A 57,671-nucleotide genomic window follows, 5' to 3' on the forward strand; every position below is an offset into this window, starting at 1 on the left:
CATCCTCTGGACCGTGTCCCGCTCGTGCCTCGTGAGCCTTCCGTAGGCCCTCGGGACCGCCCTCGCGGAGCCCCTATTCTTCTTTCCGGACATGCCGTCCTCCGATCTCCCGGGGCCGGCCGGTCCGGCCCTCAGGGTATCGGGTTCCCACATTCATCCGCACATGTGCGGATGAATGTGGGAAGTGTTCGGATGAAGTTGATAATCAAGGATCGATGATGTTGAGATAATGCCCACACTCTTGATAGATGCTGTTGTAGTTCTGGGAGATATAATAGGCATCATATCGGTGGCTGCCGAGTTCGTCGCCATACTGCGCGACGTACTTATCGAATGCCTCCTTCTCTTGGGTGTAGAGGCCGGTGTAGGGCCAGCCGAGGGTATCCTCGGTCTCTCCGCCGGTATATGCGCCGCCGCCGCCGGCAAGATTTTCACCGTTATCATAGTAGCAGCCAGAGTGCCCCCAGATGTTCGATGAATACGATGTATTGAGGGCAGCTGCCACAGTCATGCGGAGGCTGACGCTGAGTGCCGACTGACCGTTCGCCTTGCGGAGGTTGTTCTGGGTATCGAGGTAGGTCAGGGCGTTGCGCATCTGCTCCAAGGAAAGCGGATTGGTGTCGCGAGACATGTCCTGATCGACGTACTGGTCATACCATTCGGCCTTGTCATCGGCGCCGGTCAACGTCGATACGGCATCCTGGGCGTTCTTTTTCTGCGTGGCTGTGAACTGGCTGCCGCCGATGATGTAGTTCATGAAGCCGAACATACCCTGACTGATGACTTCCTGGTCAACGGTCATGTTGGACTTTAGGTCTGCAATCTGCTGCTCAAGAGCCTCAACCTGGGCATTAGCAGCGTCATAAGCCTTTTCCGCGGCGTTCGAAGCGGCGCAGGCTGCCTCCCACTCGCTGCGCTTCTGCTTGCGAACTTCGACAAGCTTATCGTACTCAGCCTTCTTGTCGGCCTCGGTCTGCTGGGCCTGCTCGTATGCCGTCTTCGCGGCGTCACGCTTACTGGCCGCGTCCTTGTACTCCTTGTTTGCCGCATCGTATGCAGACTGGGCAGATGCCACAGCAGCGTTGGCGGCGTTGGCCTTCTCCTGCGCGGCAGCGACGGCAGCCTGGGCGGCCTGCAGATTTGTCTGTGCGGTGGCGTCGGCATCCGTCGCGGCATTGAGCTCCGCCTGCGCGGTCTTGAGCTCGCCAGCAGCAGCGATCTTGGCGGCCTCAAGCGCACTCAGGTCGACACCCGTACCCGAGACGGCAGCATCGAGCGCGGCCTGCGCCTGGTTGAACTTCTGCTGGGCGTTATCGCGCGCGGTGGTTGCGGCTGCGAGCGCAGCGGCAGTCTCCTGCTTCTTGGCCTGGGCAGTCGTCAAAGCTGCCTCGGTATTCTGCTTTTCCTGCTGGGCGTTGGCCTCGGCAGCCTTGGCCTGGTCCAGATTGTCCTGTGCAGTAGTAACGGCCTTATTGGCGTCATCGAGCTTTGCCCGCGCGTCCTCGACGGCCTTCTTGGCGGCCTCGTACTCGTCCATACCCATGGCCTCGAGCTTGGCCTGGGCATCATCGAGGGCCTTCTTGGCCTCATCCTGCTTTGCCTTGGCGTCCTTGAGCGCCTGGGTCTTATCCTCGACACTCTTGTTGGCCTGTTCGAGCTGATCGTTCAGGTCGCCCAGCTTCTTCTGCTGCTGCTCGGTCTTTTCGACGGCTGCCTTAAGCTCGTCGATCTTCTCCTGAAGCGCGGCTACCTCGGCCTCGTTCTGCTCGGCGGCGTTATCGGTCACGGCCTGCGAGGCCTGATCCTTTTGCTGCTGAGCCTGCTTTTGAGACTGACCCGCCGCGTCGGCCTTCTTCTGGGCGGCATCGTAGGCGGCCTGAGCGTCCTTGAGCTGCTTTGCCGACTCCTCGGCCAGCTGGGCAGCCGTCTTTACGACCGCTTGGTTACCGGCGGCAACGGTATTCTCTACAGAACTACCCCCCCCCTGAACAGAATCGCCGTTATCGGTCGACGGTGCGGCGATTGCCGCCAGCGGCGACATGAGCGGCTGAGCGATGAGGCCCGCCGTCAAAACGGTTGCGACGGCGCGGTTAGCAACGCCCTTGACGTTGACAGTCTTGGCCCGAGGCTCAAAGTGTTGTGGACTGTAGTTTGCCATGGCTTTCTCCCTTTGACACGGATGTATCCATACGTATCAAACGGTAGCTGTCGATTTTTGAATTCTGTTGCGCAACATTGGTCACCAGCGGATTTTTTGAAATTCGCGCTCTCGTGCTACACAATTTCGTCACATATGTAGGAGCTGGTGCATCATATTCTTGCGGGATCGAATTGAGCCTATGATTTGCATTTGCCCCCGCGTCATCTGCCCCATCGGATTCCGCATCCAACAGACACCCCGCCCGCCACGGTGTAGAGTTAGGACAACGGGCGCGTTGCGCGGACCGCGCTGGAACGAGGTGGACATGGAACTCGACAAACAACAGATCAAGCGACTACGCGAACGCCATCACCGGCGCCACGGCATCCGCCCTGCTCATAGTGAGGCTGCCGAGCAGGCTGGTCGCTTTTTAAAGCGCGCGTTCAACATTCGCGAGGGACGCGCGCCCTATCACGTGATCCGCAAGCGTTTTGTAAACGGGGCGCGTCTGACTGGCTCCCACCTATGCATCCTCATCATCGCCATGCTGATCGCGAGCATCGGCCTCGATATCGATTCGGACATCGCCATCGTGGGCGCCATGCTCATCTGCCCGCTCATGGGCTCGGTCCTTGCCATGGCATACGGCATCGCCACGCTCGACCGCGAGATTACCGTCGAGGCCGTCGCCAGCCTTGCGCTGCAGATGGCCTTTTGCCTGGTCACGTCCACGCTGTACTTTAAGCTCTCGCCCCTTGGCACCACCACGGCCGCCATCATCGACAACTCTACACCCACCGTCTGGGACCTTACCGTCGCACTCGCAGGCGGCTTTGCAGGCGGGCTGGGCAACTCGCGCGACCAGGAACCCGCCACGCTCATCGCCGGCGTGGCCGTGGCGACCGCGCTCATGCCGCCTCTGTGCGCGGCGGGCTATGGCATCGCCATCGCAAGCGGGTCGCTGTTTCTCTCGGCGCTTTACGAGTTTGGCATCAACGTGGTCTTTATCGCACTCGCGGCCGAAGCCGTATTACTTATCTTGCGCGTGCCGCTCAAGCGCGACCTCAACGGCGACGGCATTGTAACCGCCGAAGAAGATGCCGAGGTCGACGAGCTATCGCGCAAGGTGCGCCGCCGCATCATTGTGGGTACGGTAGTCTTTGCCATCCCCTGCATCGTTATGACGGCGGGGTCTATTGGCTCGGCGCAGACCGGCGTGCAGGACGGCTACGGTGTCACCGAAACTACGCGCGAACTTGCCGCGGTGCTGCCGGGCTTTAAGGATTACACCGTCGCCGTCGAGACCTCGGCTACCGAAGGCGAGGAGGAGGGCGTCGTCGAGCGTGAGATTGTCGCCCATGTGACGACAGGCGAGGCGCTTGGGGCACACGACCGCCACGTCGCCCGCAAGCTCATCGACCTCAACGTGCCCGAACTCGATCGCGTGGAGTTCGATGTGAAGTGATGCAGAGCGCGGGATGAATGCTCGCACGGACGCAAGTTACGACGAGGCGCAGGTGCGATACGGACACGAGCAAATAGCGGGGTGCAGTTCACACCCGCGCCCCGCTCGCTTTTTTATTGCCGTGAATCAACTGTCCAGATCGACATCGCCAGACTCCACCGTAAACGCCGGATCGGTGCTCACAAGATAAAATCGGGTCACCTTAGTATCTCTAATTAGGTAAATCTGCCCCTGATTGCGTCGGCGCGATATATACGCAACGTGAACCGTACCGAATTCTTTGCCGTTTTCCTTCTTTAATACCAGGATGTTGGGGTCATCCGTACGCTTAAACTGCCCGTCTGTGCAGATTCCGTCTTGGTCGACCAGCTGCCATCGACAGTTGTCCTCCTCAAGAAAGGCCAGGGTTTCCAGACTCGTCTTGTCGTCCCGATAGTAACCGTCAATGGCAAACCCTTCGGAAGCGCACTCCTGCATATAGGACGTTTCTCGGCTTATAGCAAACAGCCCTGTAGCGCCCAGGAGCACAGCCAGGCAGACCACTGCAAGGGTTATCGAAATAGCACGGCGGCCCATGTTAGCCCAACCGATAGTTGTTTAACGGAGCGCGAAACATACCTGGAGCCTCCAATGTCAGAGGGGAACGTCCCCAGCAGGCTGGCGACAACTATATGCTTCTTTTATCAAACCATATGGCTGCCACTCGCGGAGGGGGTATCGGCGAGCGGCGTGTTTTCATACTCCATTGGTCAAACCTAAGCGCAGCCCTACAGCTCGTACTTGTACACGCGGTAGATATACTTTTCGGCTTCCATCTCGTAGGTAGCGATGGGCAGACCGTAGCGGTCGTACTCGGTGAAGGTCTTGGCCTGACCCGATGCCACGAGCATGCTGTTCGAATTGCCGACGCGCTGCACACTGCTAACGTAGCCCGAGAACGGCACCGCGATCTGGTCTTCGAGCCCGTAGGTGCGTGCCACCTCGTCCACCGTAAAGATGCGCCCAAACGAATGCGAGCCGCGGCTGTAGTCGGTCACCACCGCGGCGCCCAGCTGGCCCCAGTCGAACTTGGGATAGCTTTCGGCCGCACCAAAGTTGTTGTCGTATAGCAGCACCTGGTAGCGACCAGTCGTTGCCGTGTCAGAACTCGGCAGATACGTCACGCTGTGCTGGCCCGCGTTGAGCGAAAAATCGCCCTGGGCCTGCAGCAACTTTTCCTCAAAGCCCAAACCGGCCCAAAAATCGGGCAAGCCCACGGAAGGCTGTAGCAAGGTCATTTGCGCAACATATGTTCAGCAAAAACGGGTGGTAGCCGGTACGGCCACCACCCGTTTGTCTCATATCTAGCACATAGCAGGCCAGTTACTTCTTAATGCCGCGTCCCAGACGCTCGGCGACCGATGCAACGGCCTCTTCGCTGGCCGGCCCGCAGCTCACGCAGCCGTCATGGGCACGCATCTGGCCGGTGACCTCGTCCATCGCGAGCGGCGCCACCTTCTCGAGCTTAAAGCCCTTACCGGCGCGCATGTTTTCCTTGGCCACGCTGATCATGAGCTTAATGCGGTTGAGCTGGTTGACCTCGGACGCGCCGGGGTCGTAGTCCACTGCGACGATGTTGCTCTCGGGGTGCTGACGGCGCAGTTCCTTGATCACGGCCTTACCCACCACGTGGTTGGGCAGGCACGCGAAGGGCTGCGTGCAGATAATGTTGGGTGCACCATGGTCAATCAGGTCGAGCATCTCGGCCGTGAGCAGCCAGCCCTCGCCCATGTTGTTGCACACCGAGAGCACCGTGCGAGCCTTGTCGGCCATAGTGTCGATGCGCTCGGGCGCCTCAAAGCGGCTGGACTTTTCGAGCATCTCCTCCACCGGCGTACGCATCCAGTCCACCAGCTTGATGAGCGCCTGCATACCAGCGCGCGTGGTAGCAGAGCTTCCCAGCTCGTCCTTCTGTAGCTCGGCGTTGCTCATGGAGTACAGGAAGAAGTCGAGCAGACCCGGCACCACAGCCTCGCAGCCCTCGCGCTCAATGACATCGACCACGTGGTTGTTGGCCGTGGGATGGAACTTGACCAGGATCTCGCCAACCACGCCCACGCGCGGCTTGGTACCCTCGCCCACAAGCGGCATGGTGTCGAACGCGCGGATGGCCTCGCGGCACAACTTGGTGTAATTATGCCTGTTGAACTTAGGCGCCAGCTTGCGGGCGCGCGCCATGTACTCCTCGTAGAGTGCGTTGGCGGCACCGGGCGTGGCCTCGTACGGGCGGCAACGATAGAGCATCTGCATCATGACGTCACCAAAGAGCACTGCGTAGACTGCCTGCTTAAGCAGTGCCGGCGTAATCTTAAAGCCGGGGTTGTCCTCGCCCAGCGCCACGGCCGAAAGCGAGATCACCGGGATCTCGGGGTGGCCGCTCTCGCGCAGGGCCTTGCGGATGAGCGCGATGTAGTTGGTGGCACGGCAGCCGCCGCCGGTCTGGCTGATGACCACGGCCGTCTTGGACAGGTCGTACCGACCGCTCTCGATGGCCTCCATAATCTGGCCGGTCACCAAAATGGACGGATAGCAAATGTCATTGTTCACATAGCGCAGGCCGGCCTCGACAGCATCGTGATCGGTCGAGGGCAGCAGCTCCAAGTTGTAGCCGGCACCGCGGAACACCTCTTTGACCAGGTCAAAGTGGATCGGCGCCATCTGCGGGCACAGAATGGTGTAGCCTTCGTCGCGCATCTGCTCGGTAAAGGGCACCTTGGGCCACGCGGTCGAAGCACTCTCGCGCTGCGCCTCGAACGTGTACTTACGGCTCGCGAACGCGGGGGCATCCGTGGAGGGTGCCACCGGCGCGGCGTCGCCCTGCTCGTATGCCTCGCCCGCGGCCGTGGCCTCGGCCAGGCGCTCGGCCTCCTGGTCCTTAAGCGCGGCCATGAGCGAGCGGATGCGGATGCGCGCGGCGCCCAGGTTGGACACCTCGTCGATCTTGAGCACGGTGTAGATCTTGCCGCTGGCTTCCAGAATCTCCTGCACCTGATCGGTGGTCAGAGCGTCCAGGCCGCAGCCGAAGGAATTGAGCTGGATCAGGTCCAGGTCGTTGCGCATCGTCACAAAACGGGCGACGGCGTACAGGCGGCTGTGGTACATCCACTGGTCGACGACGCGAATCGGACGCTCGGGCTTTACCAGATGCGCAAGCGAATCCTCGGTAAAGACCGCAAAGCCAAAGCTCGAGATAAGCTCGGGCAGGGCGTGGTTGATCTCGGGGTCGTTATGGTAGGGACGACCGGCGAGCACGATGCCGTGACCGCCATGGTCCTCGACCCACTTAAGAGCCTCCTCGCCCATGGTCTGGATATCCTCGTGGAAACGCGCATCGGCCTCAAAAGCAGCGTTGACGGCGGCATCGACCTCGGAGCGCGTGATCTTGGGACCGCGCACGCGACCGCGACCGGCTTGCGCATCGGCCACACGGTCGACGGCGAGCACCTGGTACAGGCGGCGCTTGAGCTCGGTCTTGTCGTGATACGGCACAAACGGATACAGGAACTCGATGTTCTGCTCGCGGATCTCGTCGATGTTGAGCGCCAACGCCGTGGGGTAGCTCATGACGATGGGGCAGTTGTAGCAGTTGCCGGCGGTCGGATCCTCCTTGCGCTCCCAGCGCACGCACGGCATCCAAATGAAGTCGACATCGCGGTCGATAAGGTTCATCACATGGCCGTGGCTCATCTTTGCCGGGTAGCACACGCTCTCGGACGGCATGGACTCGATGCCCGCCTGGTAGGTCTTCTTGCTCGACTGGTCGGACAGCTGCACGCTAAAGCCCAAGCGCGTAAAGAACGCATGCCAGAAGGGGTAGTTCTCGTACATGTTGAGCGCGCGCGGGATGCCGACGGTACCACGCGGGGCCTCGTCGGGGCTCAGTACCTCGCGGTCAAAGAGCAGCTCGTTTTTCTTTTTGAAGAGATTGGGGGCCTCGGTCTTCTGCTTTTTGTGGCCGGCGCCCTTCTCGCAGCGGTTGCCGGTGATAAAGCGCCTGCCGCCGCCAAAGTCGTTGACGGTAAGCTGGCAGTTGTTGGAGCAACGGCCGCAGCGGACGTGCTTTTGCGTCACGGTGAGGTGCGCGATGTCCTCGGCCGAAAGGATGGTCGAGGTGCCATCGGCGCCGGCGCGATCGCGGGCGAGCAGGGCAGCACCATAGGCGCCCATGCAGCCGGCGATGTCGGGGCGCACGGCATGGACGCCGGTGAGCTGCTCGAACGCGCGCAGCGTGGCATCGGACATAAAGGTGCCGCCTTGGACGATCACCTGGCTGCCGATCTCCTTGGGATCGCGCAACTTAATGACTTTGAACAGGGCATTCTTGATGACGGAATAGGACAGGCCGGCCGCAATGTCGCCCACCGTGGCGCCTTCCTTTTGCGCCTGCTTGACGCGCGAGTTCATAAAGACTGTGCAGCGACTGCCCAGGTCGACCGGGGCCTTGGCATGGATGGCGGCATCGGCAAACGCGCGCACGTCCATGTTCATAGAGACGGCGAAGCTCTCGATAAAGCTACCGCAACCCGACGAGCAGGCCTCGTTGAGCATGATGTGCTCGATAACGCCGTCCTTGACGCGCAGGCACTTCATGTCCTGGCCGCCGATGTCCAGGATAAACTCGACGCCGGGCAGGAATGCCTTGGCGCCGCGCAGGTGCGCAACGGTCTCGATCTCGCCGGAGTCGGCCTTGAGGGCCTCGATGAGCAGCGCCTCGCCGTAGCCCGTGGTGGTCACGTGGCCGATGGTGCAGCCGGCAGGGATGTGATTGTAGAAATCGGCCATGATGACCTTGGCCGTGCCCAGGATGTCGCCGTTGTTGTTGCCGTACCAGGTGTGCAACAGCTGGCCGTCCTCGCCCACGAGCGCGGCCTTCATGGTGGTGGAACCGGCGTCGATGCCGATGAACACGCGGCCGGTGTAGCCTTCGAGTTTGCCCTTGGGGACGACTTCCTGGTCGTGGCGGGTTTTGAACTCGGCGAAGTCCTCGTCGGTGGCAAAGAGCGGATCCAGGCGCTCGACCTCGGCACCCTGTGTGTCACCCAGGCTGTCGATAGCCTCGATGAGCTGCGGGAACGTGCTGAGCTTGTTGGACTCGTGCGCCATGGCGGCGCCGCTCGCCACAAACAGGTGAGCGTTTTGGGGCACGATACGGTGCTCCTCGTCCAGGTTGAGCGTGAGGTAGAAGCGGTGGCGCAGCTCGGAGAGGTACTGCAGCGGGCCGCCCAGGAAGGCGACGTTGCCGCGGATGGGACGGCCGCATGCCAGGCCCGAGATGGTCTGGGTCACGACGGCCTGGAAGATGGAAGCGGCGACGTCCTCGGGGCGGGCGCCTTCGTTGAGCAGCGGCTGGACGTCGGTCTTGGCAAAGACGCCGCAGCGGCTGGCAATGGGATAGATGGTGGTGGCGTTGGCCGCGAGTTCGTTAAGGCCGCTGGCGTCGGTGTGCAGCAGAGTGGCCATCTGGTCGATGAAGGCGCCCGTGCCGCCGGCGCAGGTGCCGTTCATGCGCTGCTCGATGCCGTTGTCGAAGTAGATGATCTTGGCGTCCTCGCCGCCCAGCTCGATGGCAACATCGGTGGCCGGGATGAGGGTCTCGACGGCACGCTTGCTGGCGATGACCTCCTGGACAAACTCCAGGTCGAGCCACTGGGACAGCAGCAGACCGCCCGAGCCGGTAATGGCGCAGGTCATCTGGGCCGTCGGCAGCACGGTCGCAGCGCCCTCGAACAGGTCGCGGGCGCAGGCGCGGACGTCGGTGTGGTGGCGCTGGTACTTGGCGTAGACGATCTGGTTGTCGTCGTTGAGCACGGCGAGCTTGACGGTGGTGGAGCCCACGTCGATGCCCAGGTGCAGGTTGCCGCGAGCGTTCTCGGGGTTGAAGATCGCGCCTTCGGGGGCCTGGGCGGCGGCTACGGGCTCAGCGGCGGTGGCGGGCTCGCTGACGACGGACGTCTCCCCTGCCACGTTCTTGGCATCGGCAACTGCCTCGGCAACTTTCTCGGCAGCCGCGGTCGCGGCCTTCTGCGCGGCGTCCACCACGGCGGGCGCGGCCTCGCGTGCGGCAGCGACCACACGGTCTTTAATGCCCTCGACGAGTTTGCTCATTGTCTCTCCTCTTAGTTGTTGGACTCGACGGTTGCGGTGGTGTCGACCGCGTCCTCGAGCTGCAGGTTCAATAGCTTCATGCCGTATTCCGGCACGTTGATATCGATGGGTTGGCCATACAGGTCGCCGGGGCGCACAAAGGCGATAACCGTCATAATGCGCGCCATGGTCTCGGGCGATTCAGAAAGGTCACGCTCAAACCAACGCTGGATCATGCCGACCTCGGCACTCACGACATAGGTGACGTAGTAGTCAAAGAAGGTGCCCAGCGCCAAGCCCAAAATGCCCGTCTGTGCGCGCGGCACCACGGCCTCGCGTGCGGTATCGATGATCTTTTTAATAAAGGCGGGGTCGCCGCCCGGGCCCAGCAGCGATCCGATTAAATCGCGGTTGGCCGCAAGGTAGCGCAGCAACTCAACCGAACCGGGTGCCGGCTCGAGCTCATCGATGTTGTGATAGAGATCGGGCAGCTGAGCTGCGGTGATGAGCTCAATGCGCTCACGGATCTCGGCCAGCAAGCCGTCCTCGATTTGATTGATAAAGTCGGGGATATCGCGGTAGTGCGAATAGAACGTGCGGCGCGTAAGGCCAGCGCGCTCGGTGAGCGACGCGACATTAATGCGCGAAAGGTCACCGCTTTCGGCAAGCTCGCTGGCAAGTGCCTGGCGAAGGGCACGCTGCGAGCGAAGGGACCGGCGGTCGCATTTTTCGAGCTGGGACAAGCGTCCTCCTTGTTACTCAGCCTGTGCGCTATTGCACAGTGCGAGTATTATTGCACACCGTGTGCATCAACACGTAAAGGCAATATTTTGGATGTGTTAAAGGGACAGTTTCTTTGCCATATTCAGCGACCGCCTAGGTTGTGCCAGTTGTGCCTGGCTTTTGGAGCAGCATTGCCGATTGTTCAAAATATCATTCGTGGGTAGAATAGTGTCGACGGCAGCCCAAGTTCTGGAAAGCTGGGCAGCGCCGTTGCTTGGATTAAGGGGTCAACGCCTTAGCGGCGGCGACCCCTTTTACGTTGCTTCGAACGTTGCTTGAGTGCCTCGGAAAGCCCGACGAGTGCCGTGGAGAACGAGACCAAAGCGGTCAGAAGTCTCACGAAATCAATCAGATCGGTCATGGGCATCACCTCCCATCAGATGGAGGGCGTTGCCCGGCACATGGAACTGCCGCCAACAGTATCAATTCTATCAAAGCGCAGTTAGATATGCGAATGTTTGTTCGTATTTCAAGAGACCAGCGTCACCTGTGACAAAGGGGCTGTCCCTTTGTCACATTATTCGATGACGGTGCGAGAGTTTTGCTTGCGCATGGTGGCGAGCATGTGTTTGGGGACGGCGTGGACCATGCAACTGCCGATAGTTGCGCTCGCGGCGGCCTTGGCGGCATCGCTTGCGTTTTTGGTCGCGTAGCTGTGGCGGAAGCGTTTGAGCATGGCGATGTCGTTGCCGCCGTCTCCGTAAACCGCGACCTCATCCTCGGCAATGCCGTAGTAGCTCGCCAGCCAGGCCACGCTCTCGCCCTTGTTGCACGCCACGTCCGTGATCTCGAACATCACCGGATCGAACGGCGCGTTGACCACGCGGTCCGATCGCTCGGCCAAATACGCCTTAAGGTCGCGCTCCAGCTCGGGCGAGGTCACGCGACAGTTAATCTTGCATACATCGTGACGCAGGATGTCGCCGATCGACTGATCGAAATACTGCTCCTCGTGATACCCGCCACGTGCACGCATACCGCGCATCACGATGCGCTTGATAGGACTGTCTTTTTTAAAGCCTGCCTGGTGCATCTCGAACGATCCACTCGAGAACATGCCATCGGGCGTGGAGCAGTCAAAACAGATATCCGGAAACTCCTTGAGCAGCTCCTCGGTAATCTGCGAGTCGATGATCCAGGTCCTGAGCACCTCGCCATGGCTGTCGCGCACGATGGACCCATTGGAGCAGCAGGCGTCGAGTGCCAGGCCCGTAAAGCCATGCTCGCCAATCGGCAGCGTCGAGCGCCCGGTCGCGGGAACCACATGCAGGCCAGCCTCGGTCAGCTCGCGAATGGCACGGCGGATGGTCCCATCTGCCTCGTGCAGGGCGTTCAGCAGCGTTCCGTCTAAGTCACTCGCAAACATCTTGATCATGGATACGCCTCTCCTTCGTCTGCACGATATTGTAGACGAAGGAGAGGCATGCCTAAACAATGCCGTCCCGGCGCGGCGTGCCACTGTCTCCACAAATTCACGGTCCCCCAGCGCCTTAAGACATTCGCCATAAGCGACTTTTCAGCCGATTAAACAGCGCCGTCGTCGACGTCAGCACCGCCAACATTCCTGCGAATACAATCGCCGGAGCCCATCGATCATATGCGAGCCCGTAAACCAATTGGCCAATAGGCGTTGCACAGGAAAGCATCATATAAACGAGTGCCAGCACTTTTCCGCAGAGTTCCTTTGGCGCTGACCGCTGAACAAATGAAACGATTTCAACCGATGTAATGCTTGCCCACGCCATGACCCATGCCGAGCCGGCCGCAAGCGCGGCAAACGCCAGTTCATCAGGACCGCTCAGTAGCGTAACAATAATCGGTACGACTCCAAAACAGATCATCGCAACATATCGACATATGCCCTTGAAGGAAAAACGATGCGGCCAAATACCGACCAAACCACTGCCGACAAGACCACCTAAGCCCATAGCCACCTCAATAATCCCAACAAAGGATGACTGCATTCCGAGATGCTTTGCAACGATGACGGGAGCACCAATCGTTAACCCAACTAACGCAAGGTTCAAAATAGCTGCAAGCAAAAACACAACGAGCAATGATGCGTTTTGCAACAGATACCGAATCGACTCCCGAAAATCGCTTCGGTATGTCGAGCAAGTCGTACTGTCCCCTGTCATTCCAGATGAGGCATTTCGCTTGAGTGCGCCCCCGAACAGCAGGGCTGACATCGCAAACGTCAACGCCGCGGTTTCGCATAGAGCATCGATACCGAAGCACCCATAGACTGCCGTCCCGACTACAGGCCCCAAGATATTGCTCGCCATGGTTATCTGCGAGACCAGCGCAGTGGCACGCTCAACCTTTTCTGGGCCCGTCATGCGCACCGTCTCAATTTGAAGCATCGGTTTCAGCAGCGATTGGATACCATATTGGACGCAAAGCATTGCTACCACGACAACGGCAAGAGGCAGCGAACGCTTCATGGGGATAAACAACAGTGATGCAGCCATCAGAACAATGCCGAGCACCACAAGAACCCCGCGATGTCTCCCGCGATCCGCCAAGATTCCGCCAGCCGGAGTCGCGAGCACGCCTGGTATGAACGCTATCGCCGCGACGGCGCCATATAACGTTGACGAGCCGCTGCAATCGAACAAGTAGAGCGGACACGCAAAGCACAGTGCTGACAACATTGAATACGCACACAGCTGTGCAACAAGAAGGCCAAATAGTCTGATAGATCGCACTGTTTTTGGCGCCAACGAAACGCTAATTCTTCGCATCCCAGCCATAAGCCTGCCCCCAAATACATACCGATAGTATGTATTTAATGACTTGAAAAGGGCAGCCGTGGCTACCCTCGCAAATCAATTACATACCGTTGGTATCTATATTACCACCCGGAACGGTCCCATACGTCCCAAATCAGCGCCGTTGTCTGAAGCACTTCTTCCCCCAAATCGAGTCCCACCGCAGCAGCCATCTGCGCCAAACATTGAGCGCGAGCGAGCATTCGATCCTTGGTCTCGAGTGGACGGAACAGCGGCAGCAGCCAAAGATTCGCCAACAACGATACGGCCTCCGCCGCTTCGCGCGGGCATTCGCACGCAATGGAGCCGTCGGCGACGCCCTCCTCGATCACTGGCAAGAGATAGCCATCGGCCGACTCGTCAAACGAACCTTGGTACTGCATCGCCAGCAGCCGCGAGCTTTTTACCGGATCCGCCGCAGGATGCATGCGTGCCCATAGCTCAATTTGTGGAACGACGGACTCGGGCGCGTACAGCCGCTTGAGCTTTTGGGCCCCCGTCATATTGCCAGCACCAAGTGTCGCGCGGCGGTGCTCAACAATCGGAGCCATTGCCCGATCAAATGCGGCGTTGAAAATCTCCTCTTTGCTCTTAAAGTGATGATAGACAGCACCCTTGGTCATGCCATCGAGGCGGTCGACGATGTCTTGAATGCTCGTCCCCTCATAACCCTGTGCGCAGAATAACTCCAGCGCCGCGTCGAGAATCTTCGCGACCGTCTCCTCGGGATATTTATTACGACCCATAATCCGTCCATCCGCAACGCAAGTCTTGTGCCTTATTGCAGTATTTTAACGTTGCGGATGGCAGGCGTTCGATCCTACACCGCGGCGGGGCCGTGTTCGCCGGTACGGATGCGGATAACCTCCTCGACCGGCTCGACCCAGATCTTGCCATCGCCGACGGCTCCGGTGCGTGCGGCGTTGCAGATAATCTCGACAATGCCGTCGACATGTTCATCGGCACAGATGAGGGTGAACTGCACCTTAGGGATCGTGTTGACAAGCAACTCGTTGCCGCGCACGTATTCCTTCCAGCCATGCTGAGCGCCGCAGCCCTGCACCTGGTTGATGGTCATACCACGAACATCAGCAGCAAACAGCGCGTCTTTAAGAACCTCAAGCTTCTCGGCGCGAACGATCGCCGTAATCTTCTTCATAGTGAATTCCTCTCTTTAATATAGAAATGAACCGCTCATTCACATGGCACGGGTTTTCCAGGTGCCCGAGATTGCCCCGAAAGAGGAGCGCCGCGTACTTCGGTACGCAAGCGACGGTTTGAGGGGCAAGGTCGGGTGCCTGGGAAAGCCGTGCTGCTAATCGAGTCCGGAGAACGAGGGATATGCGCTCTCGCCGTGCTGACTCGCATCCAAGCCCAGCGCCTCGTCGGCCTCGTCCACACGTAGGCTGCCGTGGAACAGCGCCTTGACCACCGCGGCGATCACCAAATCGAGCACCAGCACAATAGCGACCGTCACCACAATGCCCAAGATCTGCGAGATGAGCAGCGACACGTCGCCCGTGTAGAACAGGCCGCCCTTACCGGTCCACGAAAGCCCCGGCACGCAAAACAGGCCCGTGAGCACGCCGCCCAAAATGCCGCCGATGCCGTGGCAACCGAACGCGTCGAGCGCATCGTCGTAGCCAAACTTGGTCTTAAGATGGCTAATGGCCAGGTAGCAGACAGGCGATACGATCAGGCCCATGACCAGCGCCGCCCACGGCTCGACAAAGCCCGCGCCCGGCGTGACCACCACAAGGCCCGCAACCAGACCGGTGCTGGCGCCCACCAGCGTGGGGCGACCGGTGTGCACGCGCTCGACGGCAAGCCACGAGACCATGCCCGCCGCGCTGGCCGTCACGGTATTGAGGATGGCAAGTGCCGCCACGGCGTCGGCCTTGAACTCGCTGCCGCCGTTAAAGCCAAACCAGCCAAACCAAAGCAGGCCGGCTCCCAGCGCCACAAACGGCACGTTATGCGGACGGTAGCTCACCATGCCAAAGCCGCGACGACGGCCGAGCATTAAGCAGAGAATCAGGCCCGTAAGACCAGACGAGATGTGCACCACGTCGCCGCCGGCAAAGTCGAGCGCGCCGATGATATCGCCAATAAAGGAGCCCTCGCCGCCCCAAACCATGTGAGCGAGCGGCGCATAGACCACGAGCAGCCAAATACCCAGGAAGGCCGTCGTGGCACCGAACTTAACGCGGCCGGCCAGGCTGCCCGTGACGATAGCAGCCGTGATCATGGCAAATGCCATCTGGAAGGCGATGTTGATGATCTGAGGGTAGACGACACCGTCCGCAGCATTGCCCTCAGCCGCCTGCAGCACCTGGTTGAGCACCGGCAGGCACAGCAGCTGGTCAAGGCCTCCAATAAACGGACTCGAACCGTCGCCGCCATAGGCCAGAGACCAGCCGGCAACAATCCACAGCACACCAACCAGACCAATGGCGCCAAAGCACATGAGCATGGTGTTGATGACATTTTTGCGCCTGGACAGGCCGCCATAGAAAAACGCCAGACCCGGTGTCATTAAAAACACGAGCATGGTGCAGATGAGCATAAACGTTGTCGATCCCGTATCGTACATTCGCTCTCCCTTGGTCGCATGAACGTTGTCGGCGCCCATAATGCGGCCGAGGGGCAACTGGTGTAGACCAGATACGGCGTTGTTAAACGCGGCGTTGTCGAATGGAAACGGCGCCGCAATCTTGGAAACGGCGCGGCAACGGACGCGAAACGAACGGGAAATACGCGAGCAAGGAAGCCGTGAGCGCGCCCGTCTCGGCTAGTGGCGGAACAGCTCGCGGGCTCGGTCGCGGAGATTAGTTGCTCGAATGACGCCTTCGTAGCGATTGATGCGCAGACGCGGGAAGGCGTTAAAGAAGCGTAGGTCGCGGCGGCTGAGCGACACGCTTGGCACCGGACGGCTCATGCGCTTGCCGGCAAGGCGACGACTGAGCGACGGACGCGGCATGCTCGGCGCGGCATCGGCCACACGGCGGGCAGCAAGTGCCAGGCCGCGAGCACCATCCGAGATAAACGTCGGCATCGAAGCCTTCTCGCGCAGGGCATCGAGCGTCGCGTCGCCCAGCTCCGCCAGCCACGCGTTAACGGCACGGCTGCGGATATGCGTCTGTGCCACCGAGTCGATCGCCGAATCGGGAATACGTTCGAGCATGGAGTCGGACGCATCGGCAAGCGACTCGTTGATGCGGTCGGCAAGATCGGCGCGCACGCACTCCAGCTGATCGGACAGACGCCGCCAGCTCGCCAGCGAGCACAACGCGTCGACCATCATCGCGACCGCGACGATAAAGGCGGACAACCGCACAATCAGCACCGGCAGACGGCCAAGCAGCCCCAGCAATGCCGGCTCCACTAAACGGCAAATACACAACGCACCCAAGCCAAACGCGCAGGCCCAGTACAGACAGATGCGTCCGTGCAAGTTAAACGGCAGGTGCGAGTAATCCCAAAAGCGAGCGCCCGTTGTTTTTTCCAACAGCACGCCTACGCTGTACTCAATCACGCTGCATACGAGCGCTGCAGCGACAAACTGGCTCGAGGCATCCGGAATCCCGCGCAACAGCAGCCAGCAGGCAATGCCGCCCACACCATAGATAGGACAACACGGCCCCAGCAAAAAGCCACTGTTGGCAAATCGTCCGTGATTGAGCATGGCGCATACTGTCGACTCCCATGCCCAACCGCAAAACCCGTAAAAGGCAAACGAGAGCACCAGTGCCGAGAGTGGGCAGGCGGCAAGCGTCGCGCCGCAAAACGCAGTATCAATCGCGGTCCCCACCGTCTACCCTCTCCTCTTTTCGCTCGATGCTTTACTCGCGCTATCGTCCGTCTCGTCCTTGCGCGGCAGGCGGCCGGCGACCGTCTCACGCAGAGCACACCATTTATCCGCTAGGCACACAATCCATGCCTCACGACACGTCGGCGGCACCAGCACCAGCGGAAACATATGCCGCACGATAATATTCCGCTCGCGCGGCGTCAGCTCAAAATCTTCTTCCGCACGCGCCAGGGCAAAAAACGGGTGGCGAAAGCCATGCAGCCGATGGCTTGGGTCGGAATCGTGCCAATCGTAGAGAAAGTAATCGTGCAACAGGGCCCCGCGCAGCAGCGAGGCACGGTCGACCGAAATGCCAGCACGGCCCAAGTGCTCGGCAAAGGACAGACTCGCGCGCGCTACCGAAGTCACATGTGCATACACCGTCACATCGCCATGCTGGATAAACTCGCGCGTCAGGTCCAGACGGCCCGCCTGCGCCAGTTGACGGGCAGCATGGTCTACTTCGCACGCGATTTTCTCGGCACGAACGGCATCGGACATGCTGCCTCCTTCCAGCGGCTCACGGCGGCAAGCCACGGCTTGTGCACAATCGATAAAAACATCATGGAACACATCAGTATGGCATCGGACAAAACGTTTTGCCCCACCAGTTGGCGAATTACCGCGCCGCCGTCACATATCAAACGCCAAAATGTGCGAGACTGTCTTGTGCAATTGTGCCGGCCAAGGGAGTGCCGGCGCACGATTCGCATGGAGTAACCCACAACGATGCTGCTTACGCAAACGACAACGCCCGAGGACGTCAAGGCTCTTAATCGTGCCGAGCTCCCACAGCTCTGCGACGAGATTCGCCACGCCATCCTCGAAAGCTCCGCCGCCGTCGGCGGGCACGTTGCCCCCAACCTGGGCGTCGTTGAGCTTACGGTCGCGCTCCATCGCGTGTTTAACTCCCCTATCGACAAGATTGTCTTTGACGTTTCGCACCAGACCTACGCCCACAAGGCGCTGACTGGGCGCGCGTACACTTATATCGATCCGGAGCGCTTTGGCGAGGCCTCTGGCTTTGCCAATCCCGACGAGTCCGAGCATGACCTGTTCGCCATGGGTCACACCTCGACCTCGGTGAGCCTGGGCTGCGGCCTAGCGCACGCTCGCGACCTGGCGGGCGATGCGTACAACGTCATCACCATCATTGGCGACGGCTCGCTTTCGGGCGGCTTGGCGTTTGAGGGCTTTAACAATGCCGCCGAACTCGATAGCAACCTGATCATCATCGTCAATGACAACGACCAGTCCATTGCCGAGAACCATGGCGGCCTCTATCGCAATCTGGCCGAGCTGCGCGCCAGCAACGGCACCTGCGAGCGCAACGTTTTCCGCGCGATGGGGCTCGACTACCGCTATCTGGACGCCGGTAACGATGTGTTGGCCCTCGTCGATGCGCTGCAGGAACTGCGCAATATCGATCATCCCATCGTGCTGCACGTCTCCACCGCCAAGGGCAAGGGCTTTGAGCCGGCCCAGAGCGACCCCGAGCGCTGGCACCACGTGGGTCCGTTTGACATGGCGACTGGGCGCAAGCTCTGCCCGGGCCATCCGAGCGAGCCTGCACCGCGCACCTATGCCGACATTACGGGCGAGGCGCTCAGCGCCGCCATCGAGCGCGATCCGCAGGTCGTGGGCATCACGGCCGCCACGCCCTACATTATGGGCTTTACACCCGAGCTTCGCGCTGCCGCCGGCAAACAGTTCGTCGATGTGGGCATTGCCGAGGAGCACGCTGTGACCTTTGCCACCGCGCTTGCACGCTCGGGCGCCAAGCCAGTCTTTGGTGTGTACGGCACGTTTTTGCAGCGCGCCTACGACGAGCTGTGGCACGACCTGTGCCTCAACGACGCCCCCGCAACCATCCTGGTGTTTGGCGCATCGATCTTTGGCACCACATCTGAGACGCACCTCTCGTTCTTTGATATTTCCATGCTGGGCGGACTTCCCAACATGCGCTATTTGGCGCCGGCCTGCATGGAGGAATACCTGTCCATGCTGAGTTGGTCGCTCGACCACCGCGAGCATCCCGTGGCGATTCGTGTACCGGGCATCGGCCTGGTGAGCCGCCCCGACCTGGCACCTGCCGAGGACACCGATTACAGCGCCGCTCACTATAACGCGGTACGTCAGGGCCGCGACGTTGCCGTGCTCGCGCTTGGCGATTTCTTTGAGCTGGGCGAGCGCGTTGCAAACCGCTTGGCTGCCGAATACGGCATCGAGGCCACGCTCGTCAACCCGCGCTTTGCAACCGAGCTTGACCGCGAGTTCCTCGACAGCCTTGCCGCCGAGCATCGCGTTGTCGTCACCCTCGAGGACGGCATCTTGGACGGCGGCTGGGGCGAGCGCGTGGCATGTTATCTGGCATGCACGCCATTGCGCACGCGCACCTTCGGCATCGCCAAGGGCTTCCCCGACCGCTACGACCCAAACGAGTTGCTCGCTCAAAACGGCATGACGGTCGAGAACATGGCCGCCGAAACCGTAAGGCTACTCAATCAGCACTAGAGAAAACCACCACAAAGGGGACAGGCACCTTTGTGGTGGTTTTTGTTTTCACAGCTCAATTATCTCAATCCGTAACATCTAGAGCCCGAATTCCCGTCTAACTGTTACAGATCTAGACAAGATGTCTTAGTCCCAGACCTTTGTCTCAATCTGTAACAGATAGAGACCTTTTGGCCGTCCAGATGTTACAGATTGAGACATTCGAATTCCCCTGAAGAGAAAATCTCAATCTGTAACAGTAAGAACCCATTTCCTCGTCTACCTGTTACAGATTGAGACAAAGCAGCGAGACATGCCACCACATCTGCAAGAACCACCACAAAGGTGCCTGTCCCTTTTTGGTAGGTAGAATAACCCATAAGGTAAGTATGTTTCTGAGTTATTTCGTGTTGACCCATTTGAGCGCGATAGGGTATAACTCTACTCAACCGCTAGGGATTTTATTGAGAAAGGTGTTCTACCATGAGCAAGAACCTCTCCCAGCAGGTCGTTCTCGACCGCCGCGGCTTCGTTGCCGCCACCTTCGCAACCGTCGCCGGCCTTGGTCTTGCCGGCTGCTCCGACACCAGCGCCGAGGCCGACAAGGGTTCCGCCGCCGGCTCCTCCAAGGGCTCCAATGATACCGAGGCTTCCACCACGCTCGATGCCAAGGCATTCGACAAGCTCGTCGACAACGGCCCCAAGGCCGATGACGATGCTATCGCCGCCAGCACCTGGGCCACGGCCGTCAAGGACGCCGGCGTCTTTAAGATCGGTGGCGTTCAGACCTCCACGCTCTTCTCCCTCCTCAACGAGAAAGACGGTCAGACCCGCGGCTTCGATGCCGGTATCGCACAGCTCCTGTCCAACTACATTCTGGGCGAGAACAAGGTCGAGATCACCCAGGTGACCTCGGACACGCGCGAGTCCGTCCTGCAGAACGGCCAGGTCGACGCTGTCTTTGCCACCTACACCATCACTGACGAGCGCAAGAAGCTCGTCTCCTTTGCCGGTCCCTATTACTACACGCAGCAGGCTATCCTGGTGCTCGCCGATAACGACGACATCAAGAGCGTCGACGACCTGGCCGACAAGAACGTCGCCGTCCAGTCCGGCTCCAACGGCCCCGCCATCCTGGAGGAGCTCGCTCCCAAGGCCAGCCAGCAGGAGTTCAAGACCGACGAGGAGGCCCGCCAGGCACTCCAGCAGGGCCGCGTTGACGCCTACGTCATCGATAACAACATGCAGCAGAGCGCCCTGGTCCGCGAGCCCGGCAAGTACAAGATCGCCGGCAAGCCCTTCGGCAGCAAGGAGCCCTACGGCATCGGTCTGCCGCTCGATTCCGACGGCGTCGCCTTTGTCAACGACTTCCTTAAGAAGATCGAGGACGACGGCACCTGGACTGAGCTGTGGCAGATCTGCATCGGCGACCGTACGGGCGACACCAATGTTCCCGAGCTGCCCGAGATCGGCGCCTAGGCAGCGAGTCTAGTAACGGCCGCAACGAAACCATACGGAAACGCATGATGCGCTTTATTGCGGTAAACTGTTTCCTCACTGAGTTGTCGGGGCTTCCGTACACACGGGAGCCCCTTTCCTTATCGGCGGGAGGTCCGCATGAGTCTCTCCGAACTCTGGTCGCTCTATGGCCAGAACTATATCGACGCGCTGCTAGCAACCTGGGGCATGACGCTTGAGTCGTTTGCCATCGCCATGGTGCTGGCCGTCGCCGTCACCGTGATGCGCGTGTCGCCGCTCAAGCCGCTGCGCGTCTTTGGCGACCTGTATGTCCAGGTCTTCCGTAACATCCCCGGCATCGCGCTGCTCATCATCGTCGTCTACGCACTGCCGCCGCTCAAGGTCGTTCTGCCCTACCGCACCTGCGTTATCGTCGCCACGGTCCTTTTGGGCTCGGCCTTTGGCTCCGAGAACTTTATGAGCGGCATCAACACCGTCGGCGTCGGCCAGGTGGAAGCCGCCCGCTCGCTGGGCATGGGCTTCAGCCGTATCCTCGCCAAAATCGTGATTCCGCAGGCGCTGCGCTCGAGCGTATTACCCATGACCAACCTCTTTATCGCCGTCATGCTCACCACCGCGCTCGGCAGTCAGGTGCCGCTTAAACCGCAGGAGCTCACCGGCGTGGTGAGCTACATCAACACGCGCTCGCTCGGCGGCGTCGCCGCGTTCTTTATCTCGGCGCTCGGCTACCTGGGCACGGCCTTTGTGGTAAGCCACATTGGCAACTATATCGATAAGAAGGTGAGGATCCTCCGATGAGCAAGCACTCCACCTCCGCGCTCACCATGCGCGATGCGCTCTACGAGGCTCCCGGCCCCAAGATGCGCGCCAAGATTCGCATCGGCACCGCTATCTCACTCGTCGCCGTCGCCGCGCTCGCCGTCCTGGTACTGCAGCGCTTTTATGTGACCGACCAGCTTTCGGTCCACTACTGGTATTTCTTTACGCACCTCACCACCTGGAAGTTCCTGCTTGCCGGCTTTGAGGGCACCGTTAAAGTCGCACTCACCGCTGGCGCCATCGCGCTGGTGCTGGGCTTAGCCCTTATGCTCGGCCGCACGAGCGATATTAAGCCGCTGCAGCTGGCCTGCCGCGTGCTCACCGATTTCTTCCGCGGCGTACCGAGCCTTCTGTTCATCTACTTCTTCTTTTTGGTGCTGCCTCAGTACAGGATTGCGCTGCCGTCGTTTTGGATGCTCACGCTCCCTGTCGCGCTCGCTGCAGCCGGTGTGTTGGCCGAGATTTTCCGAGCCGGCGTCTACGCCGTGCCGCGTGGCCAGGTCGAGGCCGCCCAGGCGCTCGGTCTCTCCAAGGCTAAAATCACCTTTAAAATCGTGTTGCCCCAGGCGATTCGGTTTATCATTCCGTCGTTGATTTCGCAGCTTGTGGTCGTAGTCAAAGACACCACCGTCGCCTACGTGGTGAGCTACCCCGACCTCATGCAAAATGCCCGCGTGCTCATTACCAACTACGACGCCCTCGTGTCGGTCTACCTGGTTATCGCGGTCATCTACATCCTCATCAACGTCGCGATCAACAAGGCCGCTGTCTACGTTTCGCACAAGACCGGTGCGACCATCATCCGCTAACGCTTTACCATTTCGAATCATAAGGAGCCGAGCACCATGGCACAGAGCACCTCTTCAACCGGCAATCAGCCGCTGATCGAGCTCAGACACGTCGATAAGCACTATGGCGATCTACATGTCCTCAACGACATCAATCTCTCGGTCGACCGCGGCGAGGTCGTCGTCGTGATCGGGCCCTCGGGCTCGGGCAAGTCGACCATGTGCCGCACCATCAACCGCTTGGAGACCATCGACTCGGGCGAGATCCTCATCGAAGGTCAGCCGCTTCCGCAGGAAGGCAAAGACCTTGCCCGCATGCGCGCCGAGCTGGGCATGGTATTTCAACAGTTCAACCTGTTTGCACATATGACGGTGCTGCAGAACGTCATGCTGGGGCCGGTCGATGTGCTGGGCGTGTCCAAGGAGGAGGCTCGTGAGCGCGCCATGGACCTGCTGAGCCGCGTGGGCGTGGCCGAACAGGCCGATAAGGTGCCCGCACAGCTCTCAGGCGGCCAGCAGCAGCGCGTAGCCATCGCTCGCTCGCTTGCCATGCAGCCCAAGGCCATGCTCTTCGACGAGCCCACGAGCGCCCTCGATCCCGAAATGATCAACGAGGTGCTCGAGGTCATGGTCCGTCTGGCCCAGCAGGGCATGACGATGATCGTCATCACGCACGAGATGAACTTCGCCCGCCGCGTGGCCGACCGCGTCGTGTTTATGGCCGACGGCCAGATCGTGGAAACCGGCACGCCTGACGAGTTCTTCGACCGCCCCCAAACCAAGCGCGCCCAGGACTTCCTCAACTCCATCAAGGGTCACTAACCCAATTGCCACGCGGGCAAATTCATCAGTAACGTTTGCCCCGCGTCACCCCTGTGCCATGTCCACCCGGATTCGAAAGCCGCAACCATGATCGGAACCCGCACCTCATCGTCCTACACCCCGTATGTCGACGTCGACCCCGCCGACCGCCCACTCATCCTCGTCGCACCGCGTTGGGAAGAAGCAAAGCCGTTTTTGAGCGAGACGCTCTCCCCCAACGAGGAAATCGCAAGTGTCTTTGTCGATGCCATCCTTGCCGCCGGCGGCCTGCCGCTGCAGATGTCCATCACCGAGGACATTGAGGTCATCCGCCATTACGTCGATATCGCCGACGGTATCGCTATTCCCGGCGGCCCGGATGTCAACCCCAAACGCTGGGGCGATGATCGACCCTACGACCCCACCCTCTGCTGCGAGATCCGCGATAGCTTTGAGTTTAAGCTGGTCGGCGAGGTGCTCCGCGCCAAAAAGCCGCTCTTTACCACCTGCCGTGGCACGCAGTTGCTCAACGTCGCCACTGGCGGCACCCTGTGCATGGACGTGCCGAGCCTGGGCGCTCGCGAGGGCCGCACGCAGTGGCGCCATACCCACGTGCTCAACGACCCCGTGCATCCCGTCGAGGTCGTGCCGGGCTCGCTGCTCGACCGCGCGGTTGGCGGACACAGGCTGATCCAAACCAACTCCGCACACCACTGCTGCGTCGATCGTCTGGGTAAGAGCACGCACTTGGTCGCCAAGGCAACCGACGACGTTCCCGAGTGCATCGAGGTCGAAGGCCAGCCATTCTGTCTAGGCGTGCAATGGCATCCTGAGTACACGTGGAAGACGCTCGAGACCGACTTTAACCTGTGGAAGTCGTTTGTCGAGGCAGCGGCTCAGGTTAAGCAGGCGCGCTAACTCACGGGCGGCGCAACAAAATAGGGCGCCCCGCCGACCACATGGTCCGACGGGGCGCCCTATTTTATCTATATCTACGACCTTGGAGCACGGTCCAAGGCTCGCGGTCTCTTACTCAGCCGCCTCACGCAGGGCCGACATCGTAGCCGCATACTGCTGACGCAGTGCATGTATCCCGTCGCGAGCACCATCAACGGTGTTGGCATTACGCAACGCCTCGGTCACCACGACCGCCGGCTCATACAGATTGTCGAACCCCAGGTTCTGGCTCACACCCTTAAGCGTATGCACGGCCATAAACGCACCCTCAACGTCCCCTGCCGCCATAGCGGCCTCCAGCTTGTCCATGCTCTCGTCATCCAAGAACTTAAGGGCAAAGCGGGCGAGCATCTCCTCGCCCATCAGGCGAACGCTGGCACCGTTGTAATCGGCGCCGATCTTCTCATACGCTTCACGCATGGAACCCATGAATTAAAACTCCTTCGGTCAAACTAAATCGTGGGGAACGCAACGACGTCGGCAGGACGTGCCAACGTTTCGGCAATACGGTCTTGCACCTCGAGCAGGCAGTCGAGCAGTAGCGGGTTAAACTCACCGCACTTGCCGTCCAGAATCATCTGAATCGCTTCCTGGTGCGGGATGGCATCCTTGTACACGCGCACGCTCGTGAGCGCGTCGTATACGTCGGCCACCGAAACCACCTGCGCGGCAATGGGGATCTCGTCGCCCTTAAGGCCGTCGGGATAGCCCTTGCCATCCCAGCGCTCGTGGTGCCAACGTGCGATCTGGTACGCATATTCCAGCAAGGAATTGCCGGCATGTTGGTGACCCAGCTCAAACAGCATGTCGGCACCGAGGGTGGTGTGCGTCTTCATGATCTCGAACTCCTCGGACGTCAGGCGTCCGGGCTTGTTGAGGATCGCGTCGTCGATCGACATCTTGCCGATATCGTGGAGCGCCGAGGCCATGGCGATCGTGGAGCGCTGTTCGTTGTCGAGCGGGAACTTGTCGCTGCGATGCACCAGGCAGCCCAGCAGCAGCTCGGTCAGCTTTTCGATATGCGTGACGTGCAGGCCGCTCTCGCCGTTGCGAAGCTCCATGACGCCGGCCATGATATCGATCAGCATGCGGCTGTTCTTGACACGCTCGTTGTACTGCTGAGACAGCAGGCTCGTCAGACGACGCTGCTTGGCATACAGGCGGATGGTATTGCTCACGCGGCGGCGAACGACGCGTGCGTTAAACGGACGGTTGATGTAATCCGAAGCACCCAGCTCGTAGGCGCGCAGCACCACGTCATCGGAATCCTCGCTCGAGATCATGATGACGGGCAGGCTATCGGCAACAGTTCGGCGTGACAGTTCGCCCAGTACCTCAAACCCGTTCATACCCGGCATGATGATGTCGAGCAGCACAAGCGACAGCTCATCGCCGTAGCGGTCAACCAAATCGAGCGCCGTACGGCCGTTGTCCGCCTCCAAGACGCGATACTCGTCCTTGAGCATCTCGTTGAGGATAATACGGTTCATCTCGGAGTCATCGACGATAAGCACCGAGGGTTTTTCGCTTTGGAAGATCTCGATTGCATCGCTGTCGGTCACAACCGTACCGGGCTTTGCCTTGGCATGGCTTAAAAGCTGGACGGCACGGTTTACGCCCTCATCGACCGTCTCGCCATTGATGCGAACACCGCCCACGCATGCCGTAAGGCTTACATGCTCGTGACCAGGGACAATCGTGGCATGGACGGCATCGGATACATGACGCAGACGACGGGCAAAGTCATCGGAGGGGATATTGGGCATGACGGCCACGAACTTGTCGCAGCCAAGGCGCACAAGCTCGTCAGTCGAACGAATGCCGCCGCGAATCGCCGCCGCCACGGCGCCGAGCGCGAGGTCACCGGCATGACGACCACAGGTATCGTTGAAGACCCTAAAATCATCGAGGTCAATCATCGCAACGCCGGCGTTCATGCGGGCGCTACGAAGCTTCTCCTCGTAATAGCGGCGATTACGAACGCTCGTCAGCACATCGGTGTAGACAAGGTCCTCTTCTGCGACCTCTTGTTCATCGATCGGGCGCACCATCAGCAAAACGTGAGGCTCGCCCTCGACCGTCAAAGAGCGCACGCGAGCACGGTACTCGACGCCGTCGTTGAGCAGCCGCTCCGATATCTCATCCGAAGTCGCCAAGGCCTCAAGACTTGACTGACGCAGGCAAGGGCACCGATCGCCGGCGAGCAAGCAGTTGCGCTCGCTTTTGACCTGATCGGCCGACATCAGACGGACCACGGGGTAGATCTTCGCGACACGGGCAACCTCGGCGGCAGCCTCTTCGTCGGTTAGATTGGCCTCGTGATTATTGAGCATATGGGGCCCTTTCGGTCGTTGCGTTTGATAGCAGTCGGTATCAAATGGTACAAGGTTAGCATCTTGTTGATGCAGGTAAGCGCGTGAATATCGTTACATTTTCATGAGTTGGCAAACGGTATATTTGGAGCTGCAGACGCAAGGTTTGGAGGGCGTTTGTTAACATCGCCGAAACGCTTGCGGGTGTAGCCCGTTTTGGACGGTGCGACCGCTACGACCCCAGGATGTCGCGGACGGCTTGGGCCGCCGGCACCGGGCGGTCGCGCAGGCCGTTGTGGGCGCCGGGAATCGTCACAAGCGGGCAACCCAGGCGCTCCGCCGCCGCCCGCGTGCCCGCCTCGCGGGTCGTGCTAACCGAGAGCTCGCCCAAGAGCACGGCCGCCATGGCGTTTGATGCGCGAACGCGGTCCCAATCGGGGACATAGGTCATGGTGGCCTCGTATTCGTTTGCCATAAAGCTGCGCCCATTGCGCAGGGCGTGCTTGGCTTCCGCCTCGGTTGTTTTGGGAGCTTCGGGATCGGGCTCGCCGATGGCGCCCAAGAAGACCCTCAATGCCCTCGAGACCTTCCCCGCCGCAATCATGTCGAGCAAAATGGGGGCCGCGCCCAGGCCGATGCCTTCAGCCGTCACGGCGGGCTCGTGCAGGATCGCACGCGAGACGACGGGCGAGTTTGTACGAAGAAGCTCCAGGGCCACCAGCGTACCGGCGCTGTGCGCGAGCACGTTTGCCGGAGCACCGATATGCTCGATAACGGCTTGCAGGTCGACTGCCTGAACGGTGAGGTCGTAGCGGCCGTCCGCAGCATCGCCGCTCTCGCCGCAGCCGCGGCGATCGTAGGCAATTACGCGGTAGACACAGCTGAGCTCGCGGGCGATGCCGTCAAAAAAGACACCGTCGACGCAGGCACCGTGCACACATACCAGGGCAGGTGCATCAGACGGCACGTCCGGGCCGGCATACTCGCGACAGGCAATCGTGGTGCCCTCATTCTCAACCGTAAAATCCATATTGCGCCTCATCGTCTTGTGCCTTGTTAACACATTAACTGTACCCGACCCGATACCTTTCATGGCGCGGTATCGAGGGCGGAGTTAAAAATCGAAACCTGCAAAGCACAAGCCCGGACCATACGTTGGCGCCGATGCTATGCTTAGGCACAACTGTCTTGAGGAGCATATTTCTATGTCTACGTTTTTAAATGCCAGCCCCATCTTTGGGCCCGTTCGCAGCCGTCGCCTTGGTCTCTCGCTCGGCGTCAACATGATGCCGGCCAGCGGCAAAATCTGCACGTTCGACTGCATATACTGCGAAAACGGTCTCAATGCCGAGCGCCCCTGCCACGAATCGTATAACACAGCTGCCGTGGTGCTCGATGCACTCGAGGCAAAGCTGCGCAAGATGGCAGCCGAGGGCGAGCTCCCCGATGTAATCACTTTCGCAGGCAACGGCGAGCCCACCGCAGCACCGGAGTTTCCGCAGGCCATCGCCGGCGCCGTCGCGCTGCGCGACGAGCTTGCCCCAAACTCCAAGATCGCCGTGCTCTCCAACGGCACGCGCGCCGACCGTCCCCAGGTGCACGACGCGCTCATGATGGTTGACGACAACATTCTTAAGCTCGATACCGTCGACCCGGTGTTTATCCAGCTGCTCGACCAGCCCGTTGGCCCCTACGACGTCGAGCACCAGATCGAGACGTTCGCAAGCTTTGACGGCCATGTCATTATCCAGACGATCTTTTTGACCGGTGAGTATCTGGGCAAGCCCATCGACAACACCGGCGAGGAGTACGTTGCCCCCTGGCTCGCGGCGCTTGAGCGCATTCGCCCACAAGAAGCAACCATCTACACGGTAGCGCGCGAGACACCGGTCGCCGGCCTTGCCAAGACAGCACCCGAGGTGCTCGACGCCATTGCCGCGCGCGTGCGCGCCCTCGGCATCCCCTGCCAGGTGAGCTACTAACAAAACCACGCAGCAGCTAGTGCCCACCACCCCGCTCCATCAGTTGCGGTGATATAGTTCCTATTTGTGCTGTTAAACCGCTTAAATCGGAACTATATCACCGCAACTTTTATGGACGCGTGGGTGGGCTATACTAGCTGCGGATGAAAGGAAGTTAGCCATGTTTGACAACGGACCCGTGCCCGGCCGCAACGACGCTTGCTGGTGCGGCAGCGGCAAAAAATATAAGAAATGCCATAGCGCCTTCGATGAGCGCCTCGAGCGCCTGTGGGAGGAGGGCTGGGAGGTTCTGCCCCGCACGCTCTACAAGACGCCCGCCGACATCGAGGGCATCAAACGCTCGGCCGCCATCAATGTGGGCGTGCTCGACTACGTAGGCGAGCACATCGCCGCAGGCATGACCACCAACCAGATCGACCAGATGATCTACGACTACACCGTCGAGCACGGTGGCACGCCGGCCGACCTCAACTACGAGGGCTATCCCAAGAGCGTGTGCACCTCGATCAACGACGTGGTCTGCCACGGTATCCCCTGCGATACGGACGTGCTGCACGAGGGCGACATCATCAACGTGGACTGCTCCACGATCCTAGACGGCTACTTTAGCGACTCGAGCCGCATGTTCTGCATCGGCGAAGTCTCGGCCGAGCGCCAGCGCCTGGTCGACGTCACCCGCGCCAGCGTGGAGGCGGGTCTGGCGACCGTCAAGCCGTGGCTGCCGCTGTCCGTTATGGCCGAGGCCGTGCAAAAGACGGTCGAGGACGCCGGCTTTAGCGTGGTGCGCGAGTACGGTGGACACGGCATCGGTAAGGAGTTCCACGAGGACCCGTTTGTGGGCTTTACCACCGAGGCGCCCGATGTAGACACCATCATGGCTCCGGGCATGGTCTTTACCATCGAGCCCATGGTCAACGCCGGAGCGCCCGACATCAAGATTAGCAAGGGTGACGGTTGGTGCGTGCGCACCAAGGACGGCAGCGATTCGGCTCAGTGCGAGGTACAGCTCGTGGTGACCGAGGACGGCTACGAGCTGCTGAGCTGGTAGCTGTAGATGCGCCGGGCTTCGCGATGGATATGTTAGCCATCACGAAGCCCGGCGTTTTTTAGCGTTTTACCTGGTAAAACCTGCCAAAATAAACCTGTCCCTTTTTAGCAGGCTAAGCGGAGAGGACTGCTTGTGAACATTCTGGTTTTGCTGCCCGTCAATGACCGCCATCGCGCAATTCTTGAGTCGAGCGCTCCGGGCGAGGACTTTATCTACACGAGCTCCGACGCCGCCACGCGCAAGCAGGTCGCCGATGCGGACGTGATCTTGGGCAACATCGACCCTGGCATGCTCACGGCATGCGAGCATCTCCAGCTGCTGCAATTACAGACCGCCGGCTATGACGATTACTTGGCCGCCGGCACTGTGCCAGCCGACGCCAAGCTTTCCTGCTCGGTGGGCGCCTACGGCCAGGCCGTGAGCGAGCACATGTTTGCCATGGTCCTTTCCATGATGAAGCGCCTGCCCGGCTATCACGACTTGCAGCGCGAGCATCGCTGGGAGGATTTGGGGCCGGTCACCTCGCTCAAAAATGCCAACGTGCTGGTGCTGGGCGCGGGCGATATTGGCGGCCACTTTGCCACGCTCTGCCGCAGCATGGGCGCGCACGTCCGCGGCATCAAGCGTCATCCGCTCGTCTATCCCATTGTGTTTGAGGACATGGACGGTATGGACGCCCTGCCCGAGCGCCTTGCCGAGGCTGACATCGTCGCATCCTTTATGCCCAGCACACCCGAGACCCACGGCCTGGCGAACGCCGAGTTCTTCGCCGCGATGAAGCCGGGCGCCTTCTTTGCCAACGGCGGCCGCGGCGATCTTGTGGTCGCCGACGACTTAGTTGCCGCCCTGGAGTCAGGACATCTCGCCGGCGCCGCAGTCGACGTCACCGACCCCGAGCCGCTGCCCGCCACAAGCCCGCTGTGGGATGCACCCAACATGCTCATCACGCCTCACGTCTCGGGCTGGTTCCACCTGGCAGCCACGCTCAACAACGTGGTCGACATCGCCGCGGAGAATCTGCGTCACCTGCAGGCCGGCGAGACCCTGCGCTGCTGGATCGAACACTGATTGTTCCGGCGTTTTCCAAACGCCGGAACCCCTCGACGCTGCGAGCCCGCCAGAGCGGCAATCTGACGCTCAATCGTCGGGCATGGCCAGAAGGCCTATGCCCTCCTCTTTCACGTCACCTTGCTCGCTCTGGCGGGCTCTCGCTGACTTTTGTTCGACCTGTGGGGTCTTCAAATTGCTAGAGCGTCGCTAAGTAATTCTTTGCGTCTTCTACACTCATTGCTGCGACGGGTGCGTGTGAACAGAGTTTGGCATCGTTGGTGACCAGTAGGTCTGTCTTTATGCGCATTGCCGCAGCGATGATTAAATCGTCTTCGTAATCGCTATGGAGATTACGCTGCTTGCTCGCCATCCATATGTCACTCAGGTCACAGGGTACTGGTGTGGCAAGTTGTGACAGCACCTCAAGACAATCCCATGCGAGTGATGTCGCCGCCGAAGCAGCATCTTGAGAAAGCGAGCCGTGCTCCCGCCGATACCATGCCTTATGCTCACTTGAAATCAAATAGAACAGGTCCTTGGACGACGTTGCCGCATACAGCAACTCGACCTGCGCCGTACACGCGTCGCGCAAAAACTCAATCGCCGCCGAACGGCCGCGCCGTGAGGGGATGAAGTAATCAAGCCACACGTTGGTGTCAACCAAAATGCGTTTTGGATTCTCACTCATAGAGCCAGCTCATCTCCTCGCCATAGCGGTCCGCATAGGCGTTGCGTTTGAGTTCTTCATCGCCCGTCGACTGCGCCTTAGGCACGTCGATTCCCGACTCACGGCAGGCGATGGCAAACAGCTGTGAACCCTGATCGATGAGTCCCAGCTTGCGCCTGGCAGCCTTCTCGCGCTCGTGTTGCTCCGCTCGGGCTCGATCGGGCGAAAGGATGTCCTGGAGCGCACCAGGTCGATCAGCCAGGGATGCCGCAAGTTGCCAGAGCGCACGCACCGCTTGACTCGGTGTCATGCCGGCGCTAGAGAGCGCAGCATCGCCGGTTCTCTTGAGATTGGCATCGAGGCGTACGTTGATCTGAGCTGACGCCGTAGTCATGGTTCCTCCCTATCATCCTAAGCTAATCATAAAATACAATGGTAAGAACGTAAAGCATGTATAGCAACAATTGAAATATGTCGCCCTCTATGTAGAAAAAACCGTCGAGGCAAACTGTGCCTCGACGGTCATCGGAGTATCAACGATGTAGTTCGGCTTACGCTTTCGCATTTCCCCAGATAAAACCTGCCAAAATGAACCTGTCCCTTTTTGGCAGGTTTTACAGCTCTACGCTTTCGGCGCCGTTGATGGTTAGGTTGTGCTCGTAGAAAGCTGTGAGGGCGCGGATGGCGTACATCACGTCGCGGACGCCGCCGGTTTCGTAGCTCGAGTGCATGGCGAGCTGCGGCAGGCCCACGTCCGCGGCATGCATGCTCGCCTGCATGTTGGACAGGTTGCCGAGCGTGGAGCCGCCGGCCATGTCGCTCTTGTTGGCGAAGGCCTGCGTGGGCACGTCGGCGTCGTCGCAGATAGCCTGGAACACCGCGCGGCTAAAGGCATCGGTGCAGTAGTGCTGGTTGGCGGCTTCCTTGATGACAATGCCGCCGTTGAGCACCACCTGATTGCGGGCATCGCACTTCTCGGCGTGGTTGGGATGTACGGCATGTGCGTTATCGCAGCTCACGAGCATCGAAGCAGCAAGTGCGCGATGGTACGACTCATCATCAAAGCCGAGCGACCCGTTAATGCGGCGCAGCGCGTCGGCCAAGAACGTCGACATGGCACCCTGCTTGGTCTCGGAGCCAACTTCCTCGTTATCGAAGCAGCAGAAGACCGAGACGTCGTGCGCGTTCTCGGCGCCCAAAAACGCTTGCAGCGAGGTGTAGGCGCAGGCCAGGTCGTCGAGCTTGGGCGTCGAGATAAACTCGTCGGCCCAGCCCCAGATACGCGCATCCTGACGATTGACCAGGAACAGATCACGGCCTAGGATCTGCTCGGGCTCCACATCGAGCTCATCGGCGATCAGGGCATCAAAATCACCCTGCTTAAGCTCGCCGGCGCTGATGAGCGGGCACAGGTCGACGGCACGATTGGGCGCAAAGCTCTCATTGACGCCACGGTTCATGTGGATGGCAAGGCTCGGGATAATAGCGACCTCGCGCTCGGTGGCGAGCAGGCGGCTCTCGATACGATCGCCCTCGCGCACCAGCACACGGCCGGCAAGCGCCAGCGGACGGTCGAACCAGGTGTAGTCGATCATGCCGCCATAGGCCTCGGTATTCAGGCGCAGCGTCTCACCCGCACCGTCGAGCTCGGGCACAGCCTTGACCTTAAACGTCGGAGAATCGCTGTGCGATGCCGTCAGCTGGAAATGATAATCACCGGCAACGCCGTCCTCGCCCCACGTTGCGGCCAAATCCTCGCCCACCTTAAAGGCGATAACACTCGAGGTGTTGCGCTGCGTGTAGTAGCGACCGCCCGGCTCGATATCCCACGCCGCGTTCTCGGGCAGGTAGGTAAAGCCCGCCTCGTCGAGTTCGGCCATAATGGTCGCCGCCGTATGGAACATGCTGGGGCATGCCTCAATAAAGTCGATGAGGTCGTTGGCCGCCTCGATATCGTCGGCCGTCACGTGCGCGCGCTCAGGTGTTTCCTGATCCGTCATACTCTCCCCTTTCGCTGGGTTGATGGTCCCCTCCAGCATACCCCGCCGCGCCGGTGCCATGCCTTTCATTCCATGGTTAATCCCGTGCCGCTCACCAAGTTGAACCGCCACACCCGCGCACCTTTTGCGACAATTGCGCTAACAGGACGAGAGGAGCCGTCATGAAGCCACGTAGTATCGTTACCGCCGCTGTTTGCGGCATTGCCGGGGCTGCCGTCGGCCTTGCCGCTGCCGCCGGCGTCATCTACCACAAGCAGATCAAGTCCGCCGCGTCGCTCAAACGCTTGACCGATTATGCGGATGGCTATGACCTGTACGCGATCGACATCGCCTACGACTACGACCTCGACCGCATCATCGCCGCCGACGTGCGCGACGACCAGGCCTACATCGACGCCGTGGTAGCGCAGGTGCTGCCCGGTGTGCCGGCGCATGTTCAGGCTCCGCAGTTTGCCTGCAGCGCCTTTGCCGCCGTGGACGCCGAAGGTCGCGTGCGAACCGGCCGCAATTACGACTTTAAGGACGACACCTCGGCGCTGTTGGTGCGCAACCACCCGCGCGACGGCTATGCCTCCATTGGGTTTGCCGCTCTCAACAACCTGGGCGCCAACGCTCCGCTTGACACCATTGCCGGACGCGCTGCCGCACTCATGGGCCCCTTCGCCCAGCTCGACGGCATCAACGAATGTGGCGTGTCTATTGCCGTGCTCACCCTGGATTCCAAGCCCTGCAACCAGGACACGCAACGCCCCGTCATCAATACCTCGCTCGCCATTCGCCTGGTGCTCGACCGCGCGGCAACCACGCAGGAGGCCGTCGACCTGCTTTCTGCCTACGATATGCACGCCATGGCCGGGCGCGACTACCACTTCTTTATCAACGATGCCACCGGTGATGCGCGCGTTGTGGAATGGGACCCGCGCGACCACGACCGTGCATGCAAGGCAACCCCCGTGAGCCAGGTCACGAACTTCTACGCCTGCTACGAAGACGAGGTGCTCCCCAACCAAAAGAATGGCGAGCTGGGGCATGGCAAGGAACGTGCAATCGCCATCGCCGATGTCCTCGACGCCCATGCCGGTGCCCAAGATGAAGCGACCGCCTGGAAAGCTCTACGCGCCGCGGCGCAAGAGCCCAACCCAGAAGACATCACGAGCAATACGCAGTGGTCGGTCGTCTTTGATAACACCGAGCCTGCCGCGGCCATTACGCTGCGGCGTCATTGGGGTGATGTCGACGCCTTCGCACTGTAAGGACAGACGCCCGCCCACCTTACACATGCTTGACGTTTCTTACATTTCTATACATTTGAGCTAACACGTTTTACCCCCGTATCAGTAGTGTGCGGGGGTAAACTTATGCGCATGTTATAACTTGCCCGGAAGGATTCATCATGCTTAGGATCGGTCTTCTTACCAGTGGCGGCGACTGCCAAGCGCTCAACGCCACCATGCGCGGCATCGTCAAAACGCTCATGACCAATAGTGCAGAGCCCATCGAGATCTACGGTTTCGAGGACGGCTACCAGGGCCTTATCTACAGCAGGTTCCGCGTCATGACGCCCGCCGATTTTAGCGGCATCCTTACCCGTGGCGGCACCATCCTGGGCACGAGCCGTACGCCGTTCAAGCGCCTGGACATTCCCGAGGCCGACGGCGTCGAAAAGGTGCCGGCGATGGTCCACACCTATCATAAGCTGCAGCTCGACTGCCTGTTTATGCTGGGCGGCAACGGTTCCACCAAGACCGCCAACCGCCTGCGCGAAGAGGGCCTCAACGTTATCGTCCTGCCCAAAACTATCGATAACGACACCTGGGGCACCGAGTTGACGTTTGGCTTTACGAGCGCCATCGACGTCGCCACCAAGTGCATCGACGACATCCACACCACCGCCTCGAGTCACGGCCGCGTGTTCGTCATCGAGATCATGGGCCACAAGGTTGGCTGGATCCCGCTGTACGCCGGCGTCGCGGGCGGCGCGGACGTTATCCTGATTCCCGAGATCCCCTACGACATGGACAACGTCATCAAGACCATCGAGCATCGCATGGAGACCGGCAGCCGCTTTACCATCGTGGCCGTCGCCGAGGGTGCCATCTCCAAGGAGGACGCGGCACTGTCCAAGAAGGAGTACAAGAAGAAGCTCGCCGAGCGCACGAGCCCGTCGATCGTCTACGACATCGCCAAGGAGATCGAGGCCAAGACCGGTCGCGAGACCCGTGTCGCTATCCCCGGTCACACGCAGCGCGGCGGCCAGCCCGACGCTCAGGACCGCATCTTTGCGACCCAGTGCGGCGTCGAGGCCGCGCTTGGCTGCCTGCGCGGCGAGTTTGGCTACATGATCGCCCTGCGCGACGGCAAGATGTGCCACATGCCGCTTGAGGATGTCGCCGGCAAGCTCAAGTTTGTCGACCCCCAGAGCGATCTGGTGCGCGAGGCCAAGGCGCTGGGCATCAGCTTCGGCGACGAATAGCCTCGGCTGGAACCGCCCCCATCGGAGGCCCCAGGGCTTACCTCCCAAATCGTCCTCGGACATGTCTGGACCCCGCCGTGCGCTTCGCGCGGCGGGGTCCTTCCGTCCTGCGGAAAGATTTGGGAGGTAAGCCCTGGGGCCTCCTGCGGCAACTAGGGAGGCCGAGGCTATTCGCCTTCTTGCTGCGGGCGCCTGGTCTGAAATTAAGTTGCGGTGAAATAGTTCCCGCTTAGCCCGCAAATGGCTGAATCTAGGAACTATTCCACCGCAACTTACTGAATGGGGGGCTCTTGGCTGCTACTTGCACTGACATTTGTCCTGAAATGGCTGGTCGTTAGGGGTTGCTACCGGTAGTTGCGGTAGGGTTGGAGCAGATTCTAACTAGAAATGGTGGTCGCTACCGGTTGTTCTCAGCATACTCGGCTCATTCGATTCGACCATCAAACGAAAGGAACCACCATGGATCTTGCGATGGCACAGCGGCTCGTTGATCGCCGCAAGGCTGCCGGGCTTTCTCAGGAGGCGCTTGCCGCCCAGCTGGGCGTGAGTCGTCAGGCTGTCAGTAAATGGGAGCGCAGCGAGTCCTCGCCCGATACCGATAACCTTATTGCGCTCGCCGCGCTGTATGGCGTGTCGCTGGATGAGCTGTTGTATGGGGAGACGGTGGATAGCACTGACGACTCGCAAGCTGATGATGAGGCACAGGACAGCGACGCCGGCACCAAAGCTTCAGATGAGGCTGAAGAGGCTGAGGCTTCTACTGAGCACTCTGGTTACAGCGATAAGCCGCTTGTCGATATTTCCCTCACGCGCGGCATCCACGTTATTGATCCCAACAAAGGCGAAGAGGTCCATGTTGGCTGGAATGGCATCCATGTGGCTAACGAGCGCAAGGGCGAAGAGGTCCATGTGGGGCCAGGCGGATTGCATATCGATACGCTTGAGGACGATGGACATAGCGTGCATACCAATGACGACGGCACCGTCACCATCGACGGCGAGACGTTTTCCAGCTGGAAGGAAGCACACGACAAGCTCGACCATCATGGCAAGCATTTCCACACCAAGGTCGGACGTACATGGAACAAATTCCCCTTCCCCGCGCTCGTCACCCTCGCCTACCTGGTGCTCGGCATTGCCTACGGCACATGGGCTACGGGACTCTTCCTCGTCTTTTTGATTCCCGTCTATTACGCGCTTGGCGACTTTATCGACCAACGCCACTTATCTAAGCTGATCGATGTCGTCTATTCGGTCAGTGCCGAGGCATGGTTCCTCCACATGTGGCTCTGTCTGGGGCAACCCCATCCCGCCTGGGTAATTCTCATCACCATCCCGGTCGTAAAAGCACTCATGCGTTGGTGCCGTAAACGATGGAAGCATCGCGAACGAGCCTAAACCATCCCAGCCCGACGGCAGCACCCAACTAGTACCCCCCCCCGCCCCTCCCTCCTAAGTTGCGGTGATATAGTTCCGGTTTTAGCCTTGAGTAGTCGAATTTAGGAACTATTCCACCGCAACTTACGAATGATCGGAGCGGCTACAGCACAAGCGTCGGCGTTCGTTTGATGGTCCGCCACGAAAAGGGCCTATCTACTACGTTTAACTCGATGGGGCCAACCATGACCGCCTTTTTCGAAAATCGACAGGCCTTCTACCTGCGGTTTTATTTTTCGTTTTCCCGGCATGGTTGAGGGTATCCAATTAAACGTAGTAGATAGGCCCGTTTTGTGGCATACGACCCATTCAAGCCCAATCTCGAAGGCTAAAGAGAGCCTCTCATCCGCACCTGCGAGCGAAAACCAAATAAAATGAAAGGCAAATGGAAAGCCCGTTTGACGAGCGGAGAACATATGCGCGACGTAACCGAAAGCGACTGGAAGCTGTTTAAGAAAATGCTTCCTCAATGGCAAGAACGTTATATGGAAAAGCTCATCGGCCAGTACGTTGAGATGCTGAACGGCGACAGCGAAGCGTCCAGTAGATTTTGGGCACTAGAAGAGCGCCTCAATAGAGACAAGCTGTCCTCAGGCGTAATTGCAAGCGACATTCGCCGCAGCACAATGCACCGCGAGATAGCCAATTTGCTTATCGACAGCGTGATCACCCTTGACGACCTTGACGGTTTTACCGAAGACATTAAGAGCTATGCGCAACACTGGATTGGCCAGTAAGAGCACTGAACGACAGACATCCCCAGCAAAACGGGGCAAACGCTGGGCCACCTAATGGTTGTCCGGCGTTTGCCCAGATAAAACCTGCCAAAATATACCTGTCCCTTTTTGGCAGGTTACTCGGCACTCTTGAGGGCGCCGACCATGTCGATCTTGTTGAGGGTACGATTGGTGGCGAGATTGACGATAAACGTAAAGCCAAAGGAAAGCACCACGGCGAGCACGTAGCTTAGCGGCTCGACCTCGACGTCAAAGTACAGCGACGGCATCTGCAAAATGTAGGTAAAGCTCTCGGCCAGCAAGCCGCCTAGCGGCACGCCCAGAGCGGCGCCAATCGCCGTGAGAATCAACGTCTCCTTGTTGACGTAATGGTGCACCTCACCACGGCGGAAGCCCAGCACCTTGATGGTCGCCAGCTCGCGTTCGCGCTCGGAGATGTTGGTGTTGGACAGCGTAAACACCACCACAAACGACAGACACGCTGCCATAAAGGTCACGAGCACCACGACCGAATTGATAATCGTAAAGTTCGCTTCATAGTTTTCCCAATGCTCGGCCGTACTCGAAATCGTGAGCCAGCCGTCACTCTTAAGATTCTTGCTAAACGCAATCTGGTCGGCCGACGAACCCTTAAGCAGCACAAAGACGCCGTTAAGGCGTGCGCTTCGACCGAACGCGCGCTCATAGGTGCCCTGAGTCATATAAAGCGTGTTGCCCAGATAGTTGAGCGAAATGTCGCTGACTTTGACCTTGGCAACGTTGAGCGACGAATCCTGGACGTGTGCTGTATCGCCCGGCTGAATCCCCAGCACCAGCTGTGAACTCTTGCTCAGATACACATCTCCGTCACGCAAAGACAGCGGCTCTTTGGACTCATCCTCAAGGCGAACGTAATTGCCCAAGTCACCCGTGCGGTCATCGGGCACCACGATCAGCTGCACGGTCTCGCTCTTGCCGCCAAACGTAAAGGTGACGTTGTCGGTCATAATCGGCAGGGTCGAGGTCGCGGTCACGTTGGAATCATTGGCCGCGCTGCGCTCATCCAATGCCGCGCACGTCTGAGTAAAGTCGTCGGGATTGGCGACCGCCAGCAGGTCGTAGCGCGTGATATGCCCGTACTGTTTGGGCGAAAGCGCCACCGACGTGTCACGGATGCCCATGCCGCAGATCACGAGCGCCGTGCAGCCGGCGATACCGAAGATGGTCATAAAGGCGCGCTTTTTATAGCGGAATAGGTTGCGTGCTGCCACCTTGTTCAAAAAGCCCATACGGTGCCAGATAAAGCCGATGCGCTCGAGCAAGATACGCGAGCCGGCGCGCGGGGCCTTGGGACGCATAAGCGAGGCTGGGGTCTCGACCATCTCGTGGCGGCAGGCGATAATCGTAGCGCCCACCACGCCCACGGCAAACAGCGCCACCGACACGAGCGACGACACGATGTCGTACGAAAGCAGCATCTGGGGCAGTGAGTACATGTCGTCGAACACCGTAAACAGGAACAGCGGCAGGCCCACAAATCCGATGATGTTGCCGAGCACGCCGCCGATCAGACACGCCCACAGTGCGTAGTCTACGTATTTGGACAGGATACGCCCGCGTGAATAGCCGAGCGCCTTGTACAGGCCAATGAGCGTGCGCTCTTCCTCGACCATACGCGTGGCGGTGGTAAGGCTGATGAGCACGGCGACGATAAAGAAGATAAACGGGAACACCGTGGCGATGGCCTCAATTGACGAGCTATCGCTCTCGACGCTCGAGTAGCTTGCGATGTTACCGCGGTCCTGGATGTACCAAGTGCATTCGCCCAGATCGGAAAGCTCGGCGCGGGCATCGGCGAATTGTTGGTTGGCGGCGGCGCGGCGCTGGTCCAACTCGGCCTGAGCCTGGACGCGCTCCTCGCTGCCCTCGGCCATACGGTCGATGTTGCCCTGTTCAATCCCAAAGAGCATATTCGCCTGGCGTTCGGCCGCATCTAAGCTTGCCGGCGTGTCAACCGTCAACTCCTGAGCACGTGCCTTCTCACGCTCCTCGCGGATCTTCTCGATATTGCCCTTGACCTCGTTGATCTTTGTCGTGTAGGCATCCGAATAGGAGTTGAGGCTCTTGGCTCCCTCGACGATCACGTGGACCGAGGAGTAGGAAGAAGACGTCGCGGCATCCTCGCTCACATAGAACTTATAGTCCGCCGCCGAAGCAGCGCGAAAGGCGTTGACTGACGAGTCGGAGCTCACATCAGTGGGATCGAGGACCTCGGCCGTAATGGTGTAATCGCCCGCGGCAAACTGATCCTTGGCGCTTTGGTTGGACGAGTTCGCGTCATTGGCGGCAAAACTCACCGTATCGCCGAGCTTTTTACCCGAAGCCTTCAGGAACTTCGAAGTCACCGCGACCTCATCGGCACTCTCGGGCAAATCGCCGTTCACCAGCACCGGCTGATCGATGTTCTCCTTGGAGAGACTTTGCACGACCACGCGCTCGCGCGTTGTGCCCACGGCGGTGTAAGCGGTCTCGGTGTAGATGCCCTCGGCCGTCTCGACGCCGTCGACCTCTTGGATAGCCGCAAGATCGTCGCGCGTAAGGCCATAGGTCGACTGCACGTTAATGTCATAAACATTCTGCTGGTCAAAGTAGGCATCGACCGAATCGCACAGATCCTCACAACCCGCCTTGAGGCCGCACATCACACTCACGCCGAGCGCGGTGATGACCACGATAGACAAGAAGCGTTTGAGGCTGCCGCGGATTGTGCGGTAGATGCCACGGCGAAACACCGTCGGCACCATATCGTTTGAGCTTTGGGCCGTGCGGTAGGTCGCGAACTCCCGGTCGCGACCCGCGTGCTCCGTATCGTGGTTTTGGCTGTTTTGGCGGTCCTGGTCCATGGGCGCTACCACTCGATCGTCTCGATCGGCACGGGATTTTGCTGGACCGTCTCGCTCTCCACGCGACCACTCTTAAAGCGGATCAGGCGATCGGCCATGGGCGCGAGCGCGGAGTTGTGCGTGATGATGATGACCGTAATGCCCTGCTTGCGGCAGGTATCCTGCAGCAGCTGCAAGATCTGCTTGCCGGTTTTATAGTCGAGCGCGCCCGTGGGCTCGTCGCACAGGAGCAGCTTGGGGTTCTTTGCCAGTGCGCGGGCGATGGACACGCGCTGCTGCTCGCCGCCCGAAAGCTGTGCCGGAAAGTTGCCCAGGCGCTCGCCCAGGCCAACCTGGCGAAGCGTTTGCTCGGCATCGAGCGAATCGGGGCAGATTTGCGCCGCGAGCTCGACGTTTTCGAGCGCTGTCAGGTTGGGGACCAGATTGTAGAACTGAAAGACAAAGCCGACGTCGGCGCGGCGGTATTCCACGAGCTGTGCCTCGTTGGCAGAGCTCACGTCGCGCCCGTCCACTGTCACGGAGCCGGAGGTTACCGTATCCATGCCGCCTAGGATGTTGAGCGCCGTAGTCTTGCCGGCGCCCGAAGCGCCCAGGATAATGGCGAGCTCGCCGCGCTCAACGGTAAAGCTCGCGCCGTCGAGCGCATGGATGCGGGCATCGCCCTCGCCATATGCTTTGATGACGTCTTTGAATTCGATATAGGCCATCGATCGGTTCCCATCTGGTCGGATAACTCTTTAGTATTACCCATTTCACGCCGACCAAAAAGGGACAGGTTCATTTTGGCAGGTTTTATATGGGGAAACGACAGCCATAGATGAGGCGCCGGGGAGGCAGAGAAATCATCGACGGGGTCAGGCCGACCGCCAAACACAACGCACGCATCTCTATCTGTCAGCCGAATCATTCGAACAACTGTTCGTTTCTATGATATGATTCCACTATCTAAGTAGGCCAATACGCAGAAAGGCGGCCAACATGGCGTTCGACTTTAAGAAGGAATGCAAGGAGCTCTACAAACCTGCAAGCAAGCCGAGCATCGTAACTGTCCCGCCTATGAGCTACGTTGCCGTTCGCGGAAAGGGCGACCCAAATACCGAAGGTGGCGAGTATCAAAACGCCCTGCCGCTGCTTTACGGCATCGCCTATACCGTCAAGATGTCGAAGAAAGGCTCAAGGAGTATCAAGGGCTATTTCGACTTTGTGGTACCGCCGCTCGAGGGTTTCTGGTGGCAAGACTCCCCGAGCGGCGACATCGATTATGTACGCAAGGACGATTTCAACTTTATCTCGTGCATTCGCCTGCCCGATTTCGTCACCCGAGATGGCTTTGACTGGGCAGTCGCGGAAGCCACGACCAAAAAGAAACTGGACTTTTCTGCCGTCGAGCTGCTTAAAGTTGACGAGGGTCTCTGCGTTCAATGCATGCACACCGGGCCCTACGACAACGAACCGGCGACCGTAGACGCTATGCATGAATACATGACCGAGCAGGGCTATGTCCCCGACTTCTCAGGCACCCGTTTCCATCACGAAATCTATCTCTCCGATCCACGCAAATGTGCACCGGAGAAACTTAAGACCGTGGTTCGTCATCCTATCAAGCGCGCTGAATAGCGTGGAGCGTCATTTCACGCGCTAGGTTTTAAGCCAGCCAACCAGCCGCCTCCTAGACCGTCCGGTAATTATCTTGACGCGGCCCGTCGCATCTTATAAGTTTGTTTTGCTAAAGCTGGAAAGCCTCTCAACGATGCGCAACTCCAGCTCTTTTTCTATCAAGAGGCTTAAATGAAATACCGGAAGTCGCGGATATCCATCAACGAACAAATAGCACTATTGACAGAATACAGGGGTCTTAAGTGCTCTGATCAAAGCGAACTCGAGCGAGCTTTGGTCGAAGTCGGCCACTACAGACTGTCGGCCTACTGGTTTCCCTACAAAACCAAATGCAAGTCCGGGATTACCATCTTTCGCGAAGGCACAACATTCGAAACCATCATCTACACGTATGAATTTGACCGAGCCCTCCGGCAGTTAATGTTTGATGCGGTCGGCAGAATTGAGATCTACCTCAAAAGCAGCATTGCCTATCTTGCCTCTGAGGAACGCGGGCCTTTCTGTTACCCAGATGTCGCCATAACGAGGCTCAACTCGGCATGTCCATCGCGCTTTGCGCCGCGCTGGGCTACGCAGCCGTCTTTGGCAGCGCCACCAATACGCTGCTCGCACCCATCCTGATTGGCTGCGAAGTCTTCGGCTTTGGCGACTTGCCGAAGTTCTTTATTGTCTGCGTCGTGGCTTACCTGTTCAACATGGATAAGTCGATCTACGCCCTGCAGAAGCGGGCGTAGATGGATGTCCAAGCAGGTGGTCTCAACCGGAAACGGCGTCTTGGCTATGCAAAGTGCTCGAACGTTATTCCTCGTACGCACCTTCAAGCCGAAGCAGCCACTCCTTGCGATCAAGCCCGCCGGCATATCCGTTGAGCGAACCATCGGCGGCAACCACGCGATGGCACGGCACGATAATCGAAATGGGATTCCGCGCGACCGCGGCCCCCACGGCACGGGGAGACACAACGGGTGCTTCGTTTCCCGGTACACGATGTCGAGCCGCAACACGCTGGGCGATCTCACCATACGTAGCGACCTCGCCACGCGGGATAGAAAGCAGCTCAAACCAAACCTCGCGCTGAAACGCCGTGCCAATCATATGCAGCGGCGGCGTAAACCGAGGCTCCTGCCCCGCAAAATAAGCATTCAGCCAAGCCCACGAACGCTCAAGCACCGAAGAAGCCGCGCCATTTGCCGGACTCACCGAAGACATCCCACCGGTACCAGAAACCGCATCGGCACCTACGACATACTCCGCATCCTCTTTGAGCAGCGTAGAGCCAAAGTGCTCCTGACCCTCAAACCAAAGCCCCGTCAAACCGCGGCCATCAGCGGCAAGCAAGATTTCGCCCAAAGGCGAAGCAAACGTCGTCGTGACCACCAGCGGCTCCTTTCAAAACTACGCAAACATAATACCGCGAATTGTGCAGACAACCTCGCAGATACGTCCGGACAGACTCGATTGTCCAAGAGAGGGCGTTTTCCCTCTCAATATCGGCCGATACCGAGTCGCAACGCCCAAAACGATGTCCGGCAAAAACGAAGGTGAATGGTTTTCCGAGAAGTGAACGAGTAAAACTAGGGCCCCGAAGCATCCGCATTTTTTGACTGCAAAACAGCAGGATTCATGCGATAAAACCGCAGGAAATGGCGGCAAAAATATGCCAATGCTTCAAGGGTCCAAAATAGGTCGTTCACTTCTCGGAAAACCATTCACCTTCGATTCGGCCCCACCCCAAAGTCCCCGCAGGCAGCAGGCGCGAAGCGCCGAGGCCGCCGCCGGGACCAGGGCCCGCAACAGCCACGTGCCCCCACATCAGCCCAGCAGTCCCAACCGACAACGGCCCCATCGCAGGCCGCTCGTAGCAGCGTCATCGCAGGCGGGGGCCGGGCTTGGTTTTCAGAACACTCCGCAGACCAGTGTGGCGCCTTGTCCGCGGCTCCGAAGGAGCAGGACAAGGCGCCACACATGGTCGAGGACGTTCTGAAAACCAAGCCCGGCCACCGCCGGACAGGTCACACTACTCGCAGAGCAGCTTAGCGATCTGGACGGCGTTGGTTGCCGCGCCCTTACGGATTTGGTCGCCGCAGCACCAGAAAGTGATGCCACGCGCGGCCTCGGGGTTCGAGATGTCGCGACGCACGCGGCCGACCCAGATCAGGTCCTGGTCGGACGTATCCATCGGCATGGGGAAACGCTCGTGCGCATCCTCGGCGCTCATGTTGTCAACCAGCTTGACGCCGGGAGCGGCAGCCAGCGCAGCACGGGCCTCCTCGACCGTAATATCGCGCTCAAACTCGAGCGTAATGCTCTCGGAGTGCGAACGCAGCACGGGCACGCGCACGCAGGTGCAGTTCACGCGCAGCTCGGGCAGGTGCATAATCTTGCGGCCCTCGTTTTGCAGCTTCATCTCCTCGGAGGTAAAGCCTTCCTCCTTGACACCGCCGATCTGCGGAATCAGGTTGCTCGCCAGCTGGGCGGCAAACGCGCGCGGCTCGGGAATCTCCTCGCCACGGCCCAGGGCGGCCAGCTGAGCCTCGAGCTCGGCCATGCCGGGAGCGCCGGCACCCGAAGCCGCCTGATACGTCGAGACGATCATGCGCTTCACGCCGGCGAGCTGATGCAGCGGCCACGTGGGAACCAGGCCGATGATGGTCGCGCAGTTGGGATTGGCGATAAGGCCGTGATGCCACTTGATATCGTCGGCATTGATCTCGGGCACGACCAGCGGCACCTCGGGATCCATGCGGAAGGCATGGCTGTTGTCGACCACGACAGCACCGCGCTTGACGGCCTCGGGCAGTAGCTCCTTCGCGATATCGTCGCCGGCGGCTCCGAGCACGATGTCACAGCCCTCAAAGGCCTCGGGGCAAGCCTCTTCGATCACAATCTGCTCGCCGCGGAACTCGACGGTTTTGCCCGCAGAACGCGCGCTCGCCAGCAGCTTGAGCTTACCGACCGGGAACTCCTGCTCGTTAAGGCACTCGAGCATCTGGGTGCCCACGGCTCCCGTCGCGCCCAAAATAGCAACCGTGTACTGTTTCATGCTTCCCCCTTTAAAGGTTGTGGCTTTTGCCCGCACGCTGAGCAGGCCGATTATTGTTGCCAGTGTATACAAGAACGGGGCAGGCACGAAACCCGCCCCGTCGAAACGAAACCGAAACGAAACGCCCCGCCGTAGATTTTTGAGGCGAGTCCCAAAAATCTAGCGAGATAGCAGCTACTTGTGGAGCGCAGCCAGAGCGGGATCAACCGGCGCGGGAGCCTCCAAGTCGGAGACCTTCACAATGCCGTTCTCGTCGGAGAAAGCACGGTAGATGGTCTGAATCGCCAGGTCGAAGTCCTTCTCCTCGACACCGATAATGATGTTGATCTCGTCGCAGCTCTGCGAAATCATGCGCACGCTCACGCCGGCCTGGCCAAGCATACCAAACAGATGGCCCGAGATACCTGCGCGGCCGCGCAGGTTACGGCCGACGGTCGCGATGAGCGCCAGGCCCTCGACAACCTCGATCTCGAGCGGCTCGACCTCCTGCTGAATGTCACCCACGAGCGAGTACAGCGAGTCGTGCACGTCCTGCTCCTGCACCACGGCGCCAAAGCGGTCGACACCGGTGGGCATATGCTCGACGGAGACGTCATAACGCTCGAACACCGAAAGCGCACGGCGCATAAAGCCGACACGGGGCTTGGTGCGGTCGCGGGCGACGTTGATGGCGACAAAACCGCGCTTGCCAGTCACGCCGGTAATGATGGGCTCTGCCTCGCCCTCATCAGCCGTCTCGCTAATGATGGTGCCGGGGTCCTGCGGCGCATTGGTGTTCTTGATGACCAGCGGAATACCCGCCTCACGCACAGGGAACACGGCCTCCTCGTGCAGGACGCTCGCACCCATGTACGAAAGCTCGCGCAGCTCCTCGTAAGTAACGCGCGCAATGGGCTGAGCCTCGGGAACAATACGCGGATCGGCAGAATAGAAGCCCGAGACGTCGGTCCAGTTCTCGTACAGATCGGCGCCCAGGCACTTGGCCAGAATCGAGCCGGAAATATCGCCGCCGCCACGGTCGAGCAGCTTGATCTGGCCCTCACGCGTCGCGCCGTAGAAGCCAGGCATAACAAAGCCGCCCTGCTGGCCGTACTCCTGCACCAGCTCGGAGGTGCGGTTCATGCTGAGCGTACCGTCATGATGGAACGCCACAACCGTCGCGGCGTCCAGGAACGGCAGGCCCAGGTACTCGGCCATTAGGCGAGCGGTGAAGTACTCGCCGCGGCTCACGAGCTCCTCGGTAGAGTAGCCGCCCGAGCGGGCGCGCTCGGCAAAGGCCGCGAACTCCTCGCGGATGGGATAGGTGAGCTCCAGCTCGTCAGCGATATCAAAATAGCGCTGGCCGATGTCCTCGAGTAGTTCCTCGCACGACACGTGATACTTAACGTGCGCGTTAACCAGGTAGAGCAGGTCGGTTACCTTAGTGTCGCCCTTAAAGCGGCGGCCGCAGGCGGAAACCACCACAAAACGGCGGGCAGGGTCGGCATCTACGATGGCCTTGATCTTCTTAAAGTGTTCGGCGTCGGCGACCGACGAGCCGCCAAACTTGGCAATCTTAATCATGGGCTTGAGGTTACCTTTCTAAAAGCCTCTGCAAACCTGTTTTGCGCGCTCTGATACCATGGTTTCACCGATTGGGACCAAGGCATCCGAGGAGCAGTGTTATATGGGAACTTATCATAGTACACGAGGACGCACTTTATCGTGCTCAAGTAAGGTGGCAATCCGCACCGGCATCGCTCCCGACGGGGGTTTGTTTGTCTCGGACGAGCTCGGCACCCAGCAGGTCGATATCAGCTCGCTTGCAGATAAATCGTACTTTGAAATCGCTCAAGATGTGTTGGGAATGTTACTGAATGATTACACGGCCGAAGAAATTTCGGCGTGTGTCGACGAGGCATACCGCGGCACGTTCGCGAGTGAAGAGGTTACGCCGCTCGTCAAACTCGACGCTGCGCCGGGCGCTGACGCCCCTCAGACCTATGTGATGGAGCTCTTTGGCGGTCCCACGAGCGCCTTCAAGGACGTCGCCCTGCAGATGCTCCCCCGCTTGATGGCCCGCACTTCCGCCAAGGACGGCGGCGCCGAGCGCATCATGATCGTCACCGCCACGTCGGGCGACACCGGCAAGGCCGCACTCGCTGGTTTTGCCGACGCTCCGGGCACGGGCATTACCGTCTTTTATCCCGAAGGCAAAGTCAGCCGCGTGCAGAATCTGCAGATGTCCACGCAGGAGGGCGACAACGTCGCCGTCTGCGGCATCCGCGGCAACTTTGACGATGCCCAGAGTGCCGTCAAGCGCATCTTTGCCGATAAGGAGCTTGCCGAGCGTCTTGAGGCCGCCGGCACGGTGCTTTCGAGTGCCAACTCCATCAACGTCGGCCGCCTGGTGCCACAGGTCGTCTACTACTTTGCCGCTTATGCGCAGCTGCTGCGCGCCGGCGCCATCGAGGCCGGCGACGCCGTGGAGTTCTGCGTACCGACCGGCAACTTTGGCGACATCCTGGCCGGCTACTATGCCAAGCGCATGGGCCTGCCCGTCGCCAAGCTCGTCGTGGCGAGCGACAAGAACAACGTACTTGTCGACTTCCTGACCACCGGCGTCTACGACCGCAACCGCCCGTTCTTCACGACTATCTCGCCGTCGATGGACATCCTTATTAGCTCCAACCTTGAGCGCATGCTGTACTTCCTGTCCGACGGCGACTGCGAGCTCGTTGCCGGTCTTATGGAGCAGCTCGCCCAGACCGGCCGTTACGAGGTGCCCGCCGAGCTGCTGGCCAAGATCCAGAGCGTGTTTGGCTGCGGTTGGGCCAGCGAGGACGAGGTCCGCGCCGCCATCAAGAGCTGCTGGGGCGCCAACGACTACGTGATCGACCCGCACACCGCTTGCGGCTACCACGTCTTTGAGCAGGTCGCCCCCGCCGAGGGCGCCAAGGCCCGCGTGCTGCTTTCAACCGCCAGCCCCTACAAGTTCCCGCGTGCCTGCTGCGACGCCCTGGGCCTCGACGTTCCCGAGGACGATTTTGAGGCTATGCGCATGCTCGAGCAGGCAACCAACACGGTCGCCCCGACCCAGCTCGCCGAACTCGAATCCAAACCCATCCGCTTCGAAGACGTCTGCGACGTCGACGAGATGACCAGCTACGTCGAGTCTGCAGCAAAACGAATGAGCACCGACTAGATCCCTTATTAAGCGCCGGCGAAAGCCGGCGCACCTTCTTTTATCAGATACCCACCGGGATGATGACGAACTGACATGCGGGTCTGCCTGTTTAGTTCGTCGCGAGTTCCGCACGAGCCGGAAAGCACTTAATGTGCTTTCCGAGCGAGCCAGGACTGCCCGAGCAGCGAACTAAACAGACAGACCGCCCAGGAGATTCCCATGATCAAGATCACCGTCCCTGCAACAAGCGCAAACCTAGGCATCGGCTACGACACCCTCGGCATGGCCGTCAGCCTCTACTCGCACTTCACCTTCGAGCGTACCGACAAGCTCACCATCACGGGCTGCCCCGAGGAGTTCCAAAACGAGAACAACCTGGTCTATGTGAGCTTTGTCGATGCTCTGGCCGCCTGGGGCGAGCCGGCCTTCCCCGTTGCCATCGACATTCAGACCGACGTGCCCGTCGCCCGCGGTCTGGGCTCCAGCTCCACCTGCGTCGTCGCCGGCATCATGGCTGCCGCCGCGCTGACAGGCCACACCGTCGACCGCGCCGAGCTCGTTCGCATCGCCACCGAGGTCGAGGGCCATCCCGATAACGTCGCCCCCGCTATCCTGGGCGGCGCCGTCTGCTCCTTTACGCCGACTGATTCGCTCCCCCAGTGCCTGCGCTACGAGGTGAGCGATCGCCTGCGTTTTATTACCGTGATTCCGCCCTACGAGGTGCACACGAGCGAGGCGCGCAAGGTCGTGCCACAGGAGATCCCGCTCTCCACTGCCGTGTGGCAGATGGGTCGCATCGCCGGCATGACGCGCGGCTTGGAGACTGGTGACCTGGACCTGATTGCCGCCGCCAACGACGACCGCATTCAGGAGCCTTATCGTCGCCGCCTCATCCCCGACTACAACGCCGTGCGCGACACCTGCCTCAACGGCGGCGCCAAGACCATCTGGATCAGCGGCTCCGGCTCGACCCTCATGGCCGTGACCGACGACACCATCGTGGCAAAGTTCCTGCAGGTCAAGCTGCGTGAGCAGTTCCCCAAGTGTGACACGCACATTCTGACGTGCGACACCGAGGGCGCTCAAATCGAGTACCTGTAGACATCGCTGGTTAATCCCTTCGGGCCGCCCAAGGGTATCCCCTTAAAAACGTCCTCGCACTTGAGGCCCGCTTATCCTGCTCCTTCGGAGCTACGGATAAGCGGGCCTCGTGCTGCGGAATGTTTTTAGGGGGATACCCTTGGGCGGCCCTACAGCAACGTGGTCGACGATGTCTATAGGAACCCACGCTTTGAAGGGGCGCCGGGCTGATGGTTTGGCTTTTTATTGATGGGGGCCCTTACTGGGATGGAACCCTTACTAGAGGCAGGCCTCGGCGATGCGGCGCTTGAGTTCGTCGATGCCCACACCGGTTTGGGAGCTTGTGATGATTACGTTTTCGGCAGGGACGTTGAGCTGCTTTTTGATGGCTGCTGCCTGGCGGGCCTGCTGGGTACGGCTGAGTTTGTCGGCCTTGGTGAGACAGACGATAAAGTTGAATTCGTTGCCCTGTAGGTAGTCGATCATGTCGTGGTCGAGCTTGCTGGGGTCGTGACGAATGTCCACCAGCGACACAACCAGGTTAAAGCTGCGCTCGGAGTCGAAGAAGTCACCGATGAGCTCGGCCCAACGGTCGCGCTCGGCCTTGGAGCGACGGGCGAAACCGTAACCCGGCAGGTCCACGAAATGCACGTCGTCGGCCTCAAAGAAGTTGATGTTGCTCGTCTTGCCCGGCGTACTGGAAACCTTGACCAGGTTCTTGCGGCCAAAGAGCTTGTTCATAATCGACGACTTGCCCACATTGGAGCGGCCCACAAAGCTCACCTCGGGACAGGTGGACTCGGGAATCTGCGAAACCTTGCCGTAGCTGGCGACGAACTTGGCAAGCTGGTAGTTAATGGAATCGGCCATGGACACTCCTTGGTCGTAGGTTCTTACAAAAGAGCGCGCTATTGCGCAGCGGCAATGCGGCGGACGATATCGAGCGTGATGTCACTTGCGACACGCGCATACTCGAACAGATCGAACTCTCGATCGCAAATTGCATCGTACGCCTCGTCACAATTATCGCTGATAGCGCGCAACACCAGGCAATCGACACCATTCTTGGCCGCGATGTGCGCAATTGCCGCGCCCTCCATCTCGACGCAATCGGCATGCGTGGCCTCAATCGCAGCGTTACGCATGGCGTCACCCGTAACAAAGCGGTCACCCGTGGCGATAGTGCCACACAGGAACTGCTTGGGGTCCTTCTCCGCAGAATTCTCATCCGCCGAGGCATCCACAAATCCATGCTCGGCAAGCACGGCGGCGGCAACATCAGCCAACGCCGGCGTCGAGACAAACTCCTCGAGTCCCGGCGCCGACTCGGCGATGAGCGCCGTGTCAGTATCGAGATAGCGCAGGCACTTGCCTATAACCACGTCGTTAATATGGAGCTTAGGGTTTAGGCCACCCGCAATGCCCGAAAACACAACGGCCTGCGGGGCATATTTGCTGATGAGATGCTGCGTTGCCGCCGCGGCGTTTACGGTTCCCATGCCAGCGGTCGTAGCAACAACGGACAAACCGTCGAGCTCGCCGTTGACAACGGTCAAGCCCGCCTCTTGTGCCACACGAGCGCCGTTCAGTTCTTCTTTAATCTGCGCAACCTCTTTTTCGAGTGCACCGATGATTGCGATGGTAGGCATACCATCCCCCAAACCCGTGAAAACTGCTATCCACGGTATGGTACCAGCATTTTGACTCAACCGCGCAATACGAAGTCGCTAGACCACCGCAGCGCGGGTATCGTAGAGGAGCAAAAGACTTGCTAGCCGATGGCGTTTTTTAGCTCCGCGCGGCGCTTTTTCATGCCGGTCATAACGGCATTACGCAACTCGGGCATGCGCGCGGTATCCATCTGGGGCACGCCCTCGAGCTTATAGGGAATGCCCAGTTGCTCGTACTTGACGACACCCATCGTGTGATACGGCAGCATTTCCAGGCCCACCACGTTGTGCCATGGAGCGATGAGGCGACCGAGCTTCTCGCACTCCTCCACCGTGTCGGTAATGCCCGGCACCACCACGTGGCGGATAACGACCTTGATCTTGCGACGTGCAAGCTCATCGCCAAACGCCAGAATGCGTGCGGGATCGCACCCAGTCAGCTTTTTATGCTCGACCGGGTCGGCATGCTTAATATCGAGCAGTACCATGTCGGTCTCGTTGAGCACGGCATCGAACTTCTCGGGATGCGCGGGATCGAACGCATAGCCGCAGCTATCCAAGCAGGTGTGCACACGACCATCGTGGTTATTGTGCATGGCGTGGAACAGGTCGGCCAAAAACTCAGGCTGCAGGAGCGGCTCGCCGCCGGACACCGTAATACCACCGCTGCGGTAAAACTCATGGTTACTCTGGAACTCGTCCATAAGGTGCTCGACGGTCACCATCGTGCCGCCGTTAACCGACCAGGTATCGGGGTTGTGGCAATACGCACAGCGCATGGGGCAGCCTTGGACAAACACTACGAAGCGGATGCCGGGTCCGTCGACCGTCCCCATCGTCTCGATTGAATGCACGCGGCCAAGGGCAAACGCAGAGTCCTCGGGACGAGCGTCCACACCCTCAAGCGTCATTTCTGCCATTCGCGCTACCTTGCCTCTCCTTGGATGCAACCAATTAAAATGCCAGAGCCATTCTAGCCCATGTGCTTGCGTTTAAACGTCTCGGGCTAGAATGGCACGTTTTAATCTATCCCCCATCACCATGGCTGGGGTCTACGTCGAGATGTCAGGCTGAAGAACGCTCGCCTGCGGCCTTTACGCTTTAAGCGTGAGTACCGCACCGAAGGCGGTCGGGCCGCAATGACTCGAGATGACACCGCCGACCTGGGTCCAGGCAACGTCCTTAAAGCCCAGGTCGTGCGCATAGACTTCCATGTCGTCACGCAGTTCCTCGGAAAGGCCTACCGAATACGCCAGGCCAATGTGCGAGTAGTCAATCTCCCCCTTGGCAACCATGTGGTCAATAAAGGCGCGGGCGCATTTGAGCATAGAGCCGCGGAACTTTTTGGTCGCCACGAACTTGCCGCCCGTCACCTCAATGCAGGGCTTAATCTTGAGCAGATGGGCACCGAGGAATGCCACGTTGGACAAACGACCGCCGGCCTTAAGGAAGGCGAGATCGGTTGGGACAAAGCCCAACAGCACGCGGTCCATGACGGAGTTCGCGAAGGCGAAGATCTCGTCGACGGTGGCATCGGGGTGAGCCTCGATGTATTTGGCGGTCTCGACGACAACAAGCGACTGGCCTACCGAGACAAAGCGCGTGTCCATGGAGAACACGTAGTCGCGCCCCTGGGCCGCAATCTTTGAGGACTGATGCGAACAGGTCGTGGCCTCGGAATATGCAAGATGCAAAATAGTCGCGTCGGGCTGCTCGGCATGGATGCGGTCGTACACATGCGCAAAATCCGCAGGCGCGCAGCCACTGGTCTTGGGCATCACGCCAAACTCATTGCAGCGCGAATAAATCTCGAGCGGATCGATCGAGCCGTCCTCGACGGTCTCGTCACCAATCGTGACATGCATGGGCACGCGCACGATGCCGTAGCGCTCGCAGAGCTCCGGCGTCACATCCGACCCAGACTCGACCACGATTACGTACTTGCCCATTCTTATCACGACCCATCTCGACATTGGCTTTTCAATACATGACACGCGCGCCGCGCTGTTGCACAACGGCGTCCAAGCGCCAAAGAGACGCCGCCCCTTGCGCACAACAAAGGACAGCGTCTCCCTGGAAAACTCCGTGCTTACCTGAGATTTTACACGGTTTATAAATGAGTGTTACTTATCCCGCAAACGGTAGCTATACGCGATGAACGGTAGTTCGCTGCAGCAACTGCGACGCATTCCGCCCAGCAAGTCCAATCGCGCTCCACACACGGTTAATGCGCGAGGCGGTAGAAATCCATCGACGCCGCACCCTCGGCATGCAACCCCATCGCCGGAACCGCCGGCGAATAGGTACGGCTCGTAAGTGCCGCCTCGCCGCCATTTGCAAAAATCTCGACCATCGTAGTGTCCGAAAGCACGCGCAGGTCGCGAAGCTCGCTGAGCTCGATCGACCTCTGGTCGCGTCCATAGCCTTCGTCGCCCATATCGAGGGTAAGCATCCCGTCCGTATAACGCACAAAGACACCCTTGCGGATTTCGAGCTCGATCATCTTGGCTCCCTCGCAGGAAACCACGACATCAAACAGGCGTCCCGGCTCCTCAACGGTCTCACCGCCTACAGCACGAACGCAATCGCCGCGCATCCTCTCAATCTCGTGCGCCGGCCACTGGCAGAGCTTGCCGCCGCGCATGCTCAGCTCTCTCGGCATCGTCAGCGCGCACTGCCACCCGCGCGCCGCCGTCGGGCTTTCTGTCGTCGCATCGGGGCAACCCGACCATCCGATCATCAAACGCCGACCCGCAGCGTCCTCAAAGGACTGCGGGGCATAGAAATCAAAACCGGCATCGACCATCGGGGGCATGCCCTTCCCGACGATTTTAAAGCTCGGCGCCTCCCAATCGGCCTCGATGGGGAACCACACGCACTGATGCGGATTGCGGTAACGCCAACCATCGGCAGGCACACCCTGCGGACAGCAAACGAGAATAAGCTCGCCATCGAGCTCAAACAGATCGGGGCACTCCCACATAAAGCCAAACTTCTCGCCCAACTCAATGCGCGTCGCATAGCTCCAGTCCTCAAGATTGCGCGAGGTATAGACAAGCACGCAGCCACGGTCGTCTTTCGTACGAGCGCCCAGAACCATGTAGTAGATACCGTCGTGTTCAAGGATCTTGGGGTCGCGCACGTGCGTACCGATATCGTCGGGGTAATCGACCGGCCCAACAGCTATGCGCTTCTCGCCCAATTCGTCGGGATTCTCGGCAACCATATGAATCTGGTTTTGCTCACGGCCCGTCAACACGTAGTCGTAATCATCACGGTCAAAATGCTTAACGTTGCCGGTATAGAAGTAGTGAATCTTGCCATCACGTACAAAGGCAGAACCAGAATACGCTCCACTCGAATCCAAATCGGAATCGGGGAACAGCACGGGGCCGTGATTCTCGTACGTCACAAAATCCTTTGTCGTCAGATGGTTCCAAAGCACTGGACCGCCATGCGCAGCATCGAACGGATCGTATTGATGATAGATGTGATACGTATCACCAATCTGAACCAAACCATTGGGGTCGTTGAGCCAGCCAAGCTCAGGCTCCACATGGAACAAAAGCCTATCGGGGTCGGACGCGATGCGAGCCGCCGTCTCATCCTGTCCGGCACGCCACTGCTCATAGTCCGCACGCATCACCTTGTTTTTTTGATTAAACATCGCCATTGACCTTCTCGTCTATAGGGAAGGACGCTCGACTCACACGAGCCGAACGCCCTTCCTCAAATGGACTTATCCGCACGTTACGCTGAACGGCTCAACTAGAAGCTAACGTCGAAGCCAGCGCCAGCGCCCTCTTCATCGGTGGTCGGAACGCCCTTTGCCTTGTTGTAGGCAAAGATCAAGACGATCGGCACGATAAAGGCGATGAGATTGCCAGCCACATACCACACGAGAGTCTCGGGCGTGACGATGAGCAGGCCAAGCACGCCGGTCAGACCCTGACCGATAGCGCGCACCTCAAAGAGCTTCACGAAGGCACCGCCGCAGCCTGCACCGATGCATGCGCAGATGAACGGAATGATCGAATAGCGCATGTTTGCAGCAAAGATAGCGGGCTCGGAGATTCCGACCAGCGTCGGGATAAAGGACGACATGCAAATGTTGCGCTCTTTGGAATGCTTCTTGTGAATGAGGTACATGCCGATGGCGCCGCCGCCCTGGGCGATGATGGAAACCGACCAGATGGCCTGGATGTAGTTGAAGCCGGTCGTGGCAACGAGGTTGGCCTCGATACCCTGGATGAACTGATGCGTACCGGTAACGACGAGCGGCTGCAGGAACGCGGCGAAGACAAAGGCACCAAAGACGCCCATCCTGTTGTACAGGATATCGATTACGCCGGCGAGGACGTCACCGATCAGGTTGCCGAGCGGGCCGAACACGGTGAACAGGGCAACGTTAGCAAGAATCAGGGTAACGGTCGGGACAAAGACGAACGAAACGACCTCGGGGATGTACTTCTGGGCAATCTTCTCGACCTTGGCCATAAACCAGGCAGTCAGGATTGCGGGGAACACACCGCCCTGGAAAGCAACCATGGGAATGGATAGCGGACCGAAGTTCCAGTACTCAGCACCCGTCGGGTCCATAACGAACGTGTTGCGGTTCATAAGGCTCGGGTGAACCATGACGATACCGACGAGGATGCCCAGGATCGGGTTGCCGCCAAAACGCTTGACCGCGCTGTACATAACCAGGACAGGCAGGTAGTCAAAGGTGGTGGCGATAATGGCAAAGAAGCTTGCGAGGTTCTTGAGGAACTCGCTGTGATCGGCGAGGCTGCCCTCCATGCCGAAGAGGCCGTTGGCAACGATCAGCGACTTAAGGCCGATGATGATTGCAGCGCCGACGAAGGCGGGAATGATGGGGATAAAGATGTCCGAGAATACCTTGAGGACCGAGAAGAACTTGCCCTTCTTGTCCGCCTCGGCGCCCTTGACCTCGGAAGCGCTGATCTCCTTAACGCCCGTCAGAGCCATAAACTCATCGTAAACCTTGTTGACGGTACCGGTACCGAAGATAATCATGAGCTGGCCGCTGTTGTACAGCACGCCCTTGACGCCATCGATGTTCTCGAGCTCGGCCTTGTTGTATTTGCTCGTATCCTTGAGCACCAGACGCAGACGGGTCACGCAATGCGTGGCGCCCTCGATGTTCTCCAGTCCGCCGACGTTGTCGACGACTTGCTGGGACACTGCCTTGTAGTCCATGTTCCTCTCCATTCCTTTTCTAAATCATAAAACGGTTCGTTGCCGCTACAGAGACGCGATCGTTGCGTTTGCGCACTTGAGCGTACCGTCGGTGACCGTCAGCGCCACACCCTGGCCCTGCTTATTGCAGAAGCGAGCGTTAAGCGCAACATCATCGACAAAGATGGTCGCGATATCGTCGTCAACGACCAGGCGCACATGATGAGTGCCCTCGCCCTTAAAGAACAACGGACGCTCGAGGCCCATGTTGTTGACCTGGAACCACGGGTACTGGGGAGCCGGCGTGAACTCGAGCTTGCCCTCGCGCAGGTTGGCGCGGAACTCATAGGCAAGACCGGTCTCGGCGTCCTCGGCGAACTTGACCGAGAAGCCGGCAGCGTTACCGCCGAGCTCAATGTCGGTATCGAGCAAGTAGGTGGAGCCGGCATCCGCGGCGAGCACCTGCTCGACCTTGCCCGACTCGCAGGAAAGCTCAAAGGTCTCGACTGCCTTAGCCTCGCCAAAGGCGCCAAGCATGCTGTCGGGGAGCTTGGTGCCGAGCGTTCCGTCGGCACGCTGAACGATCTCGAGGGGCATAAAGGTGCCACCCCATAGGTAAGAGCTGGGGTCGCCGCCCTCGTCACGCGTAGGAACCCAACCAAAGAGAACGCGACGCTCGCCATCGAATGCGGTGCGAGCGGCGTAGTACGCGCGGCCGTCGAAGGAGTCGTCAGCGGGGGTAATCCAAGGACCGTTGATGGACTTGGACATGCGGTAACGGGTCTTGTTGCCGTCGCTGTACTCGGAAAAGACGAGGTACCACCAGTCGCCCATCTTAA

The 57,671-nt window shown here is 59.6% G+C and carries 50 protein-coding genes (1 of these 50 running past the window's edge); 19 read left to right on the plus strand and 31 right to left on the minus strand.

Going from position 1 to position 57,671, the window contains the following annotated elements:
• Positions 1-205 precede the first annotated feature (205 nt).
• Entirely contained in the window at positions 206-2,158 is a 1,953-nt protein-coding gene (locus tag KSY82_RS02520; RefSeq protein WP_217750168.1) for a CAP domain-containing protein, read from the minus strand.
• Positions 2,159-2,465: 307 nt separating this feature from the next.
• On the opposite strand from KSY82_RS02520, the gene KSY82_RS02525 reads away from it, so the two are divergent.
• A complete protein-coding gene (locus KSY82_RS02525; protein ID WP_217750169.1) occupies positions 2,466-3,605 on the plus strand; it encodes a DUF389 domain-containing protein in 1,140 nt (379 codons plus the stop codon).
• A gap of 126 nt (positions 3,606-3,731) precedes the next feature.
• On the opposite strand, the gene KSY82_RS02530 is transcribed toward KSY82_RS02525, so the two are convergent.
• From KSY82_RS02530 to KSY82_RS02580, 12 genes are all read right to left on the minus strand, one after another.
• Positions 3,732-4,082, minus strand: a complete 351-nt coding sequence (locus KSY82_RS02530; RefSeq protein WP_217750170.1) for a hypothetical protein — start codon at positions 4,080-4,082, stop codon at positions 3,732-3,734.
• 290 nt (positions 4,083-4,372) lie between these two features.
• The gene (locus KSY82_RS02535; protein ID WP_217750171.1) at positions 4,373-4,882 is read right to left on the minus strand and encodes an aryl-sulfate sulfotransferase; all 510 of its coding nucleotides are present in this window, start codon (positions 4,880-4,882) and stop codon (positions 4,373-4,375) included.
• A gap of 85 nt (positions 4,883-4,967) precedes the next feature.
• The gene (locus KSY82_RS02540; protein ID WP_217750172.1) at positions 4,968-9,749 is read right to left on the minus strand and encodes a 2-hydroxyacyl-CoA dehydratase; all 4,782 of its coding nucleotides are present in this window, start codon (positions 9,747-9,749) and stop codon (positions 4,968-4,970) included.
• An 11-nt stretch (positions 9,750-9,760) separates the two neighbouring features.
• Positions 9,761-10,471: a TetR/AcrR family transcriptional regulator gene (locus KSY82_RS02545; protein ID WP_217750173.1), complete on the minus strand. Its 711-nt coding sequence runs from the start codon at positions 10,469-10,471 to the stop codon at positions 9,761-9,763.
• A 275-nt stretch (positions 10,472-10,746) separates the two neighbouring features.
• Complete coding sequence (locus KSY82_RS10460; RefSeq protein WP_260699404.1) at positions 10,747-10,872, minus strand: hypothetical protein; 126 nt, start codon at positions 10,870-10,872, stop codon at positions 10,747-10,749.
• A 156-nt stretch (positions 10,873-11,028) separates the two neighbouring features.
• Positions 11,029-11,886 carry an HAD-IIB family hydrolase gene (locus tag KSY82_RS02550; RefSeq protein ID WP_217750174.1) on the minus strand — a complete coding sequence of 286 codons (858 nt, stop codon included), beginning with the start codon at positions 11,884-11,886 and terminating at the stop codon, positions 11,029-11,031.
• A 115-nt stretch (positions 11,887-12,001) separates the two neighbouring features.
• Positions 12,002-13,264: an MFS transporter gene (locus tag KSY82_RS02555; protein WP_217750175.1), complete on the minus strand. Its 1,263-nt coding sequence runs from the start codon at positions 13,262-13,264 to the stop codon at positions 12,002-12,004.
• Between the two features lie 101 nt (positions 13,265-13,365).
• Entirely contained in the window at positions 13,366-14,028 is a 663-nt protein-coding gene (locus KSY82_RS02560) for a TetR/AcrR family transcriptional regulator (protein ID WP_217750176.1), read from the minus strand.
• A 74-nt stretch (positions 14,029-14,102) separates the two neighbouring features.
• Positions 14,103-14,441 (minus strand): P-II family nitrogen regulator, encoded by a 339-nt coding sequence (locus tag KSY82_RS02565; RefSeq protein WP_117734256.1) that lies wholly within the window; start codon positions 14,439-14,441, stop codon positions 14,103-14,105.
• Positions 14,442-14,597: 156 nt separating this feature from the next.
• Entirely contained in the window at positions 14,598-15,875 is a 1,278-nt protein-coding gene (locus tag KSY82_RS02570) for an ammonium transporter (RefSeq protein ID WP_254881678.1), read from the minus strand.
• Positions 15,876-16,073: 198 nt separating this feature from the next.
• The gene (locus KSY82_RS02575; protein WP_368042024.1) at positions 16,074-17,093 is read right to left on the minus strand and encodes a putative ABC transporter permease; all 1,020 of its coding nucleotides are present in this window, start codon (positions 17,091-17,093) and stop codon (positions 16,074-16,076) included.
• A 3-nt stretch (positions 17,094-17,096) separates the two neighbouring features.
• The gene (locus KSY82_RS02580; protein ID WP_138374875.1) at positions 17,097-17,633 is read right to left on the minus strand and encodes an HD domain-containing protein; all 537 of its coding nucleotides are present in this window, start codon (positions 17,631-17,633) and stop codon (positions 17,097-17,099) included.
• Between the two features lie 228 nt (positions 17,634-17,861).
• Between KSY82_RS02580 and KSY82_RS02585 the strand changes: the two genes are divergently transcribed.
• From KSY82_RS02585 to KSY82_RS02610, 6 genes are all read left to right on the plus strand, one after another.
• Entirely contained in the window at positions 17,862-19,646 is a 1,785-nt protein-coding gene (locus tag KSY82_RS02585) for a 1-deoxy-D-xylulose-5-phosphate synthase (RefSeq protein ID WP_217750178.1), read from the plus strand.
• Positions 19,647-20,108: 462 nt separating this feature from the next.
• Positions 20,109-21,104, plus strand: coding sequence for a glutamate ABC transporter substrate-binding protein (locus KSY82_RS02590; protein WP_217750179.1), 996 nt, complete (start codon positions 20,109-20,111; stop codon positions 21,102-21,104).
• Positions 21,105-21,242: 138 nt separating this feature from the next.
• Entirely contained in the window at positions 21,243-21,902 is a 660-nt protein-coding gene (locus tag KSY82_RS02595) for an amino acid ABC transporter permease (RefSeq protein WP_217750180.1), read from the plus strand.
• Positions 21,899-22,732, plus strand: a complete 834-nt coding sequence (locus KSY82_RS02600) for an amino acid ABC transporter permease (RefSeq protein WP_217750181.1) — start codon at positions 21,899-21,901, stop codon at positions 22,730-22,732. Before KSY82_RS02595 ends, KSY82_RS02600 begins: the two co-directional genes overlap by 4 nt.
• Before the next feature lie 36 nt (positions 22,733-22,768).
• Positions 22,769-23,533, plus strand: a complete 765-nt coding sequence (locus KSY82_RS02605; protein WP_303246691.1) for an amino acid ABC transporter ATP-binding protein — start codon at positions 22,769-22,771, stop codon at positions 23,531-23,533.
• Between the two features lie 87 nt (positions 23,534-23,620).
• Positions 23,621-24,430: a gamma-glutamyl-gamma-aminobutyrate hydrolase family protein gene (locus KSY82_RS02610; protein ID WP_217750182.1), complete on the plus strand. Its 810-nt coding sequence runs from the start codon at positions 23,621-23,623 to the stop codon at positions 24,428-24,430.
• A gap of 111 nt (positions 24,431-24,541) precedes the next feature.
• Here KSY82_RS02610 and KSY82_RS02615 read toward each other — a convergent pair whose 3' ends face one another.
• The 3 genes from KSY82_RS02615 to KSY82_RS02625 all read right to left on the minus strand — a co-directional run bounded on the left by KSY82_RS02615 (position 24,542) and on the right by KSY82_RS02625 (position 27,811).
• On the minus strand, positions 24,542-24,898 hold the full coding sequence (locus tag KSY82_RS02615) for an Hpt domain-containing protein (protein ID WP_195235062.1): 357 nt from the start codon (positions 24,896-24,898) through the stop codon (positions 24,542-24,544).
• Positions 24,899-24,921: 23 nt separating this feature from the next.
• The gene (locus tag KSY82_RS02620) at positions 24,922-26,802 is read right to left on the minus strand and encodes a diguanylate cyclase (RefSeq protein WP_217750183.1); all 1,881 of its coding nucleotides are present in this window, start codon (positions 26,800-26,802) and stop codon (positions 24,922-24,924) included.
• 211 nt (positions 26,803-27,013) lie between these two features.
• Positions 27,014-27,811, minus strand: a complete 798-nt coding sequence (locus KSY82_RS02625; RefSeq protein WP_217750184.1) for an alpha/beta fold hydrolase — start codon at positions 27,809-27,811, stop codon at positions 27,014-27,016.
• Between the two features lie 175 nt (positions 27,812-27,986).
• Between KSY82_RS02625 and KSY82_RS02630 the strand changes: the two genes are divergently transcribed.
• The 3 genes from KSY82_RS02630 to KSY82_RS02640 all read left to right on the plus strand — a co-directional run bounded on the left by KSY82_RS02630 (position 27,987) and on the right by KSY82_RS02640 (position 30,879).
• Complete coding sequence (locus KSY82_RS02630; RefSeq protein WP_217750185.1) at positions 27,987-28,763, plus strand: radical SAM protein; 777 nt, start codon at positions 27,987-27,989, stop codon at positions 28,761-28,763.
• A gap of 160 nt (positions 28,764-28,923) precedes the next feature.
• The gene (locus KSY82_RS02635) at positions 28,924-29,811 is read left to right on the plus strand and encodes a methionyl aminopeptidase (protein WP_217750186.1); all 888 of its coding nucleotides are present in this window, start codon (positions 28,924-28,926) and stop codon (positions 29,809-29,811) included.
• A 132-nt stretch (positions 29,812-29,943) separates the two neighbouring features.
• Positions 29,944-30,879 (plus strand): D-2-hydroxyacid dehydrogenase, encoded by a 936-nt coding sequence (locus tag KSY82_RS02640; protein WP_217750187.1) that lies wholly within the window; start codon positions 29,944-29,946, stop codon positions 30,877-30,879.
• A gap of 178 nt (positions 30,880-31,057) precedes the next feature.
• Here the strand turns inward: KSY82_RS02640 and KSY82_RS02645 are convergent, their stop codons facing one another.
• The 3 genes from KSY82_RS02645 to KSY82_RS02655 form a co-directional block, all read right to left on the minus strand.
• The gene (locus KSY82_RS02645) at positions 31,058-31,549 is read right to left on the minus strand and encodes a type II toxin-antitoxin system VapC family toxin (protein ID WP_217750188.1); all 492 of its coding nucleotides are present in this window, start codon (positions 31,547-31,549) and stop codon (positions 31,058-31,060) included.
• Positions 31,542-31,922 carry a hypothetical protein gene (locus KSY82_RS02650; RefSeq protein WP_217750189.1) on the minus strand — a complete coding sequence of 127 codons (381 nt, stop codon included), beginning with the start codon at positions 31,920-31,922 and terminating at the stop codon, positions 31,542-31,544. The genes KSY82_RS02645 and KSY82_RS02650 overlap by 8 nt, the downstream gene beginning before the upstream one ends.
• A 220-nt stretch (positions 31,923-32,142) precedes the next feature.
• A complete protein-coding gene (locus KSY82_RS02655) occupies positions 32,143-33,528 on the minus strand; it encodes a M18 family aminopeptidase (RefSeq protein WP_254881679.1) in 1,386 nt (461 codons plus the stop codon).
• Positions 33,529-33,689: 161 nt separating this feature from the next.
• Between KSY82_RS02655 and KSY82_RS02660 the strand changes: the two genes are divergently transcribed.
• The 4 genes from KSY82_RS02660 (at position 33,690) to KSY82_RS02675 (ending at position 38,175) form a co-directional block, all read left to right on the plus strand.
• Positions 33,690-34,781, plus strand: a complete 1,092-nt coding sequence (locus tag KSY82_RS02660; protein ID WP_217750191.1) for a carcinine hydrolase/isopenicillin-N N-acyltransferase family protein — start codon at positions 33,690-33,692, stop codon at positions 34,779-34,781.
• Positions 34,782-34,921: 140 nt separating this feature from the next.
• Positions 34,922-36,001, plus strand: coding sequence for a 6-phosphofructokinase (locus tag KSY82_RS02665; RefSeq protein WP_217750192.1), 1,080 nt, complete (start codon positions 34,922-34,924; stop codon positions 35,999-36,001).
• Between the two features lie 459 nt (positions 36,002-36,460).
• Positions 36,461-37,399, plus strand: coding sequence for a helix-turn-helix domain-containing protein (locus KSY82_RS02670; RefSeq protein WP_217750193.1), 939 nt, complete (start codon positions 36,461-36,463; stop codon positions 37,397-37,399).
• 455 nt (positions 37,400-37,854) lie between these two features.
• Complete coding sequence (locus tag KSY82_RS02675) at positions 37,855-38,175, plus strand: hypothetical protein (RefSeq protein ID WP_055310761.1); 321 nt, start codon at positions 37,855-37,857, stop codon at positions 38,173-38,175.
• Positions 38,176-38,291: 116 nt separating this feature from the next.
• On the opposite strand, the gene KSY82_RS02680 is transcribed toward KSY82_RS02675, so the two are convergent.
• Both KSY82_RS02680 and KSY82_RS02685 read right to left on the minus strand, forming a co-directional pair.
• On the minus strand, positions 38,292-41,057 hold the full coding sequence (locus KSY82_RS02680) for an FtsX-like permease family protein (protein ID WP_254881680.1): 2,766 nt from the start codon (positions 41,055-41,057) through the stop codon (positions 38,292-38,294).
• Positions 41,058-41,062: 5 nt separating this feature from the next.
• On the minus strand, positions 41,063-41,764 hold the full coding sequence (locus KSY82_RS02685; RefSeq protein ID WP_195235103.1) for an ABC transporter ATP-binding protein: 702 nt from the start codon (positions 41,762-41,764) through the stop codon (positions 41,063-41,065).
• A 271-nt stretch (positions 41,765-42,035) separates the two neighbouring features.
• On the opposite strand from KSY82_RS02685, the gene KSY82_RS02690 reads away from it, so the two are divergent.
• The 3 genes from KSY82_RS02690 to KSY82_RS02700 all read left to right on the plus strand — a co-directional run bounded on the left by KSY82_RS02690 (position 42,036) and on the right by KSY82_RS02700 (position 43,408).
• Positions 42,036-42,674 (plus strand): GyrI-like domain-containing protein, encoded by a 639-nt coding sequence (locus tag KSY82_RS02690; protein WP_217750194.1) that lies wholly within the window; start codon positions 42,036-42,038, stop codon positions 42,672-42,674.
• 171 nt (positions 42,675-42,845) lie between these two features.
• Complete coding sequence (locus tag KSY82_RS10510; RefSeq protein ID WP_217750195.1) at positions 42,846-43,295, plus strand: Abi family protein; 450 nt, start codon at positions 42,846-42,848, stop codon at positions 43,293-43,295.
• Positions 43,214-43,408 carry a chloride channel protein gene (locus KSY82_RS02700; RefSeq protein ID WP_217750196.1) on the plus strand — a complete coding sequence of 65 codons (195 nt, stop codon included), beginning with the start codon at positions 43,214-43,216 and terminating at the stop codon, positions 43,406-43,408. Before KSY82_RS10510 ends, KSY82_RS02700 begins: the two co-directional genes overlap by 82 nt.
• Positions 43,409-43,472: 64 nt before the next feature.
• Here KSY82_RS02700 and KSY82_RS02705 read toward each other — a convergent pair whose 3' ends face one another.
• From KSY82_RS02705 to KSY82_RS02715, 3 genes are all read right to left on the minus strand, one after another.
• Positions 43,473-44,051, minus strand: a complete 579-nt coding sequence (locus KSY82_RS02705; RefSeq protein WP_271748100.1) for a methylated-DNA--[protein]-cysteine S-methyltransferase — start codon at positions 44,049-44,051, stop codon at positions 43,473-43,475.
• Between the two features lie 640 nt (positions 44,052-44,691).
• Complete coding sequence (locus tag KSY82_RS02710; RefSeq protein WP_217750197.1) at positions 44,692-45,717, minus strand: aspartate-semialdehyde dehydrogenase; 1,026 nt, start codon at positions 45,715-45,717, stop codon at positions 44,692-44,694.
• A gap of 174 nt (positions 45,718-45,891) precedes the next feature.
• Positions 45,892-47,280, minus strand: a complete 1,389-nt coding sequence (locus KSY82_RS02715; protein WP_117743714.1) for an aspartate kinase — start codon at positions 47,278-47,280, stop codon at positions 45,892-45,894.
• 103 nt (positions 47,281-47,383) lie between these two features.
• On the opposite strand from KSY82_RS02715, the gene thrC reads away from it, so the two are divergent.
• The gene (gene thrC / locus KSY82_RS02720) at positions 47,384-48,901 is read left to right on the plus strand and encodes a threonine synthase (RefSeq protein WP_217750198.1); all 1,518 of its coding nucleotides are present in this window, start codon (positions 47,384-47,386) and stop codon (positions 48,899-48,901) included.
• A 201-nt stretch (positions 48,902-49,102) separates the two neighbouring features.
• Positions 49,103-49,984, plus strand: a complete 882-nt coding sequence (gene thrB / locus KSY82_RS02725) for a homoserine kinase (protein ID WP_196033875.1) — start codon at positions 49,103-49,105, stop codon at positions 49,982-49,984.
• Between the two features lie 258 nt (positions 49,985-50,242).
• On the opposite strand, the gene yihA is transcribed toward thrB, so the two are convergent.
• From yihA to KSY82_RS02760, 7 genes are all read right to left on the minus strand, one after another.
• Positions 50,243-50,833, minus strand: a complete 591-nt coding sequence (gene yihA / locus KSY82_RS02730; protein ID WP_089572350.1) for a ribosome biogenesis GTP-binding protein YihA/YsxC — start codon at positions 50,831-50,833, stop codon at positions 50,243-50,245.
• A gap of 38 nt (positions 50,834-50,871) precedes the next feature.
• Positions 50,872-51,612 carry a 5'-methylthioadenosine/S-adenosylhomocysteine nucleosidase gene (mtnN, locus tag KSY82_RS02735; protein WP_217750199.1) on the minus strand — a complete coding sequence of 247 codons (741 nt, stop codon included), beginning with the start codon at positions 51,610-51,612 and terminating at the stop codon, positions 50,872-50,874.
• A gap of 122 nt (positions 51,613-51,734) precedes the next feature.
• Positions 51,735-52,553 (minus strand): pyruvate formate-lyase-activating protein, encoded by an 819-nt coding sequence (pflA, locus tag KSY82_RS02740; protein WP_161144619.1) that lies wholly within the window; start codon positions 52,551-52,553, stop codon positions 51,735-51,737.
• A 174-nt stretch (positions 52,554-52,727) separates the two neighbouring features.
• Positions 52,728-53,582 (minus strand): DegV family protein, encoded by an 855-nt coding sequence (locus KSY82_RS02745; protein ID WP_254881681.1) that lies wholly within the window; start codon positions 53,580-53,582, stop codon positions 52,728-52,730.
• 275 nt (positions 53,583-53,857) lie between these two features.
• Entirely contained in the window at positions 53,858-55,300 is a 1,443-nt protein-coding gene (locus KSY82_RS02750; protein WP_217750201.1) for a glycoside hydrolase family 32 protein, read from the minus strand.
• Positions 55,301-55,401: 101 nt separating this feature from the next.
• Positions 55,402-56,853 carry a PTS transporter subunit EIIC gene (locus KSY82_RS02755; RefSeq protein WP_052044095.1) on the minus strand — a complete coding sequence of 484 codons (1,452 nt, stop codon included), beginning with the start codon at positions 56,851-56,853 and terminating at the stop codon, positions 55,402-55,404.
• Between the two features lie 45 nt (positions 56,854-56,898).
• A protein-coding gene (locus tag KSY82_RS02760; RefSeq protein ID WP_217750202.1) for a family 43 glycosylhydrolase crosses the window boundary here: on the minus strand, positions 56,899-57,671 show its 3' portion. It continues 610 nt past the right edge of the window; only the last 773 of its 1,383 coding nucleotides appear in the window; its start codon lies off the right edge, out of view; it ends in the stop codon at positions 56,899-56,901.

Origin of the sequence: Collinsella aerofaciens (assembly GCF_019131995.1) — a bacterium.
In the GTDB taxonomy this organism is placed as follows: Bacteria; Actinomycetota; Coriobacteriia; order Coriobacteriales; family Coriobacteriaceae; genus Collinsella; species Collinsella aerofaciens_S.

Coding starts and splice junctions, on each gene's coding strand:
- KSY82_RS02560 (WP_217750176.1), bottom strand. CDS start 14,028: ATGGGTCGTAATAAATATCCCGAGGAGACGGTCGCGAAGATTCTCGAC.
- KSY82_RS02595 (WP_217750180.1), top strand. CDS start 21,243: ATGAGTCTCTCCGAACTCTGGTCGCTCTATGGCCAGAACTATATCGAC.
- KSY82_RS02660 (WP_217750191.1), top strand. CDS start 33,690: ATGAAGCCACGTAGTATCGTTACCGCCGCTGTTTGCGGCATTGCCGGG.
- KSY82_RS02605 (WP_303246691.1), top strand. CDS start 22,769: ATGGCACAGAGCACCTCTTCAACCGGCAATCAGCCGCTGATCGAGCTC.
- KSY82_RS02690 (WP_217750194.1), top strand. CDS start 42,036: ATGGCGTTCGACTTTAAGAAGGAATGCAAGGAGCTCTACAAACCTGCA.
- KSY82_RS02670 (WP_217750193.1), top strand. CDS start 36,461: ATGGATCTTGCGATGGCACAGCGGCTCGTTGATCGCCGCAAGGCTGCC.
- KSY82_RS02645 (WP_217750188.1), bottom strand. CDS start 31,549: ATGAGTGAGAATCCAAAACGCATTTTGGTTGACACCAACGTGTGGCTT.
- KSY82_RS02745 (WP_254881681.1), bottom strand. CDS start 53,582: ATGGGCAAGTACGTAATCGTGGTCGAGTCTGGGTCGGATGTGACGCCG.
- KSY82_RS02565 (WP_117734256.1), bottom strand. CDS start 14,441: ATGAAGAAGATTACGGCGATCGTTCGCGCCGAGAAGCTTGAGGTTCTT.
- KSY82_RS02750 (WP_217750201.1), bottom strand. CDS start 55,300: ATGTTTAATCAAAAAAACAAGGTGATGCGTGCGGACTATGAGCAGTGG.
- KSY82_RS02585 (WP_217750178.1), top strand. CDS start 17,862: ATGCTGCTTACGCAAACGACAACGCCCGAGGACGTCAAGGCTCTTAAT.
- KSY82_RS02550 (WP_217750174.1), bottom strand. CDS start 11,886: ATGATCAAGATGTTTGCGAGTGACTTAGACGGAACGCTGCTGAACGCC.
- KSY82_RS02570 (WP_254881678.1), bottom strand. CDS start 15,875: ATGTACGATACGGGATCGACAACGTTTATGCTCATCTGCACCATGCTC.
- KSY82_RS02630 (WP_217750185.1), top strand. CDS start 27,987: ATGTCTACGTTTTTAAATGCCAGCCCCATCTTTGGGCCCGTTCGCAGC.
- KSY82_RS02635 (WP_217750186.1), top strand. CDS start 28,924: ATGTTTGACAACGGACCCGTGCCCGGCCGCAACGACGCTTGCTGGTGC.
- KSY82_RS02540 (WP_217750172.1), bottom strand. CDS start 9,749: ATGAGCAAACTCGTCGAGGGCATTAAAGACCGTGTGGTCGCTGCCGCA.
- KSY82_RS02620 (WP_217750183.1), bottom strand. CDS start 26,802: ATGCTCAATAATCACGAGGCCAATCTAACCGACGAAGAGGCTGCCGCC.
- KSY82_RS02700 (WP_217750196.1), top strand. CDS start 43,214: ATGTCCATCGCGCTTTGCGCCGCGCTGGGCTACGCAGCCGTCTTTGGC.
- KSY82_RS02715 (WP_117743714.1), bottom strand. CDS start 47,280: ATGATTAAGATTGCCAAGTTTGGCGGCTCGTCGGTCGCCGACGCCGAA.
- KSY82_RS02580 (WP_138374875.1), bottom strand. CDS start 17,633: ATGTCCGATGCCGTTCGTGCCGAGAAAATCGCGTGCGAAGTAGACCAT.
- KSY82_RS02530 (WP_217750170.1), bottom strand. CDS start 4,082: ATGCAGGAGTGCGCTTCCGAAGGGTTTGCCATTGACGGTTACTATCGG.
- KSY82_RS02555 (WP_217750175.1), bottom strand. CDS start 13,264: ATGGCTGGGATGCGAAGAATTAGCGTTTCGTTGGCGCCAAAAACAGTG.
- KSY82_RS02590 (WP_217750179.1), top strand. CDS start 20,109: ATGAGCAAGAACCTCTCCCAGCAGGTCGTTCTCGACCGCCGCGGCTTC.
- KSY82_RS02685 (WP_195235103.1), bottom strand. CDS start 41,764: ATGGCCTATATCGAATTCAAAGACGTCATCAAAGCATATGGCGAGGGC.
- KSY82_RS02675 (WP_055310761.1), top strand. CDS start 37,855: ATGCGCGACGTAACCGAAAGCGACTGGAAGCTGTTTAAGAAAATGCTT.
- KSY82_RS02625 (WP_217750184.1), bottom strand. CDS start 27,811: ATGGATTTTACGGTTGAGAATGAGGGCACCACGATTGCCTGTCGCGAG.
- mtnN (WP_217750199.1), bottom strand. CDS start 51,612: ATGCCTACCATCGCAATCATCGGTGCACTCGAAAAAGAGGTTGCGCAG.
- KSY82_RS02520 (WP_217750168.1), bottom strand. CDS start 2,158: ATGGCAAACTACAGTCCACAACACTTTGAGCCTCGGGCCAAGACTGTC.
- KSY82_RS10460 (WP_260699404.1), bottom strand. CDS start 10,872: ATGACCGATCTGATTGATTTCGTGAGACTTCTGACCGCTTTGGTCTCG.
- KSY82_RS02665 (WP_217750192.1), top strand. CDS start 34,922: ATGCTTAGGATCGGTCTTCTTACCAGTGGCGGCGACTGCCAAGCGCTC.
- KSY82_RS02600 (WP_217750181.1), top strand. CDS start 21,899: ATGAGCAAGCACTCCACCTCCGCGCTCACCATGCGCGATGCGCTCTAC.
- thrB (WP_196033875.1), top strand. CDS start 49,103: ATGATCAAGATCACCGTCCCTGCAACAAGCGCAAACCTAGGCATCGGC.
- KSY82_RS02655 (WP_254881679.1), bottom strand. CDS start 33,528: ATGACGGATCAGGAAACACCTGAGCGCGCGCACGTGACGGCCGACGAT.
- KSY82_RS02535 (WP_217750171.1), bottom strand. CDS start 4,882: ATGACCTTGCTACAGCCTTCCGTGGGCTTGCCCGATTTTTGGGCCGGT.
- thrC (WP_217750198.1), top strand. CDS start 47,384: ATGGGAACTTATCATAGTACACGAGGACGCACTTTATCGTGCTCAAGT.
- KSY82_RS02650 (WP_217750189.1), bottom strand. CDS start 31,922: ATGACTACGGCGTCAGCTCAGATCAACGTACGCCTCGATGCCAATCTC.
- KSY82_RS02755 (WP_052044095.1), bottom strand. CDS start 56,853: ATGGACTACAAGGCAGTGTCCCAGCAAGTCGTCGACAACGTCGGCGGA.
- KSY82_RS02525 (WP_217750169.1), top strand. CDS start 2,466: ATGGAACTCGACAAACAACAGATCAAGCGACTACGCGAACGCCATCAC.
- KSY82_RS02610 (WP_217750182.1), top strand. CDS start 23,621: ATGATCGGAACCCGCACCTCATCGTCCTACACCCCGTATGTCGACGTC.
- yihA (WP_089572350.1), bottom strand. CDS start 50,833: ATGGCCGATTCCATTAACTACCAGCTTGCCAAGTTCGTCGCCAGCTAC.
- KSY82_RS10510 (WP_217750195.1), top strand. CDS start 42,846: ATGAAATACCGGAAGTCGCGGATATCCATCAACGAACAAATAGCACTA.
- KSY82_RS02615 (WP_195235062.1), bottom strand. CDS start 24,898: ATGGGTTCCATGCGTGAAGCGTATGAGAAGATCGGCGCCGATTACAAC.
- KSY82_RS02680 (WP_254881680.1), bottom strand. CDS start 41,057: ATGGACCAGGACCGCCAAAACAGCCAAAACCACGATACGGAGCACGCG.
- KSY82_RS02710 (WP_217750197.1), bottom strand. CDS start 45,717: ATGAAACAGTACACGGTTGCTATTTTGGGCGCGACGGGAGCCGTGGGC.
- pflA (WP_161144619.1), bottom strand. CDS start 52,553: ATGGCAGAAATGACGCTTGAGGGTGTGGACGCTCGTCCCGAGGACTCT.